This is a genomic window from Ruegeria sp. G2 (genome assembly GCF_056533505.1).
The window spans coordinates 1-56,220 of sequence record NZ_JBQFON010000012.1; the positions used below are offsets into that span (position 1 = coordinate 1).

Annotated in this window: 58 protein-coding genes and 1 tRNA gene (1 of these 59 only partly in view); 15 read left to right on the forward strand and 44 right to left on the reverse strand. The window is 55.7% G+C overall.

Annotated features, from left to right (window positions below; genetic code table 11):
- Nucleotides 1–161: 161 nt before the first annotated feature.
- On the reverse strand, nt 162–968 hold the full coding sequence (locus ACR0DU_RS18530; RefSeq protein ID WP_480876473.1) for a mechanosensitive ion channel family protein: 807 nt from the start codon (nt 966–968) through the stop codon (nt 162–164).
- Nucleotides 969–1,188: 220 nt separating this feature from the next.
- On the opposite strand from ACR0DU_RS18530, the gene ACR0DU_RS18535 reads away from it, so the two are divergent.
- A complete protein-coding gene (locus ACR0DU_RS18535; protein ID WP_480876475.1) occupies nt 1,189–1,887 on the forward strand; it encodes a glutathione S-transferase family protein in 699 nt (232 codons plus the stop codon).
- 49 nt (nt 1,888–1,936) lie between these two features.
- On the opposite strand, the gene ACR0DU_RS18540 is transcribed toward ACR0DU_RS18535, so the two are convergent.
- The 9 genes from ACR0DU_RS18540 to ACR0DU_RS18580 all read right to left on the reverse strand — a co-directional run bounded on the left by ACR0DU_RS18540 (nt 1,937) and on the right by ACR0DU_RS18580 (nt 11,325).
- Nucleotides 1,937–2,383 carry a YtoQ family protein gene (locus tag ACR0DU_RS18540; protein ID WP_010443595.1) on the reverse strand — a complete coding sequence of 149 codons (447 nt, stop codon included), beginning with the start codon at nt 2,381–2,383 and terminating at the stop codon, nt 1,937–1,939.
- A 79-nt stretch (nt 2,384–2,462) separates the two neighbouring features.
- Nucleotides 2,463–4,859, reverse strand: coding sequence for a phenylalanine--tRNA ligase subunit beta (gene pheT, locus ACR0DU_RS18545; protein ID WP_480876477.1), 2,397 nt, complete (start codon nt 4,857–4,859; stop codon nt 2,463–2,465).
- A gap of 77 nt (nt 4,860–4,936) precedes the next feature.
- Entirely contained in the window at nt 4,937–5,344 is a 408-nt protein-coding gene (locus tag ACR0DU_RS18550; RefSeq protein ID WP_480876479.1) for a cupin domain-containing protein, read from the reverse strand.
- Between the two features lie 60 nt (nt 5,345–5,404).
- Nucleotides 5,405–6,208, reverse strand: coding sequence for a CE1 family esterase (locus tag ACR0DU_RS18555; RefSeq protein ID WP_480876481.1), 804 nt, complete (start codon nt 6,206–6,208; stop codon nt 5,405–5,407).
- 440 nt (nt 6,209–6,648) lie between these two features.
- Nucleotides 6,649–7,722: a phenylalanine--tRNA ligase subunit alpha gene (gene pheS, locus ACR0DU_RS18560; protein WP_480876483.1), complete on the reverse strand. Its 1,074-nt coding sequence runs from the start codon at nt 7,720–7,722 to the stop codon at nt 6,649–6,651.
- A 70-nt stretch (nt 7,723–7,792) separates the two neighbouring features.
- Nucleotides 7,793–9,163: a glutamate--cysteine ligase gene (locus ACR0DU_RS18565; protein WP_480652685.1), complete on the reverse strand. Its 1,371-nt coding sequence runs from the start codon at nt 9,161–9,163 to the stop codon at nt 7,793–7,795.
- A 67-nt stretch (nt 9,164–9,230) separates the two neighbouring features.
- Nucleotides 9,231–9,758 carry a hypothetical protein gene (locus ACR0DU_RS18570; protein ID WP_010443589.1) on the reverse strand — a complete coding sequence of 176 codons (528 nt, stop codon included), beginning with the start codon at nt 9,756–9,758 and terminating at the stop codon, nt 9,231–9,233.
- Nucleotides 9,755–10,600 (reverse strand): GNAT family N-acetyltransferase, encoded by an 846-nt coding sequence (locus ACR0DU_RS18575; protein ID WP_480876485.1) that lies wholly within the window; start codon nt 10,598–10,600, stop codon nt 9,755–9,757. Before ACR0DU_RS18575 ends, ACR0DU_RS18570 begins: the two co-directional genes overlap by 4 nt.
- Nucleotides 10,600–11,325 (reverse strand): 16S rRNA (uracil(1498)-N(3))-methyltransferase, encoded by a 726-nt coding sequence (locus ACR0DU_RS18580; RefSeq protein WP_480876487.1) that lies wholly within the window; start codon nt 11,323–11,325, stop codon nt 10,600–10,602. Before ACR0DU_RS18580 ends, ACR0DU_RS18575 begins: the two co-directional genes overlap by 1 nt.
- A 12-nt stretch (nt 11,326–11,337) precedes the next feature.
- Here ACR0DU_RS18580 and ubiA point away from each other — a divergent pair, with 12 nt between their 5' ends.
- From ubiA to ACR0DU_RS18595, 3 genes are all read left to right on the forward strand, one after another.
- Nucleotides 11,338–12,300: a 4-hydroxybenzoate octaprenyltransferase gene (gene ubiA, locus ACR0DU_RS18585; protein WP_170781297.1), complete on the forward strand. Its 963-nt coding sequence runs from the start codon at nt 11,338–11,340 to the stop codon at nt 12,298–12,300.
- Between the two features lie 66 nt (nt 12,301–12,366).
- Nucleotides 12,367–14,265: an OmpA family protein gene (locus ACR0DU_RS18590; protein WP_480876686.1), complete on the forward strand. Its 1,899-nt coding sequence runs from the start codon at nt 12,367–12,369 to the stop codon at nt 14,263–14,265.
- A gap of 1 nt (nt 14,266) precedes the next feature.
- A complete protein-coding gene (locus ACR0DU_RS18595) occupies nt 14,267–14,587 on the forward strand; it encodes a hypothetical protein (protein WP_010443584.1) in 321 nt (106 codons plus the stop codon).
- A 5-nt stretch (nt 14,588–14,592) separates the two neighbouring features.
- Here the strand turns inward: ACR0DU_RS18595 and ACR0DU_RS18600 are convergent, their stop codons facing one another.
- Genes ACR0DU_RS18600 through pgsA form a run of 3 tightly spaced genes read right to left on the reverse strand, consistent with a single transcriptional unit; the run spans nt 14,593 to nt 15,955 of the window.
- Nucleotides 14,593–15,036, reverse strand: a complete 444-nt coding sequence (locus tag ACR0DU_RS18600) for a molybdenum cofactor biosynthesis protein MoaE (protein WP_319546084.1) — start codon at nt 15,034–15,036, stop codon at nt 14,593–14,595.
- 1 nt (nt 15,037) lies between these two features.
- The gene (gene moaD, locus ACR0DU_RS18605) at nt 15,038–15,283 is read right to left on the reverse strand and encodes a molybdopterin converting factor subunit 1 (RefSeq protein WP_170474018.1); all 246 of its coding nucleotides are present in this window, start codon (nt 15,281–15,283) and stop codon (nt 15,038–15,040) included.
- A 3-nt stretch (nt 15,284–15,286) separates the two neighbouring features.
- Complete coding sequence (pgsA, locus tag ACR0DU_RS18610; RefSeq protein WP_480876489.1) at nt 15,287–15,955, reverse strand: CDP-diacylglycerol--glycerol-3-phosphate 3-phosphatidyltransferase; 669 nt, start codon at nt 15,953–15,955, stop codon at nt 15,287–15,289.
- Between the two features lie 190 nt (nt 15,956–16,145).
- On the opposite strand from pgsA, the gene ACR0DU_RS18615 reads away from it, so the two are divergent.
- Nucleotides 16,146–17,030 carry a DMT family transporter gene (locus ACR0DU_RS18615; RefSeq protein ID WP_480876491.1) on the forward strand — a complete coding sequence of 295 codons (885 nt, stop codon included), beginning with the start codon at nt 16,146–16,148 and terminating at the stop codon, nt 17,028–17,030.
- On the opposite strand, the gene uvrC is transcribed toward ACR0DU_RS18615, so the two are convergent.
- From uvrC to ACR0DU_RS18650, 7 genes are all read right to left on the reverse strand, one after another.
- Nucleotides 17,027–18,901 (reverse strand): excinuclease ABC subunit UvrC, encoded by a 1,875-nt coding sequence (gene uvrC / locus ACR0DU_RS18620; protein ID WP_480876493.1) that lies wholly within the window; start codon nt 18,899–18,901, stop codon nt 17,027–17,029. The genes ACR0DU_RS18615 and uvrC overlap by 4 nt on opposite strands.
- A 290-nt stretch (nt 18,902–19,191) precedes the next feature.
- Nucleotides 19,192–19,971, reverse strand: a complete 780-nt coding sequence (locus ACR0DU_RS18625; protein WP_480876496.1) for an SDR family oxidoreductase — start codon at nt 19,969–19,971, stop codon at nt 19,192–19,194.
- Between the two features lie 21 nt (nt 19,972–19,992).
- Nucleotides 19,993–20,955: a calcium/sodium antiporter gene (locus ACR0DU_RS18630; RefSeq protein ID WP_480876499.1), complete on the reverse strand. Its 963-nt coding sequence runs from the start codon at nt 20,953–20,955 to the stop codon at nt 19,993–19,995.
- A gap of 168 nt (nt 20,956–21,123) precedes the next feature.
- Nucleotides 21,124–21,921 (reverse strand): S49 family peptidase, encoded by a 798-nt coding sequence (locus ACR0DU_RS18635; protein WP_029622261.1) that lies wholly within the window; start codon nt 21,919–21,921, stop codon nt 21,124–21,126.
- A 104-nt stretch (nt 21,922–22,025) separates the two neighbouring features.
- Nucleotides 22,026–22,787 carry an ABC transporter permease gene (locus ACR0DU_RS18640; RefSeq protein WP_480716665.1) on the reverse strand — a complete coding sequence of 254 codons (762 nt, stop codon included), beginning with the start codon at nt 22,785–22,787 and terminating at the stop codon, nt 22,026–22,028.
- Nucleotides 22,784–23,713 carry an ABC transporter ATP-binding protein gene (locus ACR0DU_RS18645; protein ID WP_480876502.1) on the reverse strand — a complete coding sequence of 310 codons (930 nt, stop codon included), beginning with the start codon at nt 23,711–23,713 and terminating at the stop codon, nt 22,784–22,786. The genes ACR0DU_RS18640 and ACR0DU_RS18645 overlap by 4 nt, the downstream gene beginning before the upstream one ends.
- Before the next feature lie 93 nt (nt 23,714–23,806).
- Complete coding sequence (locus ACR0DU_RS18650; RefSeq protein WP_480876505.1) at nt 23,807–24,322, reverse strand: SRPBCC family protein; 516 nt, start codon at nt 24,320–24,322, stop codon at nt 23,807–23,809.
- A gap of 144 nt (nt 24,323–24,466) precedes the next feature.
- Here ACR0DU_RS18650 and ACR0DU_RS18655 point away from each other — a divergent pair, with 144 nt between their 5' ends.
- Complete coding sequence (locus ACR0DU_RS18655) at nt 24,467–25,561, forward strand: CaiB/BaiF CoA transferase family protein (RefSeq protein ID WP_480876508.1); 1,095 nt, start codon at nt 24,467–24,469, stop codon at nt 25,559–25,561.
- A gap of 58 nt (nt 25,562–25,619) precedes the next feature.
- Here the strand turns inward: ACR0DU_RS18655 and hemE are convergent, their stop codons facing one another.
- A complete protein-coding gene (gene hemE, locus ACR0DU_RS18660) occupies nt 25,620–26,654 on the reverse strand; it encodes a uroporphyrinogen decarboxylase (RefSeq protein ID WP_480876511.1) in 1,035 nt (344 codons plus the stop codon).
- Between the two features lie 107 nt (nt 26,655–26,761).
- Between hemE and hemC the strand changes: the two genes are divergently transcribed.
- A complete protein-coding gene (gene hemC, locus ACR0DU_RS18665; protein WP_480876514.1) occupies nt 26,762–27,718 on the forward strand; it encodes a hydroxymethylbilane synthase in 957 nt (318 codons plus the stop codon).
- Between the two features lie 236 nt (nt 27,719–27,954).
- Here the strand turns inward: hemC and ACR0DU_RS18670 are convergent, their stop codons facing one another.
- From ACR0DU_RS18670 to ACR0DU_RS18690, 5 genes are all read right to left on the reverse strand, one after another.
- Complete coding sequence (locus ACR0DU_RS18670; RefSeq protein ID WP_480876517.1) at nt 27,955–30,189, reverse strand: CHASE2 domain-containing protein; 2,235 nt, start codon at nt 30,187–30,189, stop codon at nt 27,955–27,957.
- A 48-nt stretch (nt 30,190–30,237) separates the two neighbouring features.
- Nucleotides 30,238–31,212, reverse strand: a complete 975-nt coding sequence (locus tag ACR0DU_RS18675; protein ID WP_480876689.1) for a FecR family protein — start codon at nt 31,210–31,212, stop codon at nt 30,238–30,240.
- Between the two features lie 301 nt (nt 31,213–31,513).
- Nucleotides 31,514–31,696, reverse strand: a complete 183-nt coding sequence (locus tag ACR0DU_RS18680; RefSeq protein ID WP_170781308.1) for a hypothetical protein — start codon at nt 31,694–31,696, stop codon at nt 31,514–31,516.
- Nucleotides 31,697–31,891: 195 nt separating this feature from the next.
- Nucleotides 31,892–32,050 (reverse strand): hypothetical protein, encoded by a 159-nt coding sequence (locus ACR0DU_RS18685; protein ID WP_480876520.1) that lies wholly within the window; start codon nt 32,048–32,050, stop codon nt 31,892–31,894.
- Between the two features lie 372 nt (nt 32,051–32,422).
- Nucleotides 32,423–33,103, reverse strand: a complete 681-nt coding sequence (locus ACR0DU_RS18690; protein ID WP_319546073.1) for a GntR family transcriptional regulator — start codon at nt 33,101–33,103, stop codon at nt 32,423–32,425.
- A gap of 99 nt (nt 33,104–33,202) precedes the next feature.
- Here ACR0DU_RS18690 and ACR0DU_RS18695 point away from each other — a divergent pair, with 99 nt between their 5' ends.
- Nucleotides 33,203–34,246 (forward strand): AbrB family transcriptional regulator, encoded by a 1,044-nt coding sequence (locus ACR0DU_RS18695; RefSeq protein ID WP_480876524.1) that lies wholly within the window; start codon nt 33,203–33,205, stop codon nt 34,244–34,246.
- Here the strand turns inward: ACR0DU_RS18695 and ACR0DU_RS18700 are convergent.
- Complete coding sequence (locus ACR0DU_RS18700; protein ID WP_480876526.1) at nt 34,215–34,523, reverse strand: NAD(P)-dependent oxidoreductase; 309 nt, start codon at nt 34,521–34,523, stop codon at nt 34,215–34,217. The two genes, ACR0DU_RS18695 and ACR0DU_RS18700, sit on opposite strands and share 32 nt — an antisense overlap.
- Nucleotides 34,498–34,779, reverse strand: a complete 282-nt coding sequence (locus ACR0DU_RS18705; RefSeq protein ID WP_480876695.1) for a hypothetical protein — start codon at nt 34,777–34,779, stop codon at nt 34,498–34,500. The genes ACR0DU_RS18700 and ACR0DU_RS18705 overlap by 26 nt, the downstream gene beginning before the upstream one ends.
- 313 nt (nt 34,780–35,092) lie before the next feature.
- Here ACR0DU_RS18705 and ACR0DU_RS18710 point away from each other — a divergent pair.
- Both ACR0DU_RS18710 and ACR0DU_RS18715 read left to right on the forward strand, forming a co-directional pair.
- A tRNA-Ser gene (locus ACR0DU_RS18710) sits at nt 35,093–35,182 on the forward strand.
- Between the two features lie 150 nt (nt 35,183–35,332).
- Nucleotides 35,333–35,866, forward strand: coding sequence for a DUF6538 domain-containing protein (locus tag ACR0DU_RS18715; RefSeq protein ID WP_480876528.1), 534 nt, complete (start codon nt 35,333–35,335; stop codon nt 35,864–35,866).
- Nucleotides 35,867–36,353: 487 nt separating this feature from the next.
- On the opposite strand, the gene thyX is transcribed toward ACR0DU_RS18715, so the two are convergent.
- From thyX to ACR0DU_RS18755, 8 genes are all read right to left on the reverse strand, one after another.
- The gene (gene thyX / locus ACR0DU_RS18720) at nt 36,354–37,106 is read right to left on the reverse strand and encodes an FAD-dependent thymidylate synthase (RefSeq protein WP_480876530.1); all 753 of its coding nucleotides are present in this window, start codon (nt 37,104–37,106) and stop codon (nt 36,354–36,356) included.
- Nucleotides 37,103–38,083, reverse strand: a complete 981-nt coding sequence (locus ACR0DU_RS18725; protein WP_480876532.1) for a dCTP deaminase — start codon at nt 38,081–38,083, stop codon at nt 37,103–37,105. Before ACR0DU_RS18725 ends, thyX begins: the two co-directional genes overlap by 4 nt.
- Before the next feature lie 598 nt (nt 38,084–38,681).
- Nucleotides 38,682–39,431, reverse strand: coding sequence for an ABC transporter ATP-binding protein (locus ACR0DU_RS18730; protein WP_480876534.1), 750 nt, complete (start codon nt 39,429–39,431; stop codon nt 38,682–38,684).
- A 1-nt stretch (nt 39,432) separates the two neighbouring features.
- Nucleotides 39,433–40,281: an ABC transporter ATP-binding protein gene (locus ACR0DU_RS18735; RefSeq protein WP_480876537.1), complete on the reverse strand. Its 849-nt coding sequence runs from the start codon at nt 40,279–40,281 to the stop codon at nt 39,433–39,435.
- Complete coding sequence (locus ACR0DU_RS18740) at nt 40,278–41,189, reverse strand: ABC transporter permease (protein ID WP_010443558.1); 912 nt, start codon at nt 41,187–41,189, stop codon at nt 40,278–40,280. The genes ACR0DU_RS18735 and ACR0DU_RS18740 overlap by 4 nt, the downstream gene beginning before the upstream one ends.
- Entirely contained in the window at nt 41,186–42,244 is a 1,059-nt protein-coding gene (locus tag ACR0DU_RS18745; protein WP_480876540.1) for an ABC transporter permease, read from the reverse strand. The genes ACR0DU_RS18740 and ACR0DU_RS18745 overlap by 4 nt, the downstream gene beginning before the upstream one ends.
- Nucleotides 42,245–43,840, reverse strand: a complete 1,596-nt coding sequence (locus tag ACR0DU_RS18750) for an ABC transporter substrate-binding protein (RefSeq protein ID WP_480876543.1) — start codon at nt 43,838–43,840, stop codon at nt 42,245–42,247.
- A gap of 35 nt (nt 43,841–43,875) precedes the next feature.
- Nucleotides 43,876–44,931 (reverse strand): dipeptidase, encoded by a 1,056-nt coding sequence (locus ACR0DU_RS18755; RefSeq protein ID WP_480876546.1) that lies wholly within the window; start codon nt 44,929–44,931, stop codon nt 43,876–43,878.
- 122 nt (nt 44,932–45,053) lie between these two features.
- On the opposite strand from ACR0DU_RS18755, the gene ACR0DU_RS18760 reads away from it, so the two are divergent.
- Nucleotides 45,054–45,968, forward strand: coding sequence for a LysR family transcriptional regulator (locus ACR0DU_RS18760; RefSeq protein ID WP_480876548.1), 915 nt, complete (start codon nt 45,054–45,056; stop codon nt 45,966–45,968).
- Between the two features lie 89 nt (nt 45,969–46,057).
- Here ACR0DU_RS18760 and rplT read toward each other — a convergent pair whose 3' ends face one another.
- The 5 genes from rplT to pyk all read right to left on the reverse strand — a co-directional run bounded on the left by rplT (nt 46,058) and on the right by pyk (nt 50,514).
- Complete coding sequence (gene rplT, locus ACR0DU_RS18765) at nt 46,058–46,423, reverse strand: 50S ribosomal protein L20 (protein ID WP_010443553.1); 366 nt, start codon at nt 46,421–46,423, stop codon at nt 46,058–46,060.
- Nucleotides 46,424–46,438: 15 nt separating this feature from the next.
- The gene (rpmI, locus tag ACR0DU_RS18770) at nt 46,439–46,639 is read right to left on the reverse strand and encodes a 50S ribosomal protein L35 (RefSeq protein ID WP_010443552.1); all 201 of its coding nucleotides are present in this window, start codon (nt 46,637–46,639) and stop codon (nt 46,439–46,441) included.
- A 183-nt stretch (nt 46,640–46,822) separates the two neighbouring features.
- Nucleotides 46,823–48,373, reverse strand: a complete 1,551-nt coding sequence (locus ACR0DU_RS18775) for an alanine/glycine:cation symporter family protein (RefSeq protein WP_411353638.1) — start codon at nt 48,371–48,373, stop codon at nt 46,823–46,825.
- 14 nt (nt 48,374–48,387) lie between these two features.
- Nucleotides 48,388–48,825 (reverse strand): universal stress protein, encoded by a 438-nt coding sequence (locus tag ACR0DU_RS18780; protein ID WP_010443550.1) that lies wholly within the window; start codon nt 48,823–48,825, stop codon nt 48,388–48,390.
- A 243-nt stretch (nt 48,826–49,068) separates the two neighbouring features.
- Entirely contained in the window at nt 49,069–50,514 is a 1,446-nt protein-coding gene (gene pyk, locus ACR0DU_RS18785) for a pyruvate kinase (protein WP_170547240.1), read from the reverse strand.
- A gap of 118 nt (nt 50,515–50,632) precedes the next feature.
- Between pyk and ACR0DU_RS18790 the strand changes: the two genes are divergently transcribed.
- The 3 genes from ACR0DU_RS18790 (at nt 50,633) to ACR0DU_RS18800 (ending at nt 52,116) form a co-directional block, all read left to right on the forward strand.
- Nucleotides 50,633–51,370, forward strand: coding sequence for an N-formylglutamate amidohydrolase (locus ACR0DU_RS18790; RefSeq protein WP_480456076.1), 738 nt, complete (start codon nt 50,633–50,635; stop codon nt 51,368–51,370).
- Nucleotides 51,371–51,458: 88 nt separating this feature from the next.
- Nucleotides 51,459–51,698, forward strand: a complete 240-nt coding sequence (locus ACR0DU_RS18795; RefSeq protein WP_010443547.1) for a DUF6868 family protein — start codon at nt 51,459–51,461, stop codon at nt 51,696–51,698.
- A 103-nt stretch (nt 51,699–51,801) separates the two neighbouring features.
- Nucleotides 51,802–52,116, forward strand: a complete 315-nt coding sequence (locus ACR0DU_RS18800) for a DUF1244 domain-containing protein (RefSeq protein ID WP_010443546.1) — start codon at nt 51,802–51,804, stop codon at nt 52,114–52,116.
- A 266-nt stretch (nt 52,117–52,382) separates the two neighbouring features.
- On the opposite strand, the gene ACR0DU_RS18805 is transcribed toward ACR0DU_RS18800, so the two are convergent.
- The 3 genes from ACR0DU_RS18805 to dgcN form a co-directional block, all read right to left on the reverse strand.
- Nucleotides 52,383–53,243: a D-amino-acid transaminase gene (locus ACR0DU_RS18805; RefSeq protein ID WP_170772160.1), complete on the reverse strand. Its 861-nt coding sequence runs from the start codon at nt 53,241–53,243 to the stop codon at nt 52,383–52,385.
- A gap of 35 nt (nt 53,244–53,278) precedes the next feature.
- Nucleotides 53,279–54,244 (reverse strand): N-acetyl-D-Glu racemase DgcA, encoded by a 966-nt coding sequence (gene dgcA, locus ACR0DU_RS18810; protein ID WP_480876556.1) that lies wholly within the window; start codon nt 54,242–54,244, stop codon nt 53,279–53,281.
- Nucleotides 54,245–54,319: 75 nt separating this feature from the next.
- Nucleotides 54,320–55,321, reverse strand: coding sequence for an N-acetyltransferase DgcN (gene dgcN / locus ACR0DU_RS18815; RefSeq protein ID WP_480876559.1), 1,002 nt, complete (start codon nt 55,319–55,321; stop codon nt 54,320–54,322).
- A 296-nt stretch (nt 55,322–55,617) separates the two neighbouring features.
- On the opposite strand from dgcN, the gene ACR0DU_RS18820 reads away from it, so the two are divergent.
- A protein-coding gene (locus tag ACR0DU_RS18820; protein WP_480876562.1) for an L-malyl-CoA/beta-methylmalyl-CoA lyase crosses the window boundary here: on the forward strand, nt 55,618–56,220 show its 5' portion. It continues 360 nt past the right edge of the window; only the first 603 of its 963 coding nucleotides appear in the window; its start codon is at nt 55,618–55,620; the stop codon falls past the right edge of the window.

Sequence of the window (56,220 nt, forward strand, 5' to 3'; positions counted from 1 at the left end):
TGCCGACCCAACACCTCGACAAACTTAAAACCCCTCCCCCCTCTAAAAGCTCCTTTTTCAAAAGGGCCTTTCACAGTTTTGGGCCGGGCGCCCCCCAAAGGGCGTAGCGCCAGGCCCAACCGGAGGAGGGCAATTCAATGCCCGAGCGACGGGCGGGAGGCTTACGCCTCTTTGTGAATCTCCACTGAATGCGGATACGGGATGGATACGCCCTTGGCGTCAAACGTTTCCTTGATAGTTTTGGTAAGTTCGAACTTCACATCCCAATAGTCAGCCGCTGCACACCACAGGCGCGCTGTCAGATCAACCGAGCTGTCTCCAAGGTTTGTCACCCGCACCCAAGGCTCAGGATCAGCCATGACACGACTGTCGGCCTTGGCCACATCCAGAATGATGTTCATCGCCTCATCCGCGCTGTCGCCATAGTCGATGCCGAACACCAGATCGACCCGGCGCGTGTCATGGGCGGAGTAGTTTGTGATCACCGAACCCCAAGCCTGACCGTTTGGCACGATGATCTGTACGTTATCCGGCGTCACAAGCTCGGTCGTGAACAGGTTCAGGTCTTTCACCGTACCTGCAGTGCCACCAATATCGACATACTGGCCCAACTTATAAGGCCGGAACACGACCAGCATCACGCCTGCGGCTAAATCACTGAGTGTTCCCTGCAGCGCCAAACCGATGGCCAAAGATGCGGCACCCAGAATGGCCACAATGCTGGTCGCCTCGATACCGAAAATGCCCAGTACGGCGACAAAGACTATCGCCAGCAGCACCCATTTCACCAGGCTCGCAACAAAATTCCCCAAAGTCGGGTCGATATGCGGCGTCGCGTTGATCCGCCGCCGCACCAGACCACTTATGGCTCCGGCGACGATCCAACCCAATACCAGAACGATCAACGCTTTGATCGCGCTCATGATCAGCGGACCAAATGCGCCCACCTGTGTTACGACATCTTCCACACGTTTCTCCTTTGCGCCAACAGCAAACCCGCGCCTTTGGCGCGGGATTGCTAAAAAGTCTGGGCTAATTTTGCGCTCAGGTCTAGGTGCGGGATTTCCGAGTTTTCCCCCTGCTGTTCCCCAGCAAACAGTCACTGTCCGGTCCTGCACACTCAAACACCTGACAATCTGCGCTCATGCCACCACATTGAGACCTATAACCCTGTTGCAGGAGCATATCATGCTGGATACCACCTCATTCCCGATCATGGCCAAATGGCCACCGCAATTTCATGATCGCATCCAACTTTATTCCTATGCAACGCCCAACGGGGTCAAAGCGTCGATCATGCTGGAGGAAACCGGACTGCCCTACGAGGCACATCTAGTTACGCTGGCAGATGCGGATGTCAAAAGTCCCGAATTTCTGTCGCTAAATCCCAATAACAAGATCCCGGCTCTCATTGATCCGAACGGGCCCGATGGGGTCCCGATGGGGCTTTTCGAAAGCGGAGCGATCCTGCTGTATCTGGCCGAGAAAAGCGGCATGCTGCTGGGGCAGAGCAAGGCGGACAAACATTTAGTCACCCAATGGCTGATGTTCCAGATGGGCGGCGTTGGGCCGATGTTCGGTCAGCTGGGGTATTTCCACAAATTCGCTGGCAGCGAGATCGAAGACCCCCGCCCCCGCGAACGCTATGTGACCGAGGGCAAACGCTTGTTGAACGTCCTGGAAACACAGCTGAACGGCCAGGATTGGATCGCCGGAGACTATTCGATCGCGGACATAGCCATCGCACCCTGGCTACGTGGTCTCGACTATTATGGCGTCAAAGAAGTTCTCGGTTGGGACACCTACAGCAATGTAGCGGCCTATCTCGACCGTTTTCTGGAAAGGCCTGCAGTTCAGAAGGGCCTGACCATCCCGCCTCGGGATTAACTTGAACCATAGGGCGGCGGCGCCAAAGTGCCGCACGCCCTTGGGCCATTCAGCCTGGCAATCGGCCTGTCTCGACGTAACGCAGAATCTCGACAACCTGCGCGGGCTCTTCCGCCACCGCAAGCGCGGCCGCGTCCACCTCTTTCAAAGCGTGTTGATGATCGGCTCCATGTAACACGATGATCGATTTGCCCAAGGCCGCCGCGTAGCCGGCATCAAAGGCTGCATTCCACTGCTTGTATTTGTCCCCGAAGCGTACAACGACTACATCAGCGTCTGAAATCCCCTTGCGGGTTCGGATCGCGTTCACCATCGCGCCCTTGTGGTCATGCCAATACTTGTTTGGCTCTGCCCCCAAAATCGCGACGCCACAATCATCCGACGCATCATGATCTGTCACTGGGCTGCTAAACTCTATGTCCAGCCCCTCGGCACCTCCGATAATCTGTTCCCGCCAATCCGTGTGAATCTCACCTGAAAGATAAACTTTTAACATGACTTGTTCCTCCCGCAAAAAAGGGGCGCGCCCGCCCCTTCGTGATATCATATATGTCCCACCCTGGGCGGAAACATCCTCAGCTGCGCAGCACGCCACCAGTCGCTTTCGCCACTTTCTCGACGATCTTTGCACTGACCGCTTCGATGTCCTTTTCCTTGAGGGTCGAGTCAGATGGCTGCAGCCGTACGGTAATGGCCAGAGATTTCTTCCCTTCACCAAGGCTACCCCCGATGAATTCGTCAAATACCCGAACGTCTTCAATCAGTGCCTTGTCAGCCCCTGCAGCTGCATTAACCAGCGTTAACGCCTCGATATTGGCATCAACGACAAACGCAAAATCACGCTCAACCGCCTGCAGATCACGCAGTTCCAAGGCGGAACGGGTTGCTCCGGATTTACGCGGCATCGGAACCTGATCCGGCCAAATGGTGAACGCCATTGCCGGGCCCTTGATGTCCATGGCCTGCAAGACGCGAGGGTGCAACTCACCAAAGACACCCAGAACCTTTTTCGGGCCAAGGCAAATCTTGCCGTGACGACCCGGGTGCCACCAGGCATCGCCACCACGCAGAATTTGTACCTTAGCTGGCGCGCCAATTGCGGCCAGCACCGCCTCGGCGTCAGCCTTCGCATCAAACAGGTCAACCGGGCGGGACGCACCGTGCACATCCTTGGGGCCGCTGCGCCCAACCAACAGGCCGGTGATTTGCGTCTGCTGATCCCCCGGCTCGCCATCGTGGAACACCGGACCGACCTCGAACAGAGCCAGATCTGCGTAACCCCGCGCCTGATTACGCGCCGCCGCCTGCAGCAGACCAGGCAGCAAATCAGGGCGCATATGGCTCATCTCGGACGAGATTGGGTTTTCCAGCATGGTTGCCGCGTCGCCACCGCCAAACAGCGCAGCCGAGGCCTGATCTATGAAGGTGTAGGATACACATTCATTATACCCCAGTGCGGCACAGGTCCGTCGCGCCATCGACTGGCGGCGCTGCGTCGGCGTCATGACCGGTTTGGGGATACCCGCCGTGGTGCGTGGCAGAGGAATACCCTGCAGCTTGGTCAGTGAAGCAATCCGCGCAACCTCTTCCACCAGATCAGCTTCCCCCATGATGTCTGGTCGCCAGCTGGGCACGTGCGCCATCTCTCCATCCAGACGGAAGCCCAAACGGGTCAGGGTTTGCCGCTGCTCGCTTTCCGGGATTTCCATCCCGACCAGAGACCGCACTCGCGCCGCATCCAGCTTGTAGGCCCGCGCGTGGTTCGGCGCATTGCCCGCCTCAACCACGTTCGAGGCTTCACCGCCGCAGATATCCAGGATCATCTGCGTCGCGTGCTCCAACCCTTCGCGGGTGTATTCCGGGTCGACCCCACGTTCGAAGCGATAGCGCGCATCCGAATTGATTTTCAGCGCACGGCCCGTCAGGGCGATCTGCACATGATCCCAGAACGCGCTTTCAAGGAAGACGTTCACCGTCTCCTCGGTGCAGCCGGTTTCCTCACCGCCCATGATACCGGCGATTGATTCCGGGCCTTTGTCGTCCGAAATCACCATCATGCCGGGCTGTAGTGTGTATTCCTTCTCATCCAGAGCAACCAACTTCTCGCCACCGTTGGCACGGTGAACGCGTAGGTTACCCTGCACCTTGTCGGCATCGAATACGTGCAGCGGGCGGTTGTGATCGAAGGTCATATAGTTGGTGATATCCACCAGAGCCGAGATCGGACGCAGACCAATCGCCTTCAACTGATCCTGCAGCCATTGCGGGCTGGGGCCGTTCTTAACACCCTTGATAAGCCGACCGGTGAAATGCGGTGCGCCGTCCAGCGTATCCTCGTCGATCGACACCTTGATTGGGCTTTCGAAATCACCCGGCACCGGCACATAGTCGCGCACCTTCAGCGTGCCCAAACCACGAGCAGCCAGATCGCGCGCTATCCCCTCAACACCCAGTGCATCCGGGCGGTTTGGCGTGATCGCAATCTCGATCATCGGGTCAACCTTCGACGGCTCGTTCTCGGCCAGCCAGTCGATAAACTTGTCACCGACCTCGCCCGAAGGCAGCTCGATAATTCCGTCATGCTCGTCCGACAGCTCCAGCTCGCGTTCGGACGCCATCATGCCAAAGCTTTCGACACCTCGAATCTTGCCAACGCTGATGGTGATATCCAGACCAGGGATATACATGCCCGGCTTACACACGACGACGGTGATGCCTTCGCGCGCGTTGGGTGCGCCACAGATGATCTGCAGGTCGCCCTCGTCGGTCTCAACCGTACAAACTCGAAGCTTGTCGGCGTCGGGGTGTTTCTCGGCATGTTTCACATGGCCCAGCGTAAATCCCGCCAAACGGTCCACCGGGTTGACGATCTCTTCGACCTCAAGTCCGAGGTCGGTCAGCGCCTCGGCAATCTCGTCCACCGAAGCGTCAGTATCGAGGTGGTCTTTCAGCCAGGAAAGAGTGAATTTCATCGGTCGTCATCCGCCAGTAAATCTCGGGTCAGACCGCATGTAGCGGATATTGCACACAGGGGAAAGAGGCCGTTGGCCTAGTCTTCGGCAACCGTGTTCGAAACAGCGTCCGACCCGGCAAATACAGCCAGAATACGCGCGATCCCGCTACCCGTATTCACCCCGGTATGGGTCGAGCGGAAGGCTTCGACAAAGGCATCCCCGGTTCTGTAGACACGCGTACCGGCGTCGCCATAGTCAACGGTGATCTCGCCCTCAAGGACATAGGCCGCCAACGGTGCATCATGACGGTGATCGCCTGTCTGCTGTCCCGGTTGCATGGTGACGATCGCCATAGTGATTTCAGCCTGCCCTGCCGGATATTCCAGTGGCTCGCCGATGATCGAGGTATCGGTCTGCAACAGCAATTCAATCGGCGGATATGTATCCTTTGCCTGAGCGGAAGTGGCGGCAAGGATCAATGCGCCCAGCAGAAGCGGTTTCACGGGTCATCTCCTATGATTGTGCTCTGGCAAGTGATCGCGCAGTGGCAGCGAAGTCAACGGTTATGGATAAGTTGGCGTTCGGCCCAAAAGCTCGTCCAACTGCCAGCCGATCCAGCCGTGAGGAATGAAATGCCCGCCCGGATGCATATCCAGCGTGACCTGCCCCTGCGCGCAATCGGTCCACTCTATCCGGCTGAGCGTCAGAAACGGCTTCACGCTCCAATCCCCGCGCGGAGTGGCACCGTTGCAGTCAAACTTGGCCTTCCACAGCGCCACCGGATAAGTCGTGTCCCCGTCCGGCCCGAACGGGAAATCCATCACCGTATCGTCCAGCCCATGCACGTGGCGCACCTCACGCGGAGCCTCAGGGCAGTCCTCGGTCTGGCGGATCGAGCCCGCAACAGCCAGCAGGGCGGCGATATCATTGCCCGACTGGCACACATAACGCCACGCCATCGCGCCGCCAAAGGAATAGCCCGAGACATATATGCGCGCGGGATCAATGGGATAGCGTTTGGCCACATCCTCAAGCACCTGATCGGCGAATGGCACATCCTGGGTGTCGGAGGTCCAAAAGTTCCAGCTTTTGCCCAGCCCGTTCGGGGCCACGAGCAACACATTCCGTAGCTTCGTCGCGCCGGCGATGCGTTCATGGTTCACCACCACATCGCCCTGCCGCGCCCAGCCATGGAAATGCATCAGCACCGGCAGAGGCGTTTTGCCATCCCAACCATCAGGTTCCAGCACATGGTACGAGCGGTCTCCGATCTCGCAGGCGGTGTCGCCGTGGCAGTCGGATTTCCATGGCCCCATGGCAAAAACCGGGGTCGCGGTCATCAGAAGAAAAAGCAGTCGATAGATCATAGGCCGGAGCCTAGCGACGTCTGGCGCGCTGTCACATAACATATTGGTGTAGGGTGGGGTTTCACCCCACCCTACACCGGATCAAGCCACAAAGCCGCGCTGGTCAGAAAACCAAACGGATCACCACCAATTCCAAAATCCGCCCTTCCTTTTCTCTATCAAATCCCGCGTCTTTTCTCTCTGAATTCTGTCGCGAAGCTGAAACGCACCTAGTCGTGCAAACTCCATGCCAGCAACTATCATTCCAGGCAAAAACAGCAGTAAAGATCCAATAAACACAATAAGGATTGCCGCTGAGTCGTTACCCCATACCCAAGAAGTGAGCATGAGAGGCAATACACTGACGATAAAAAGACCCAAGAACCAAACCAATGGTCTTTTGGAAACTCGCTGCTTCCACCAGTCTTGGTATGCTATCAGCCAGCTATCCAACACGCACTCTATCGGCTCAAACCACCATGCAGGTTCGGCATATCCAGCGCCGCGAACCCGTAGTGGCGCAGCCAGCGCAGGTCAGAATCAAAGAACGCCCGCAAGTCGGGAATCCCATATTTCAGCATCGCCAGACGGTCGATCCCGATCCCGAAGGCAAAGCCTTGGTAGACCTCAGGATCAATCCCACCGGCGGCGATCACCTTGGGGTGGACCATGCCGGAACCCAGAATCTCCATCCAGTCGTCGCCCTCGCCGATCTTCAGCTGACCGTTATCCCAGGAACAGCGGATGTCGACCTCGGCCGACGGCTCGGTAAAGGGGAAGTGCGAGGCGCGGAAGCGCAGCTCGACATCATCGACCTCAAAGAACGCCTTCACGAACTCTTCCAGAACCCATTTCAGGTTCGCCATCGAGATGTCTTTGTCGATGGCCAGTCCCTCGACCTGATGGAACATCGGCGTGTGGGTCTGGTCATAGTCGGCGCGGTAGACGCCGCCCGGACAGATCACGCGGATCGGCGCGCCCTGCAGCTCCATCGAGCGGATCTGCACTGGCGAAGTATGGGTGCGCAGCACGTGCGGCGGGCGGTTATCACCCTCGGCGCGGTGCATGTAGAACGTGTCCATCTCGGCCCGTGCGGGGTGGTGGCCGGGGATGTTCAGGGCGTCGAAATTGTGCCAGTCGGTCTCGATCCGCGGCCCTTCGGCCACCGAGAAACCCAGTTCGGCAAAGATTGCGGTCAATTCTTCGGTCGCCTGACTGACCGGGTGGATCGAACCCTGACGGCGCGCGCGGGTCGGCAGGGTGACATCCAGCCATTCAGTGCGCAGACGTTCATCCAGCGCCGCATCAGCAAGCGCTGCTTTCTTGGCCGACAGGGCCGAGTTGATCTCATCCTTCAGGGCGTTCAGTGCTGGGCCTGCGACCTGACGCTCTTCGGGGCTCATCTTGCCCAACTCGCGCATCTTCAGCGCGACTTCGCCTTTTTTGCCCACGGCAGCGACTCGGATCGCCTCAAGTGCGTTTTCATCGCCCGCATCGGCGATTTGGCCCAGATATTTTGCCTTAAGATCGTCCATGACGCCCTCTGAATTTGGTCGCCAACCTGCTATCGGCCCCGCCCCGCGAATGCAAGCGGGACGGTGGGGATCAATAGCTGTATTCGGGATAAATCCGGGTCAGATCGCCATTCCAGTCGCCATTGTAGTGATCCAGCAACTCATCTGCGGGCACCTTGCCCGTATCGATGCTGTCCTTGAGCGCGTTGAGGAAATGCGTCTCGTCCTGTACCAGACCACCCGCACCAGGGCGCGCGCGGGACGCAAGTCCGGCTTCGGCAATCGAGACCACTTCGCGCGCCAAATCATGCATATTGATGTTGCTAACCTGCGCTTGCAGACCATCCTTGGCAGCCTCGACCCGGAGCGCTTCGCGCGTCTCGGCGTCCCAACCTTTGACCAGATCCCATGCCGCATCTAAGGCGGTTTGATCATAGGTCAGACCGACCCAGAAGGCCGGCAGCGCACACAGGCGGCGCCATGGGCCACCATCGGCGCCACGCATCTCCATGAATTTCTTAATCCGCGCCTCGGGGAAGGCCGTGGTCAGGTGATCTGCCCAATCGGACAGAGTCGGCGTCTCACCGGGTAATGCAGGCAGTTTGCCCTGCAGGAAGTCGCGGAAGGACATGCCCAGAGCGTTGATATACTGGCCGTCGCGATAGACGAAATACATCGGTACATCGAGCGCATATTGTACATAGCGTTCGAACCCGAAGCCCTCTTCGAATACAAAGGGCAGCATGCCCGTCCGTGCATCGTCGAGATGCCGCCAGATATAGCTGCGCCAACTTTTCTGGCCGTTCACCTTGCCCTCAAAAAACGGAGAGTTCGCGAACAGCGCAGTGGCTACCGGCTGCAATGCCAGCGCGACACGCAGTTTCTGCACCATGTCTGCCTCGGACCCAAAGTCGATATTGACCTGAACCGTGCAAGTGCGCCGCATCATCGCGCGGCCCATGGTGCCGACTTTCTCCATATAGTCGTTCATCAGCCGGTAACGGCCCTTGGGCATCAACGGCATTTCGTCATGGGTCCAGATCGGAGCCGCACCCAGACCGATAAATCCTACGCCGATCTCATCAGCTATATCCTTCACCTCACGCAGGTGGATATTCACCTCATCGCAGGTCTCATGGATCGTCTCAAGCGGGGCACCCGACAGCTCCAACGCGCCACCCGGTTCCAAGCTGACGTTCGCACCATCCTTCTCAAGCCCTATCAGATGCCCGGCTTCGCGCACCTCGGCCCAACCATGACGGTCGCGCAGGCCTTCCAGCACAGCCACGATGGACCGTTTGCCTTCAAACGGCAGCGGTTTCAGCGTGTCTTTACAATAGCCGAACTTCTCATGCTCGGTGCCAATGCGCCAATCATCCTTGGGCTTGCAGCCCGATTCCAGATATTCGGCCAGTTGCTCATGGCGTTCGATCGGTCCGCCGCCGGACTGGGGGATGGACATGATACCCGTGCTCCGATCCTGATATGTCTGTCTTGAAGGTCAGTCCTGAGCGCAAACCGCGCCAGTGTCAATGCAGCCTGAGATGAGCCGGGCGCGAGGGCGTCCGTTCCCAAATCACGACGGGATGCGCAGATCCACCGTTGAGTTCCGACAGCATTTGTTCAGTTTTCAACCCTGGCAGGTTCGAAAATACATCAAACAGTGCCTCAGCCCCTTCGGCGTTCACCGGAATGTGAAGAGTCGGTTGCCCCGGCTGATCCAGAACCCAAAGAGCTGGGCGCGCCGTTGGATCCAGCGCAAGTCGTTCGATTTCGCGCGCAGCAACGATCCCGCCATCTAAAGGGCCAAGATAAGTGATCTGACCTTCATCGATGGTCACAACGCCCGGACCACCTGCACCGGTGCGAAAGCGCGCGCGCTGTAATCCGATTACGGCCAGAGCAATCGAAACGACCACCAGAATCCAACCTAACCAGCCCAGCAATCCACCGGGTCCGTTGATCCAGCTCAGGCCCAACAGAAGGACAAATCCAGCAACCAGCACTTCGCGCCAGCGCCACATGGCCAGTTTGGCTTCTGGTCGGATGAAACTCATGCTGTGTCCTCCGGGTTTGTGAACAAGATCAGCGAGAAATAGCCCGCTGGTTGGAACCCAATAGCCATATAAGCACGCGCGGCGGAATCGGAAGCGGCAAACAGAACTGAACGGGAAACCCCTGCGCTCCGTGCCTCGGTCAGATGCAAGGCAACTGCGAGACGCGCATAACCTCGGCCACGCAAATCAGGGGGTGTGTAGACCCCTCCAATCTGTACGATCTCGGGCAGGCGCGCATTGAAGCCTGTCATGGCGACGGGCCGATCGTTGATCAGGAGAACCCGGTGGGAATCGCGCGTGCAATAAGCTTCGAAATCTTCGCCTGCCTGTGTTTTCGCCCTGTCGGGAGCAAAATCCATAGCCTCGATCAGATAGTCGCGCCGCCAATTCTCGGTGATTGCCCTGTCGAGTTGACCCAGCGGAACAAGACGGGCGCCTGAAACCTCTGGCATGCGAATCTGATCCAGCTCCAGCGAAAACCCCGGCTCATCACTGTTAAGCGTCGCGGGCCGGTCTTCCCAGCCACCAAGCTGCATGAGCCGCCGCGCCTGCGTGGCTTCCGAGGCAATGCCAAACAGAGCGTGCCCTCGGATCAGGCTTATGGCCTCAGCAAGCTCATCATCCGAACAGTTCGGACATTGTGACAGGATCATACCTTCGTTGGTGATGGCAAAGACAGCGCGAAACGGATCGCCAAGCACCCAGGCTTTCAACGACCGGGGATGCAATTTACGCAGACCGAAATCTCGCAGATTAGCCAACGGAAACATGGATGTCTGGATGTGCTGGGATAGAAATGCGTCAATATCCGGCAGGTCCGTTTCCTGTGCCGGCCGCCACATCAAGACCAATCCCCCAGTGCCTGCTGCCACATGGTCATCGCAGCAACAGCGGCCGTATCGGCACGCAGGATACGGGGGCCGAGGCTGACCACATGAGCATGGGGCAACGCCTTCAGTCGCTTGCGTTCTTGGTCGGAAAAACCACCCTCTGGGCCAATGAGGATGGCCCATGGCTGACCTGGTTCGTTCTCGGCCAATCGCAGGGCCGAGCCAACCTCGGCCTCGTCACAGAACATCAACTGACGACCTTCAGGCCATGCATCAAGCACGCGATCCAGTCGCTGCAATTCAGTGACCTCTGGCACGAAGGTCCCGCCACATTGTTCCGCTGCTTCCACCGCATGCGCTTGCAGCCGATCCTGCCGAATACGCTCGGAATTGGTGAACCCTGTCTGTACCGGCATAATCCGCGCAGCGCCCATTTCAGCTGCTTTTTCAACGATGAAATCGGTCCGCGCCTTTTTAATCGGCGCAAAAAGCAGCCACAGATCGGGCGGCAGTTGCAGCGGCTTCGTTTGCTCTGCACAGGACAGTAGGCCGCCACGTTTGCTTGCCTCGGCGACATCGGACAGCCACTCTCCATCCTGCCCGTTGAACAGGGCAACCTGCCTGCCAACCGACAAGCGCATGACACCGAACAGGTAATGGGCCTGTTCGCGCGTCAAAGGAACCGATTGCCCCGGACCTAAAGGGTGCTCTACATACAATCTGATCTTCGCAGTCATGAGACCCTACATATGCAAGGCAATGCCCCAACACCAGACGGTCAGGTCGCCGATGCCGCGACCGGCAACTGGGTCGACACGTACGCACCCACCTTTGCGCGCCCTTACCTGCGGCTCAGCCGGGCTGATCGGCCTATTGGCACATGGTTGTTGCTGATTCCCTGCTGGTGGGGTCTGGCACTGGCCATCCTCAGCGACGGGCAACCCCGATGGGAGGATCTTTGGATCGCCATCGGTTGCGCCATCGGAGCCTTCCTGATGCGCGGCGCGGGCTGTACGTGGAATGACATCACCGATCGGGAGTTCGACGGGAAGGTCGAGCGCACCCGCTCGCGCCCAATACCATCGGGTCAGGTCAGTGTGCGTCAGGCAGTGTTCTGGATGGTGTTGCAATGCTTGTTGGCACTGGCGATTCTTCTGACTTTCAACCAGGCCGCCATTGCAATGGGTGTTTTATCGTTGCTTCCCGTCACGATCTATCCATTTGCGAAACGGTTTACTTGGTGGCCACAGATTTTTCTGGGGCTGGCCTTTAACTGGGGCGCATTGCTGGCATGGGCAGCACATACCGGAACGGTCGGCTGGCCCGCCATCATGCTCTATCTGTCAGGCATTGCCTGGACCCTGTTTTATGACACGATCTATGCTCATCAGGATGCAGAGGACGACGAACTGATCGGAATCAAATCCACTGCCCGACTGTTCGGAACCGATACCGCGCGTTGGCTCAAATATTTTCTGATAGGAACGGTCAGTCTGATGGGACTTGCGATTATCGATGCGGCATTGCCGGAGGCGTCGGTCCTTGCATTGGTCGTAGCGCTAAGCGGGCCTTGGGCGATGGGATGGCACCTTGCCTGGCAATTGAGGGGGTTAGACACGGAAGACAACGCCAAATTGCTGCAACTGTTTCGGGCCAATCGCGACACCGGCTTGATTCCGCTGATCTTCCTCTGCGTCGCCCTTTTGCTCTGATTGCACCTCCGTGATGGGCTCTGTATGAGTCCGGAACCAACCGCCCGAGGAGTTTCGATCCCACCTATGCGCATGCCTTACGCTCTTGCCGTTGCGTTGATCTTTGCGGTGACCGCCGTGCTGTCTCTGGTGGCGGCGAGCTATGCAGTGACAAAGATAGAAGATGCATCGGAGTTTGCAGTACGTCGGGCTTTGAATCTCAATGGCCATGACTGGGCCGAGGTCCAGTCCGATGGGTTGCGTGTCGTATTGACTGGTACTGCCCCGGATGAAGCTATCCGGTTCAACGCATTGACCGCCGCCGGAACCGAAGTTGATACCTCGCGTGTAATCGATGAGATGGAGGTCGCGCCCACCGCCGACCTGACCCCGCCCCGTTTTTCAGCCGAGATTTTGCGCAATGACAGCGGCATAACAATCATCGGTCTGGTGCCCGCGAGCTTGGATCGCGACGACTTGATCAACAGGCTGCAGCGACTCGATCGGAACTCATCCGTTTCTGATCTGATGGAAAGCGCCGACTACGCCGAACCCAAGGGATGGGATCAAGCCATAGATTATGCGATCGAGGCACTTTCTGGCCTGCCCCGTGCCAAGATTTCCGCCAGCCCTGGATTGGTACGTATCACCGCCATCGCCGATAGCCAGCAGGAGAAAGACAGGCTGGAACAAGACCTGAGCCGTGCCGCACCGCCCGGACTGCGAATCGGCCTTTCCATCTCGGCGCCTCGCCCCGTTATCACGCCCTTTACGCTGCGCTATCTGATAGATGAAAACGGTGGACAGTTTGATGCCTGCTCTGCTCAGAGTGAAGACGCGCGGGACCTGATCGTCGCCACCGCGCGCGAGGCTGGTTTGACCGGGCCATATTCCTGTACAATCGGGCTGGGGGTTCCTTCGCCTCGCTGGTCTAATGCTGCACAGCTAAGCATCTTGGCGCTGGCCGAGATCGGACAAGGGTCGGTCACCATGTCGGATGCCGATATCACGTTGGTAGCGGCTCAAGATACCAGCCCCATCTTGTTTGATCGTGTTGTGGGGGAATTGGAGAACGCGCTTCCCGACGTATTCGCCCTCCATGCAGTACTTCCCGAACCCGAGCCCGACGATCCCGCTGGGCCGATTGAATTCAGCGCCACCCTAAGCCCTGAAGGTCTGGTGCAGTTGCGTGGCCGTGTCAGTGACGAGACCCTACGCGACATGACCGACAGTTTCGCCCGCGCCGCCTTTGGATCAACGCAGGTTTACACCGCCACCCGTGTGGTTCAGGACCTGCCAACCGATTGGCCCGTTCGGGTTCTGGCCGGGCTCGATGCCTTGTCGCATCTACACAACGGAGCATTGACTGTAACGCCAGACGACGTTTCGCTGACAGGGGTCAGCCACGATCCCGATGCGAAGGCGCGGATCGCTGGATTGCTATCGGACAAGCTGGGCGATGCGCAGGATTTCAACCTGTCGATCACCTATGTTGAACCGCCGGCACCTCAAGATGCGCTGCCAGATCCGGAGGTTTGCGAAGAACAGATCGCCGAAGTTCAAAACAATAGTAAAATCGCCTTCGAACCAGGGTCGGCCACAGTCGCCTCCGACTCGCGCGATGCGTTGAATCAGATCGCCGACATCCTGCGCGAATGCGGCCAAATACGATTGGAAATACAGGGCCATACCGACAGTCAGGGTCGCGAGGAAATGAACCAGCAACTCAGCCAGGCGCGTGCGCAATCAATCCTGAACGAACTTCGTGGTCGACGCGTTCCGACCTCAAGCTTTTCGGCGGTCGGATATGGCGAGACGCAGCCAATTGCCGACAATGACACCGAAGAAGGCCGTGAAATAAACCGTCGCATCAAGTTTCATCTGATCCGGCCTGAACCTGTGCCAGATACCGAGACCGGGCTTGAAGCCGTAGAAGCAGAAACACCGGACGCCGAAGCCCAGGATGCAGGCTCAGAGGACCAATAAAGTGAACAGAATCGAATTCGTTATCGCCACCGCTATCATCCTGTTTGCTGCCTTCTGCATGGGCTGGTTTGCGAACTGGCTGGCACATCGATTGTCGCGCGTCCGTCAAAGCGACGTGGCTGATCTGGATCGCATGAGCCAGGAGTTGCACGAGGCCGAGGAAACGCGCGATCAAGCAATCACCTATCTGCAGCAACGCGAAGCGGAGCTGACCAACCAGCTAACGCAGACCGAAGCCGAACTGAGTGCAGCGATGGAGGGATTGCGTGCCGCGCGGCAGGAAGCCGAAGAATTGCGCGGGCGGATCAACAACGCCGACTGATCGAATTACCAGCGGGTCAAAGCGTCTTCGTCTTCGTCCTTCGCAGCAACCCATTCTGCGCCGGATTTGGTGATTTCTTTCTTCCAGAACGGCGCGCGGGATTTAAGGTAGTCCATCAGAAACTCTGCCGCTTCAAACGCATCCTTGCGATGTGGCGCAGCAGTGGCAACCATCATGATCCGATCGCCCGGGGCAAGACGCCCGTGGCGGTGAATTACCAGAACATCCCCAAGCGACCAGCGATCCATTGCATCTTGTGCAATCTTGGTCAGCGCACGTTCGGTCATTCCGGGATAGTGCTCAATCTCCATGACATCCAGATCGCCAGAGCTCAGATCTCGTACTACGCCGGTGAAAGTCACGATGGCCCCATTGGCATCGTCTCCGGCTGCAAAAGCATTGGCTTCGACCCCCAGATCAAACGGAGCCTCTTGCACAGCGATCCGCATCTTAGCCACCCGTCATGGGCGGGAAGAAGGCTACCTCGCGCACCCCGGTCAATGAGGCGTCAAAATCCGAAAGCTCTTGATCCAACGCTACACGCAGCGCGGAGAGGTCCGCGAACGCAGCGGCATAGCGATCTTCGCGTGCGCTGAGTTCAGCGACCAGATCGTTCACAGTGGCAGCTTCGGTCTGAACTTTCTCTTTAGGCAGACCGATGCGTTCACGCACCCAGGCGAAATACAGCACGTCCATTGCTTAGCTCTCCTTCAGGTGGGGCATGGCTTTACGTAGGTAGTCATAGCCGGTGATCAATGTCAGCGTCGCAGCGATCCACAGCAGCCACAGACCAATACGGCCAGACCAGAACATGCCTTCAAGATGCCAGCGCATGTGGCCCAGATCCTCTACCTGCCCGGTCAGCACTTGATCTATGGTCGTGGCGTCCATGCCGAACGTGGCCATCACGAAGTGGTGTTCGAATATGCCCTGCGAAAACAGGGTCGCGATTGCCACCATCTGAGCCGTCGTTTTCCACTTGGCCAGTTTCGTGACCTTCAACGTCCCAGCCACATCACCCAGATATTCCCGCAGACCTGAAACAAAGACTTCGCGAAAGAGGATCACCGTTGCGGGCAGCACCAACCATGGCGTCCAGTGCTCGGTCGAGTAGCCCACCAGGATCATCAACGCGATCACAACCATCGCCTTATCAGCGATTGGATCCAGCATGGCCCCGATTTTGGTTTCCTGTTTCCATGCCCGCGCAAGATAGCCGTCGAACCAATCAGTGATGGCCGCAGTCAGGAACAGGATCAGCGCAAACCAATCCGCATAGGGGCGCGTGAAATACAGAAACATCACGGCAAGACCCGGCGCAGCCACGAGGCGCAGGACGGTCAGAATATTCGGCAGGTTCCATTTCATGGCTTGGACCCTACATCGCCGACCCGGGACATAAAAGATGAGGTCGCGAAAAATTCACAGTACACAAGCGTTTGGCACGTGGCACGTCAAAGAGTCGCAACAGTAGAGAAGTCTTCAGATTCATCTTGGCATCGCAAGACATTGAAGTCAGATTGGCGGATGGTCCGACCTGAAAGTACCTGAACCCCACATGACACCGCATATCCAAACCGACCCCCGGTCGAACCTAGTCGGTAGCGCCTGGATGATCGCCGCCATGGCTTTGTTCGCGATCGAAGACGCGCTGCTAAAAGGCGCATCGGCTGATTTGCCGATCTGGCAGGTTTTGCTTCTGTTTGGCACGGGCGGATCAATGATTTTTGCATGCGTCACAACCGTACGCGGCGGGAGGTTATTCCATCCCGATGTCTTGTCTCGGCCCATGAGAATTCGCGTCTTTTTCGAGATCCTAGGACGGATGTTCTATTTGCTGGCAATCGCTCTGACGCCACTCTCATCTGCGACAGTGATTTTGCAGGCCACGCCGCTGGTCGTGGTTGCTGGTGCGGCGCTGTTCTTTGGGGAAACCGTCGGCTGGCGACGCTGGAGCGCGATTGCAATTGGTCTGGTCGGTGTCGTCATCATCATCCGACCAACAGGCGATAGTTTTACGATGCTGTCACTTCTGGCGGTGTTCGGGATGTTGGGATTTGCGGGTCGCGATCTGGCGAGCCGCGCCGCGCCCGCGACACTGGGGGCAGACGTGCTGGGGTTCTACGGGTTCCTCTCTGTCGTGGTTGCTGGGATCGCCTATCGATTCTATGAGGGCGCGCCGATGGTAGCTATGACGGGCACCACAGGTGCCTACATTGCGACCGCAGCGGTGATCGGGACGATGGCCTATGCGTCACTCATGAAAGCGATGCGGACAGGCGAAGTTTCAGCTGTGACGCCCTTTAGGTATTCTCGGCTTCTGTTCGGGATCGGGCTGGGTGTATTCTTGTTCAAAGAGCAATTGGATCAAACAATGTGGATTGGCAGCGCCCTGATCGTGGCCTCCGGTCTTTATATTCTCTGGCGCGGGCGAAAAGCCTAACCCTTGTCGTGGAAGAAATCATAGACTTTCTGCGCCAGCCCGGCTGAGATACCTTCGACAGCTCTTAGGTCTGCCAAATTGGCTCGGCTTACAGCTTTGGCGCTGCCAAAATGAGCCAACAGAGCACGTTTGCGTGCAGCTCCGACGCCGGGAATTTCATCCAAGGGCGTAGCACCAACCGCTTTGGCCCGTTTCGCACGGTGCGTCCCGATGGCGAAGCGGTGGGCCTCGTCCCTTAGGCGCTGAATGAAGTACAATACGGGGTCATTGCGTTTCAAGGCAAAGGGGCGTTGGCCGATGCGATGAAACTCTTCTTTGCCATGGTCGCGATCCACGCCTTTGGCGACACCGATCATTGGAATATCTTCGACCCCATGCGCCTGCATGATCTCGTGCACAGCACTCACCTGTCCGGCTCCGCCATCTATCAACAGTAGGTCAGGCCATAGCCCCTTATCGCGATCCGGGTCTTCTTTTTGCAGACGAGTGAAACGGCGGGTCAGGACCTCTTTCATCATGCCGAAATCATCACCCGGGGTCAGATCGTCGCCACGAATGTTGAACTTGCGATAAGCGTTCTTCATGAACCCTTCAGGACCTGCGACGATCATGCCCCCTACTGCGTTAGTTCCTTGTATGTGAGAGTTATCGTAAACCTCGATCCGGTTCGGCGGTGCGTCCAGATCAAATGCCTCGGCCACACCCCGCAGCAATTTGGCCTGCGTGGCACTTTCTGACATCCGTCGGGCCAGTGATTCACGCGCATTGCGTAAGGCACCAGCCACCAATTCCTGTTTCTCGCCACGCTGGGGCACATTGATTTCAACCTTACGGCCGGCTTTTTCGGATAGCGCCTGTTGCATCAGATCGGCGTTTTCGATTGCATCAGACAGGATCAACTGACGCGGCGGTTCCTTATTGTCGTAGAATTGCCCCAAGAACGCCTCCATCACCTCTGCCGGAGACACGTCCGCACCAACGCGCGGATAGAAGTCCTTATTCCCCCAGTTTTGATTGGCGCGGATAAAGAACACCTGTACGCAGGCCTGCCCGCCGTCCATATACAGGCCGATCACATCCGCCTCAGCCACACCGCGCGGGTTGATGCCCTGGCTGGTCTGCACCTGCGTCAGCGCCCGGATTCGGTCGCGCAGGCCGGCGGCGCGCTCGAATTCCATCGCTTCGGACGCGGCCATCATCTGATCGGCCAAATCTTCCTGTACCTTGGTCGATCTGCCAGATAGAAACCGTTCGGCGTCCTTTACGCTTTCACGATAGTCCGCATCGGAAATCAGCCCAACACATGGCCCAGAACAGCGCTTGATCTGATAGAGCAAGCAAGGCCGCGTACGGCTATCAAACATTGAGTCAGAGCAATTCCGCAGCAGGAATGCTTTCTGCAACTGGTTCAGCGTCCGGTTTACGGCTCCAGCACTGGCGAATGGTCCGAAATAGGCGCCTTTTTCCTTCTTGGCCCCGCGATGCTTCTTGATCTGCGGAAATGCGTGATCCTTGGCGACCAAAATATTCGGAAAGCTTTTGTCGTCCCGCAGCAGCACATTGTATTTTGGCTTGAGCTGCTTGATCAGGTTTTGTTCCAGCAGCAGTGCCTCGGTCTCTGTCCGCGTGGTCAGGAACATCATCGAGGCAGTCGCTGCAATCATCTTCTCGATCCGGCCCGAATTCCCCGGGCGCGTATAGTTCGACACCCGCGCCTTCAGATTCCGCGCTTTGCCGACATACAGGACACGACTGTCCGCATCCAGCATCCGGTAAACACCCGGCGAGCTGTCCAGCGTTTTCACATAGCGCTGAATGCAGGCATAGCCGGTGGCTTGTGTTGATGAATCGGGGTCGGTGCTGGCTGTCATGGCTCTGAGATATGATTCTCTGACCATGGCTGCAATCTTAAGCCCCTTAGATCAAGAGAAAACAAATCCACGACTTCTGTGGATAAGTATGCAGATAACTTTTGGGGCATCGTGATTTTCCCTTGAATCATTGCCTATTCGTTAATCTGCACAAAAAATAGGCAGTATTTTAACTATTTGTTTTCAAACGATACTTTTTCAGATGTGAGACAAGTGTATGAAAATTAAGACATTTTTGTAACGTGCATGTAACGTAAATGAGAGCGGTGCAAAACTTACCGCAGTTTTACCTATTCTACGCCCAGTACATCCGGCGTCTGCCAGCCCAGATGCTGCCCGCCATCCACGCACAAAAGCTGACCGGTGACCGAATGCGCATCCAGAAAATAGCCAAGCGCGGCAGTGATATCTGAAGGATTCGCGCCGCGTTTAAGAATCGTGTTCCGGCGTTGAGCGTTAAAGTGCTTTTCGCTTTGTCGATGACCCTGCATCGTCGGTCCCGGGCCGATTGCGTTTACGCGGATCGCAGGTGTCAATGCCTGAGCTGCGGTTTGGGTTAGGGTCCATAGACCCATCTTGGCGATCGTATACGACATGAACTCGGGCGTCAGTTTACGAACGCGCATGTCCACCATGTTCACAATCAGACCCACTGCCTGGGGCTCACCCTGTTCATCCAATGTCGGCTGCAATCCCTGTGCGGCCATGGCCTGCGTCAGAACAAATGGCGCGCGCAGGTTGCTGTCGAGGTGGCGATCCCAGCTGTTGCGCGTAGCGGTATTAATATTGTCATATTCAAAGATCGAGGCATTGTTGACGAGGCAAGTTATCGGTCCGCCAAGCGCCTCGACCGAGCGGGGTAGCAACGAACTGACCTGAGCTTCGTCAAGCAGATCCGCCTGAAGAGCCACTGACTTTCGCCCAAGCGCTTGCACTTCATTCACTGTGTCCAGCGCTTCCCGTTCCGAACTTGCGTAATGCACAGCCACATCCATCCCGCGCCGCGCCAGGTATAGTGCCATCGAGCGGCCAAGACGTTTTCCCGCTCCGGTCACCAGTGTTTGGGTCATGGGCTCTCTCCCCAGGTCTGATCAGGCCAGAAGGCTAACCACATAGATCACATAAAGTAGCGTCAGGACCAAACCCCAGACCCGGGTGATGTCCTTTTTGAAGAAAACAAACGGGACCAGCAAAAGCGACGCACCCAGCATCACCCAGAGATCAAAGCGCAGAAACTCAGGATCAACCGGAATACGCCCAAACAGGGTTGCGATACCGACAATGGCCAGCAGATTGAACATGTTCGATCCGATAACATTGCCAAGTGCCACATCTGCCTGCCGTCGCAATGCCGCCATGACCGTAGTCGCCAGTTCCGGCAAGGATGTGCCAACCGCGATCAAGGTCAGGCCGATCACAGTTTCGCTCACGCCATAGCTCTGGGCGATGATGGTCGCATTGTCGACCAGCAAATGAGCACCCATAGGCAGACCGATCAGGCCCAGGATCAAATAAACTGCTACCTTCCAATAAGGCATGTCGGGGTCTGCTTCCTCCAGACCGTCCAGCTCGTCGTCGTCAGTACAGGCTTCACCACAGGCTTTGCGGTGGGCATGCGCCTCGCGAAAGGCATTGGCGAGAACCAGAGCCAAAGCTGCCAGCAAGATCGCCCCACTGAGCAGATTAAAGACCCCGCAAAATGCCAACCCGATAAACAGAACCGAAGCGAGCAGCATGAAGATATAGTTTTTTCTGCTGTCACATTCGCTTGTATGCAACGTCGCCAAAAGCGCCGGAAGCCCCAGAACCAACAGAATATTCGCCGTGTTCGACCCCACAACGTTGCCCAGCGCTATCCCCGGCGCATTTTCTTTGATCGCACTGATCGCGATCAACAATTCAGGTGCCGAGGTACCAAAGGCAACGATCGTAAGGCTGACAATCAGCGCAGGCACACCCAATCGCAGGCTGAGGTTCACGGCCCCGCGGACCAGCGCATCACCTGCCAACAGCAAGATCAGCAATCCAAGGCCAGAGAACAGCCACGCGCTCATCCACGGCCTCCTGTTTCACAAGGACAGGGGCCTTTACCGATCCGAAACCGCCCACAACGAGGACATTTTGCAGAACTCAACCGTTTGTGACCCGGAAAGCGGAGCTTTCCGAACATCGCCAGAACACCCATGGCAACCAGAAACAGTGAGACTATTTTGATGATCACGTCACAACCCGAAACGCGCGTAGGCAGCACGCTCCTCAAGCCCGGCAAAGGCATCCTGCGCAATCGTCGCCCCAAAACGGGACCAGATCGGTTTGCGCAGTCCGTAACGGCGGAATTTGACCTTATCGCCAAACTTCTCCTGCATTTTAGGCTTCAGATGCGCAATCCCGTCGATCAATCCCAACTCTTGCGCACGCCGCGCCAGCCAAACCTCGCCATTGAACAGATCAGCACTGGTATCCAGCTTGCCGTCTCGGCGAGACTTTACGTGATCAATGAAATTCTCGTGGATATCGCCCAGCAGCACTTTGAGCCGTGCAACGTCGTCTTTCTTTTCGGGGGCAAACGGATCGAGCATCGATTTCGACTGACCCGCTGTGTGCACACGTCTTTCAAAGCCCTGGCGTGCCAGAAATACATGCGCACCGAAGCCAGAAGAAATCACGCCTATTGATCCCAGAACCGAACTGTCATCGGCCCAAATCTCATCTGCCGAAGCCGCCAGCCAGTATCCGCCCGAGGCGGCCACATCTTCGACGAAGGCATAGACCGGAATATCAAGCTCTTCCGCCAGCCGCCGGATACGCGCACCAATCAATGAGCTTTGAACAGGCGATCCACCCGGCGAATTGACCTCAAGTGCTACGGCAGCAGGCTTACCTTTGCGAAAAGCTTTTTCCAGTACCGGCGCCAAGGCGGTGGCATTCATCGACCCGCGCCCTGCCATTCCGATGGCACCGGACAGACGAACAACGGCCACCATGGGCTGCTTTTTCAGGAAGGGCAGGCTGAGTTTCATGGAAGCCGATGTAGAGGGCGCCGAGGCTGTAAACAAGAGACCCGAAGCGCCATAAACGCGACGTGAACCAATTTCACACACCTGATGGGCAAAAATGCAACGCCCTAGCTACGGATGCGCCAGCCGGTTTTGAATATCCAGCCAATGATTGCAAGGCAGATTCCGGTGAACGCAAGTATAGCCAGAAGGCTCCAGAAAATGGGTACATCGGCGATTCCGTAGAACGACCAGCGAAAGCCTGAAATCAGATAGACCACAGGGTTGAACAGTGTGATCGTTTGCCAGAGGGGCGGCAGCATCGAGATCGAGTAGAACGTGCCGCCCAGAAAGATCAGGGGCGTCACGACAAGTTGAGGAACCAGCGACATCTGCTCAAAATTCCCGGCCCAGATACCCACGATAAAGCCCAGCAACGAAAAGCTGAGACAGGACAGGACTAGGAATGCCGCCATGGCAAAGGGGTGTTCTATGCGTATATCGACGAAGAAGGTCGCGGTGGCCAGAATGACAAGGCCGACGAACAACGCCTTGGTTGCGGCTGCCCCCACATATCCGATCACAATCTCAATGAAATTGATCGGCGCCGACAATAGCTCATAAATCGTGCCCAGAAACTTCGGGAAATATATGCCGAAAGATGCGTTCGAGATCGACAGCATCACCACAGACAACATGATGAGACCCGGCACAATGAAAGCGCCGTAAGAAACGCCCTCAATCTCTTGAATGCGACTGCCGATCGCGGTGCCAAACACCACGAAGTAAAGCGAGGTCGACAGCACTGGCGACAAAAAGCTCTGTGCGAGCGTACGGAAAAACCGGGCCATTTCGAACCGGTAGATTGCGGCAATTGCAGACCAGTTCATGCGGGCTCTCCGGATACGAGGTTAACGAATATCTCTTCAAGGCTCGACTGACGGGTCTGAACGTCGCGCAATACCAGACCTGCCTGCGCCACATCATTGAGAAGAGTGGTGATCCCGGTACGATCGGCATGGGTGTCGTAAGTGTAGATCAGCGAGTCTCCGGCCCCATTCAAAGTCAGGTTATGCTCGGACAAGCTTTCGGGAATGGTCGATACAGGCTCGGTCAGCATGACCTCGATCTGTTTTTTACCCATCTGCGCCATCAATGTGTCCTTATCCTGGACCAGCAAAAGCTCACCCTTATCGATGACGCCGACACGGTCGGCGATTGCCTCGGCTTCTTCGATATAGTGGGTGGTCAGGATGATGGTGACACCGGCCAGTTTCAACTCGGCCACGATCTCCCACATGTCCTTACGCAGTTCGACATCGACGCCAGCGGTGGGTTCATCCAGAAACAGCACCCGTGGCTCATGCGCCAGAGCCTTGGCAATCAATACGCGGCGCTTCATGCCGCCAGATAACTCCTTGATTGAATTGCGGCGCTTGTCCCAAAGGGACAGCTTGCGCAAAATCTCTTCGATCCGGGCATTGTCAGACCCGTGGCCGAACAGCCCTCGTGAGAAGCGAACAGTATTCCAAACCTTCTCGAACGGCTCCAGCGCGATCTCCTGCGGCACCAGTCCTATCATCTTTCGCGCCGCGCGAAACTCGGTCTGGATGTTATGCCCCCCCACGGTAACCGATCCTGATGTCGGAGTAGTAATGCCGCAAACGGTGGAAATCAGCGTTGTTTTACCAGCACCATTCGGACCCAACAGCGCAAGAATCTCACCTTCTTCAATGTCCAGAGACACGCCTTTCAGCGCCTCAAAACCATCGGCATAGGATTTCCGCAAATCGCGGATGGACAAAATGGTGGTCATGCGTTCCCTCGTTCTGGCCCTGCAACCTATCGCGGAGGACCATCTTGGAACAGTCCAATTCCGCACAGGCTCATGCGCATGTATGCAGGGGGCTTAATCTCGCCCTGTCAAACGGCCTAGCCAACCCTTTTTGTTTTCTTCCTCGGCGTCATCGTCTTCCGGCGGTGGCCCTTCAAAGTGCTCTTGCAGATTGGCAAAAAACTGATCCGCCATCTTCTTGGCAAATCCATCAATCAGGCGGCTTCCCAACTGCGCTAGCTTGCCCCCCACTTTGGCATCAACGTCGTAGATCAGAAGCGTGCCGCCAGACTCACTTGGCTCGAAACTTACATTCGCACTGCCCTTGGCAAAGCCTGCGGCCCCACCCTTGCCCTCACCCGCGATGGTCAGACGTTCCGGTTCAACCATGTCAGACATGGTAACGGTGCCTTTGAAGGTCGCCTTCACGGGGCCGACCTTTTGCACCACGGTCGCATGGTATCCTTCAGTCGGATCGCCAGTGATCTCTTGTGCACCACTGATGCAAGCTTTCAGCACTTCAGGATCCAGCAGGGCAGAATAAACTTCGGCGGGTGACGCCTGAATTTCGCGTGTATCGCTTAGCTGCATCTGAGAACCTCTTTCATACCTACGGCAGACCGACATAGACCTAGCCCTGAATTGTCGATGCAAGCAACCCAATTGCAGGGGCAAAACAAACTCTTCGCTTGCATTCGCTGCGCCACGCAGAAACCCTGCGTCGCAGGAGGGACCATGCTGAACGGAATTCGTATCATCGAAGTCGAAGGGCTTGGCCCGGGCCCTTTCGCTGCCATGCTGCTGGCGGATATGGGTGCGGACGTCATCACTATTCACCGCAAAGGATCTGCGATCACACCGGGAATGCCTGAGCGTTCCCTTCTGGACCGAGGCAAGCGATCCATTGCGCTGGATCTCAAGGACCCACAGGAATTAGAGATAGCTAAACGTCTGATCGCAACCGCTGATGCGCTGATCGAAGGCTTTCGCCCTGGCGTGATGGAAAAGCTTGGGCTGGGCCCTGAGGATTGTCATCAGATCAACCCGAAACTGGTCTATGGCCGAATGACTGGTTGGGGCCAGCAAAGCCCTTTGTCCAACACTGCAGGCCATGATCTTAACTATATCGCGCTTTCGGGGGCGTTGTCTTACGCGTCCCCACCCGGCCAACCACCTCTAACACCTGCAACACTCGTCGGAGATATCGGCGGTGGCGCACTGTATCTGGTCGCAGGTCTGCTAGCCGGGCTTCTGAATGCCCAAAGCACAGGAAAAGGCACGGTGGTGGACGCTGCCATCTACGATGGTTCAGCCCATATGATGAATCTGCTGATGAGCCTGCGCCAGACTGGCAGCCTGTCCGACACTCGGGGTGAAAGCCTGCTGGACGGCCCGCACTGGAGCCGCACTTACACGTGCGCAGACGGTGGCTTCATCTCAGTTCAATGTCTGGAGCCAAAGTTTTACGGCTGCTTTCTAGATATCCTCGGGCTTGGCGATGATGCAGAATTCGCTCGGCAATATGACCAAGCTGCGTGGCCGGGCCTGACGGAACGCCTGAGCAAAATATTTGCCGAGAAACCTCGCGATGAATGGGCGGCGCTGTTCCAAGATACAGACGCCTGCGTTGCCCCGGTCCTAAGCCCGCAGGAAGCGCTAGATCACCCCATGAACACGGCTCGCCAAACATGGATCGACCACGAAGAAACACGTCAAGCCGCAGCCGCACCAAGATTCTCAACCTACGATTGGCACCCTCGATCCAGCCCAAAACGCGGAGAGCACACAGATGAAATTCTGAACGATCTCCCGCCCGCTTCATCTGGCTGAAAATATCTCGGGGGTGAATTGGCCGAAGGCCAAGAGGGGACTGGCCCCTTAGCCCGGCTTACCGCCCGCGCACCGTATCGATCATCAGTTGAACATTCTCCGGGTCCGCATCCGGTGTGATCCCATGTCCCAGATTAAAAATATGCGGCCCCTTCGAGAAGGCCTTAACAATTCGACGTGTCTCATCAACCAGCGCCTGACCACCCGTGACCATATGCAATGAGGCCAGATTGCCCTGCACACACCCATCGACTTGTACATTCGCAGCAGCCCATTCGGGCGACACAGAATTGTCCAGTGCGACGCAATCCACTCCGGTGGCTTTGGCGAACCCGATGTAGCCCTGATCCGCTTCGCGAGGAAATCCGATGACGGGAATGCCCGGATGCCGGGCCTTTATGGCTGCGGTAATCAAGCGGCAGGGTTCAACAGCGTATTTCTGAAACGCTTCGCCCTTCAATGATCCTGCCCAGCTATCAAAGATTTTGACAACCTCGGCCCCGGCCTCGATCTGAGCTGACAGGTATTCAATTGTCGCTGCAGTGATCCGATCCTGTAGCGCCTCGAACAGCGCAGTATTTTCTTCGCGCAGCGCATGGGCTGGCCCCTGATCCGGGGTGCCCCGTCCGGCGATCATATAGGTCGCCACTGTCCAGGGCGCGCCTGCAAATCCGATCAATGTAGTTTCAGAAGGAAGCTCACGCGAAAGAATACGCACGGTCTCATAAACCGGAGACAGAGTTTCATGGATCGCATCAATCGGCTTCAGCGCATCGAATTCCGATTGCTGCGTGATCGTGGACAGACGCGGCCCCTCACCAGTGACAAACCATAAATCCGCGCCCAACGCCTGTGGCACCAGCAAGATATCGGCAAACAGGATCGCAGCATCAAATCCGTAACGGCGGATGGGTTGAAGGGTAACCTCGGCGGCCAGCTCGGGGTTATAGCACAAGGACAGGAAATCCCCCGCCTGCGCCCGTGTGGCGCGATATTCGGGCAGATACCGCCCTGCCTGCCGCATCATCCAGATCGGTGGAACGTCCTGAACTTCACCCGCCAGCGCCCGCAGTATTTTCTTTGTCTCGGCCATTCGTGCCCCCAGTATTCCGGTTTGGTGCAACGGGTCGGCCCTCAGTGGCAATTTGTCAAGCTCTGCCCCCATTGTCAGGGCAATGTGACGCGACTAAAGCTGTGCACATGAGTCTGATATTGCCTACCCCCGCATCGCCTCTGAAAATCGGTACCCGTGGATCCCCGCTGGCACTGGCGCAGGCCTATGAAACCCGTCAGAGGCTTGGTGCCGCTTTCGACCTGCCTGAGGACGCGTTCGAGATCGTGGTGATTAAGACGACCGGTGACAACCGCGCCATGATCGACGCGGACCGACCGCTGAAAGAGATTGGCAACAAGGGTCTGTTCACCAAGGAAATCGAAGAGGCGATGCTGAAAGGCGAGATCGACATCGCCGTGCATTCGACCAAAGACATGCCGGTGGAACAGCCTGACGGGCTGGTGTTGGATACATTCCTGCCACGCGAGGATGTGCGCGATGCGTTTATCTCGCCGTCATTGAGCTCGATTCACGATCTGCCCGAAGGCGCTGTTGTCGGGACGTCTTCGCTGCGCCGCCGGGCGCAATTGCTGAACCGGCGGCCCGATCTGAACGTGGTCGAGTTTCGCGGGAATGTTCAGACAAGATTGAAGAAGCTGGCCGATGGCGTGGCCGATTGCACCTTCCTGGCCATGGCCGGTTTGCGCCGGTTGGATATGAAAGACGTCCCAGCAACCGCCATTTCCACGGTCGACATGCTACCCGCTATTGCTCAGGGCACGATCGGCATTGAAAGACGCAGCGATGACACGCGCGCTGCAGAAATGCTGGCCGCAATTCATCACGTTGAAACCAGCCAGCGGCTCGCCGCCGAGCGCAGCTTGCTGGCCGGGCTGGACGGTTCATGTGAAACTCCGATCGCTGGATTGGCTGAAATCCGAGATGGCCGGTTGCATCTGCGCGGCGAAGTTCTGCGCCCGGACGGGTCCGAGGCCATCATCGATGAAGTAGCCGCATCGGTCGATGACGGGATCGAACTGGGCCAGTCCATGGCAGCATCTCTTCTGAAACAAGCTGGTCCAGGTTTCTTCGATTGGCGATAAGAAAAAAATTTATACAACTTCAAGGTAATGTGAACTTCTTCACTGTATCTTCTGTTGGATTGTCTAAATATGAGTTTATTCCAATGAGGATGGAAGGTCGGTCTCGAATATATCGAAAGTTTTAGCCCGTTTTTGTTTTAGATAGTATTCGAGGGGGCGAGATTGATCTTTCTGGCGGGGCGCAGTTGAAAATCAGCTGCGCCTCGTTCTTTCTCCAAAGTAATCGGGTGATGATACTATGTCGCGTTTTCGCGCAGGCCATTATGATGACTGAATACCGGTTGGGCATGCACCATCTCTGACCGAAAATCCGCAGCACGGCCGGGTAATGTGCCATAGAATGATGCCAGACCCGGCTCGACTGTCGCAGCGAGCGCTGCGCATTCTTTGCTTAGGTTCGCAACGTCAAACTGTGACGCCCGCGATCGAACGGCTTCCAATAGCCTAAAATGCGCAGCCTCCAACGCTTTAAACTCAGCGCTGCCCGCTAGATTCCTGTCACCGACAAGAAGGTAAACTGGTTCTGGTTCACTCTTGCCCTTCAGATCAACAAATCCCGCCTCGAGCAGTGCCAGATCAGATTTTGTGGCCTGCTGTATCGAGTGTGAGACAAGTATGTCGTAATCCACATGTCGGCAATTCTGCTCGATCCGCGCCGCCACATTCACCACATCCCCGATAACCGTATAGTTGAAACGACGCCGCGAACCGATATTGCCGACACAGGCGGCTCCGGTCGCGCACCCGGTGGCGAGGGCAATCGGAGGACGATCGCGCATAATGGAGGAAGAGTTAAAATTCTCTAATGCCACCCGCATTTTCAATGCGGCCAATGCAGCGCGACACGGATGATCATCGACCGGCAGTGGCGCATTCCAGAAGGCCATGACCGCATCGCCGATAAACTTATCGATGGTTCCGCGTTCGACAAGAATCTGGTCCCCGATTTCAGAAAAAAGCGCGTTTAGCAAAGCCACCAAATCTGTGGCGGATACCGACTCGGACAAGGGGGTAAATCCTCGAATATCCGAGAACATCACTGTGATCTCCTGAGATTCTCCACCCAATTGCAGTTGATGCCCATTGGCCTCCATCTCATCGAGGATCTCGGGCGCTACGTAATGCGAAAAGGTTTGACGGATCACTCGCTTTTCCCGTTCGGTTGAGATAAACAGGTAGCCTGCCAACAACCCGAAATTTGCCATTCCTCCGGCCAAAGGGAAGGTCGCATCAAACAAAATCGATTGATTCTGAAATGAAAGCCAGCTGATAAGGATCACCACCATTGCCGCTACGCCGCCTGTGACAAATGATGCAACCGCTCCAAAGTTGGACATCACCACGGTGACAACAATGCCAAGAATCACAAATGCCACCAGTTCTAGCGCGGCGGTCACATCAGATCTGCTGAGCAAATCACCAACTAAAATCTGTTCGATAATCTGCGCGTGAATCGAAACACCTGGTACGGACTCACCCAACGCTGTCTGGTGCATATCGAACAAACCGGCCGCAGACGTGCCCACCAGTATGATATGGCCCTCGATTTCTGATCGAAGCGCCGGATCATCAGGGTTTTGCATGATTGCATCTGCCGACAGATATAAATCTGGCTGATCTTTTCGATACCTGACCCAAACCTCGCCATCTTCGGTTGTTGGCAGTCGAAAATCCCCGATTTCGACCGCAAGTACGATCCCTTCTTCCTCAGAAGAGCCCTCGACCAGAATGTAAGGGGCATCCAAAGCAACTCTCAAAGCTTCGATGCCCAACCCCGGCAGCGCGCCGTCTGGTCCACCCCACAAGGCTGGAACACGTCGTACGACGCCCATCCCCCCAATCGGTGAGACATTAACGCCGCCAATTCCCGCGGCGCTGCGGTCAAGAGGTGGAGCAATTGGCGTCCAGTAGGGCACCGAGACCAACCCCGCGGTCGGGTTTTCTCCGATCTCAACGATACCGGCCTTGGAACTGATCTGACTTCCTTCCTGGGATGTTCGGGCGGCGGTGCCTAGTACGACTGGCCAATGAGCAACCTCTAGCCCAAACACGACGTCGTAGTCGGCTTTTTGCGCATGACGCTCAACGGTCAGAACCCCTGCAAGCGCCGGGTCACTGAGCAATCGCGCGGGGGAATATCTGTCAGGCTCGGCAAACAGCATATCAAATGCTATGGCCGCCGCGCCGTTTTCACCTAGATTTTGAACCATCTGCGCCAATAGTGTGCGCGGCCAGGGCCATTGACCCCAGTTAGCCAATGACTGCTCGTCTATATCCAGAACCTTAACCGGTAATTCGGGGTTGTATTCCCTTGGCGAGATGCGCTGAAGCACGTCGAAGTAGATCAGGCGAGACATACGTACGGGGTAGGGGTCTAGAATTCTTATGAAGCAACCCAACAAGATCAGCGCCAAACCAGCCAGGCGAAAACCCAGTCGTCGACCAATTCTGGCTTTGATCTTACCCGCCACATTCGCCTCCTTGGCGCTGGGGGAAAAATAGGCTTGCGATGTCTTCACCTACCTGTTTGCGGCTGCGGACGCGTTGCCTCGATCACCCGGGCTACCACTATTCCCCTTGCCATGCCCGGGACCTTTGCCTTTGCCAGGGTTCCCTGTTCCGCCTGAAGGTCCGGTTCGACCAGCAGGATTTGAACCGTCCCCTTGGCCAGAACGATTTGAGTTGACGTCTGGTTCAGGCTCTGGCGCTGGGGGTTCCGGTGTCGGAGGTTCAGGTTCAGGTTCCGGTTCAGAAGGTTCAGCTCTGGACACCCTCACAACTTGGGTCTGAATGACCCTTTGAGGTGCCGCGCTTCGTTGAACCGGAATGTCTGATTGCCGAATCGCAAGAGGAACAGATTCCCTAGCGCAACCGCCAAAATCGACCTGAAGCGGACTCAGCAGATCCCTTTGTGACTGAACGAATGGGAAGCCATTCTTAAGGGCCAACTCATATTGTTCCTGGTCGACGGGGCGACCAACATTCCCACCCAGTGAAGTCGCGAACAGGCTGCACTGGCGCCCGGTCGAGCGGCACCTACCCGATCGACTGCACATTCGGACCTTACCTTCCAATACCAGCATGGCACTTTGCTTACCCGGGACAACCCACATGTCGAAGGTTGTGCCACGTACAGCCATGGTCGCTGTTGGGGTTTGTATGGAATAGGCTCTTTTCTTACTTTTACCCGAAATGAATCGAAAACTGCCACCCAAGGCCTGAACCGCGAAAGATTTTGCTTTCTTTTTTCCGCGCAACATTGAGACATCCAGCACCATTTGCGCATTCGGGCCGATTGCGATCTTGGTATCATCTACGAACAACAACTGTACGACGCCGGATCGGTCGGTAGAAATGGTATCTCCGGAAACAACTTCCATCCCTTCACGCAGACGTATCTTTTTGCCAGCGCGAACTACATCGGCACCCTGCTTGGCACTCAATACCTTCCCGATAGAGGCAGTAACCGATGCCGGTAATGCAGCCAGAACCATGAAAACAAAAAACAATCTTAACCAGGCCAAACCCAAGTCCCCTTCCCCCAAAAGGTACCCACTGGGATGTTAAATCACCCCTCGCCCGATATCTGTCGCCTCAGAGAGCTAAATCTGATTAGTTATTCAACCCATTAAATCTAGACAAATATGCGCTCAAACCGGTGCATTTGGCAAGCATCGGGGTATTTGCCTGCGTTTCCCGCGTTTTGAAATCTCTTATCCAAGGCTCGGTACAGCCACATCGTTGGATTTGATCAACAGTTCCCCGAAAAACTTTTCAGGCGCAAAATGTACGGGGTCACGTCTGCGCAGCGGCAAGACATCCCCAAATCGCACAATGCTTGGGCCAGACATCCTCGCCCTCATCATAGAACCGCTGGGCGTGCTTGTTTACGACGATGAAAATCGGCATGCAGTCCAGGCGGTGACGATGCCTCCGGCGAACTTTGGCGCGCGCCTGTCGATGGCAACGGCGCGTCATTGGGCCGTGTCTCCTACATTTCCACGCCCTGACCCGTAAGGTCGTCAATACCACGCCGCAGTTATAAGGCGTTCCCTTGATCAGTAAGCTCTTTGCAGGCTCACCCCATACGCGGATCAACCATTTGGTATCCGCCTGAGAACCGCCCAAAACAGCGATCACTGCGTTTGGCGAATTCCGGTGGGATTCCGCTACTTAGGTGTAATCCACCGATTGGACTTTATCGTCAGTCAGCTCCAAATGCGTGACAGTGGCTTTACACAAAATATCTACCGCCAGACCAACTGCGGTCTGGTAATCTGCATTCTCCAGAAACTTACCGCCCCCCATGAAGAACATATTGCTCCGGGACAATGATAAGGCTCCAGAGAGCGAAGGTTGGAACCGGACAGCCCGCTCCTCCACCCACGACAGGCATTCCTCGGACGCGCGGATCGCCGGGCCGGCCAGATGCTCGTTATTTTTCCCGTCAGCGAACTTGAAAAGATCAAACAGAAATTCGTGCTGTTGTATCCCTCGGTCAGAGGCCTCAGCGGACCGGAGTGCATGCCGAGAAATTAGAATGTGTAGCGCGTATTGCCACCACGATAGCGTTTCGGTGCTGTCTCGAGGATCAAATACCCGCCCTTGCCTCGGCGACTGTCATCGCATCGCAGAGAACTGCATTCCCGCTCTCGACCAAAGCGAAACCGCAAGCTTCGTTTTGAGCGGCCATATCGAGATTACCTACTGGGTTTCGTCTCTCCTGCGGTCGCGTTCCTGCAATGCACGGATGCGCATCCGTTGTGCGGCCTGAATATGCGCACGCATCTCCGTCTCAGCAGCTGCACCGTCGCGAGCATTCAAAGCCGCCATAATGCGCCGATGCTCGGCCACCGCAGCCTCGGCCCTGTCACCCTCCAACAGTTGAGATGGCCCAAGGACCAGCAGAGCCTTTTGCAAGGATAACATCGATTTTGCCAGAAACCGGTTCTTGGCTGCATCCAGCAGTGTCGCATGAAAAATCCGGTTGATCCGCACAGCGTCCGGGCCCGTGCCTGCCTCCGCTAGTCGATCATTCAGAACCTCAAGCTCATCCAGTTCGACACCTGACGCAGCGCGGGCGGCCAAACGGGCAGCTGTCCCCTCAAGCACCGCGCGCATTTCATAGAGCTCCATCACCTCTGCATAATCCAGACTGCGCACGGTTGCGCCCTGCCGTGGAACATGGGTCACCAATCCATCAGCCTCCAATTGACGGATCGCCTCGCGCACCGGGGTGCGGCTAACTCCCAATCGTTCAGACAACTCTATTTCTCGCAGGCGTTCACCGGGCAGAAGATTGCCTTCGCGAATATCGTCCAAAAGACGTTGGTACGCGGAATAGCCTTGCGGGCCGGGCTGTAAGGGGTCGTCCTGTATGGTCACATTATGCTCACTTGTCTTATTGCATCCTATTGTATACAATTGAATACACAACGAGTCAATGACGCTGGAAAACGTTCCTTGCCCACGCTGATCAACACAATGCCTCTTCTGACAAAGCGGGCCGTAACACTCGGCCTTGCACTTCTTGGCACCGGAGTTTTCTGGACGTTGAATCTGCCGCTGCCCTTTCTGTTTGGCCCGATGAGCGCCTGTCTGATTGCGGCCCTCGCGCATGCGCCGATGGAAGGGTTCGGGCAGGTGTCAGTGGCAGCGCGCACCATACTGGGTGTGGCGGTGGGCGCATCAATTACACCTGCCCTATTTGCGGAATTGCCTAAAATGGCCGCGTCGATTGCACTGGTCCCATTTTTCATCCTGTTGATCGCGCTGATCGGCGTACCATTCTTCCGCCGGGTCTGGGGTTTCGATACGACAACCGCATTCTATGCCGCCATGCCCGGCGGCTTGCAGGACATGATCATTTTTGGGACCGAAGCTGGAGCCAACCCGCGCACTTTGTCGCTGATCCATGGCACGCGCGTGCTGATCATTGTGACGCTGGCCCCGCTGTTTCTGACCATGTTTTACAGCGCCGAGCTGACAAACCCGATCGGAGAACCCGCACGCGACCTGCCGCTGCACGAGCTGGCCCTAATGGTGCTTGCTGCCTTTATCGGCTGGAAGGGTGGCGAGCGTATTGGCCTGTTCGGCGCATCGATCCTGGGGCCGATGATCCTGACGGCTGCTTTGTCTCTCGGGGACTTCATCCATACACGACCACCTCGCGAGGCCATCCTGGCCGCACAGTTCTTCATTGGGTGCGGAATTGGCGTGAAGTTTGTCGGTGTTACCTGGGTGGAGTTGCGCAAGGTCGTGGCCGCGGGCTGCGCTTACGTGGTTGTGCTGGCCGTGCTGGCAGCGGCCTTCACAGCTGTTGTAACCACGTTGGGGTTTGGCAAACCGGTCGAAGCGTTTCTGGCCTTCGCACCCGGCGGGCAGGCCGAAATGACGGTTCTGGCCATCGTCTCAGGCGCGGATCTGGGCTTTGTGATCACTCACCATCTGACAAGGATCGTGTTGGTGATCATCGGTGCGCCCATCGCCGCAAATCTCATTCTGCGCTGGTCCAAACCTCGGGGTTGATCATGTGGATCGGAGCACCTTCGGCAAAAGCGTTTACCTGATCGAAGATGTCGACAAATTGCAGGTCGAACTCGTCATCGGTCACAAAACCGATATGCGGCGTCGCGATCAGCTTGGGATGTGCCAGCAACGGATCGTTCGGGTCGGTTGGTGGTTCGGTATCGAACACATCAATTGCGGCTCTGCCAGGGCGACCGGCGTTGAGCGCTCCAAGCAAGGCACCTGGAGTGATCAACCCGGACCGTGACGTGTTATCGAACAGCGCGCCCGGTTGCATCTGTGCTAAATCCGCTGCGGTAATGATCCCTTACGTGTCCGGTTTCAGGCGCACATGGACCGAGAAGATATCGCTGTCGGTAAAAAAACGCATTGCGGCTGGGCGCAACCTGCACGCCATCCGCCCGGGCGCGCGCCCGGCCGTCCAGAACGATCCTGATCTTCTCTTCCGCAGAATACTGTTTGCGCATCGCGCGGCGGATGTCTTTTACGACCTCCTCACCATGGCTCTGCTTGGTTCCGGGTTTCTTTCTCATCTCCACTCCTTGGCGGCTACGATGAGCCAAAAACCCTCTCTTATCAAATCAACCTAATCTGTCCCATGGGCGCTGACGTCAGACACGGCGATGCCGAACGGGGATTCGATGTGTTGTGGAGTTTCGAACCTGGTGGATGAGTGGTGTGTCGCTGGGAATTGGTTCAGAAAACAATTCCAATTCTTGCCCATAATCCACGTAAGTCGGTGTGTTTTACCGTGATTTCAACGGGTTCACCAATTTTGTCGGAGTAACGCACAAACAGGAAATTTCGCCTTGTATTCCCGGCGCTTGCAAGGATATACCCGTCGGCGGAGACGTGGCCGAGTGGTCGAAGGCGCTCCCCTGCTAAGGGAGTAGGCGGGAAACCGTCTCGAGGGTTCGAATCCCTTCGTCTCCGCCACTAAACTGCTCATATCATGGGCGTTCTTCTGGAAAAAATTCATTATTTTTAAGCGCGTAAGGTTTATTTAACCAACGCCTGCCAGTGTTTCCCGCATGAAATCCCGCATAGAATCCCGCATGGATGCGGAATTTGAAGGAGTGCACTGCTATGGGCGTCACATTGGATCGAGGCCGCTATTATTTCGTAATGAATGTCCCAAAACATCTGTTTGGCAAAGTACTGGGCAAGAGTGGGCAGCCCGTAAAGCAGATCAGGCAAGCACTACGAACAGCGGATTTGAGTGTGGCTAAGCGCAAAGCTTTTGAGCTCGAAGAACTAAAAAGAGCTGAATGGCAATTCTTGGCATTGGGCGAAGAAGCTCTGGCATACGAGAAATACCAAGCAGCCAAAAAGATCTCAGAAGCGCATGGTTTTGACTATGTTCCAAGTGATGTGTTGTTGAAGAGAACCTTTGACGAGAACCTGCCGCGCCTGATGGCAGCAGCAGGAACAATGTGCTCGCCCCAGCCGCCAGGGGTCGTTGGGGCGCTTCTGGGTAGCGTGGATGTCGCTCTGCCCCCACTGCGTAAAGTTCTCCAAGAATATGCCGAACTCACAAAGACACGACATATGCGCAAGTCGGATCAACAGCGACATCTTTGGTGGCTATTCACCAAGCGCAAACCACCGCCTCTCTGTTAGACCAACATGCACTATTTCGCTCGGCCCCGACCGACGGCCCCTTACGTCACTCCATTGAACTAGCCGCTATTCGCGGCCATTGCGAAGTTCCCTGCAGTACGAACTGACGGCTACCACTTATTTAGATACGGAGCGCATAGTTTCGGCAAGACGAGCGTGAAGCCTGCCAGATTGTTATCAGCCCTTCTCGAGCCGCTCCGAACGTTCTTGACGCGCGGAGCGCTTAGTATGGCACCGACGAGTGAGTTCACGGGCAAAGGTGCGCCCCATGCCCAAGGCGGGGCGTCGAGTCCCTATTAGGAACGTTAGAGCAAGGCCCTCTGGTGTGGAACCACAACAACAAAGTTGTTCTAATCAGAGAACCTCGTCACTAGGGCACACTAGAGGCCCGTCGCCGGTTAACCCGATGATCAATATCAACCAGATTGAATTGCGGACAAAGGAGCAATAACGGCTCAATTTGGTGCTTTAAACTAACCGAGCAAGTCTAACTCATTGATATTGTTAAGGGTAAGCCATCGTCGTGAACAATTGTTTCGAAGTCTTCAAACAAGCTTGGCGCATCCTTTGCTACTTCTTTCAACAATATCGCACTGACTTTTCGCATTTCCGGATCACCGACGATTGACCCTCTTAGAGACAGAAAATGTCTAATGGAGCGAGCGTTTGCGGTGATGGCGACCGCAGTCTCAATGGCGTTCGGCAGTAGGCTTCTTGCGGCCGACCGCAGCATTCTTTTTTGTTCCGGATCGGCTTGGCTGTTAGTTTCCGTTAGTTCAACCACCTGCCGGTAAGCTTCTATAGTTTCTTTTGTTGCCTTCAGCCAAATTTGCCGCGCTTCACCTTCTAAGCCTTCAGGTTCTACTACATCAGCATCACTCTCGTCGTGGTATTGCTGGGAAAGTTGACTAAATGAGAAACCAATTCTGTGACGAACGAGCTGGTGAGAAAAGGCTCGGCTAACGCCGTCCAAAACAAATGTCCAATTCGCGTGTTCTAATACGCTGTCATGACCTTTTTCAATAAGGTTACGGATGTAAGTTTTATTGGGGTAACGCACCTTAGTTGAATCTGAAGAGAACGACATGTAGCAGATACGACCGCAAATCTCGACCAAGTGTTCAGCATCTGTTGCAGCTTCACTTGATCGCCAAGAGAGTCCACGATCAGCTAAAAATCGAGCCAATTCTGAGCCGATGATGCTCGGCCGAGCAAGTATATAGATTCTTGGGTCACTCATTCGTCACCTTTGAGTCGATGAAAGAAAAAGTTGATAGGAAATAGCCATTCATTGGATCGGCGCTCCTCGAGGGCCTCAACTTCCGCTCTCAGGACGTCCAACTCACCTGTCAACTCGCTAATACCTTTCGTAGTTTCTAACGCAATGAGTCGCTGTTCCAGATTGCCTAAGCTCTCCGATACCGTCGTCATGTTTCCCGTTAACTCGTCCTCTTTTACATAGTCTGACAAATTTGCGTACTGAGACACCAAGTAAGTCAGCACTATCGCAATCACACCTGAAAACGCAGGAACCCACAATTTTGCGAACTCTAATTTGACATACTCTCGGTCAATAACATTTTGCGCAGCGACACTCATTCTTTCTGAGAAGTTTCCAAAGTCTGGCGATAGCTTGTTGAGAAGTTTTGCCATTTTCGAGTTAGCACCGTGGGCACCATGTGCTTTGTCGACTGCTGCCTGATCGTCACTTTTTCGCTGACTGTAGTCAAAGCTCACGTCGTCTTTATCAAACTCAAAAATCATTAACGTGACAATCGGTATACCTTCTCTAATGTAGATCTCTTCCCGTCCAAGATTTATGACGGTAAACGTGAGCTTGCCGTGGTAGCCAGGATCGACGTGGCCAGGGTTCGTCATCAACAAAGATTCTCTAGCTAAGTGAGCCGGAGGGAAACCAAAGGCTGAGATTTGCCTACTAAGCGTGAGTGTTTCTTTAGTTTCGACCACCAGGCTATGACCCGGAGGTAGTTTAGTTCCGGGCAAGCTCGGAGGTTCGCTCTCGTCCAGTTCTGACACAATGAAACTATGTTCCGGAGGCTCATAAACATTGCCAACAGTAAGATCGAGAGACCCGGGTTGGATTGGGCTTTTCTTAGCTTCCAAATCGATTTGACAAGGGTCCAGCCCTGACACCCCCAGAAGGCCATTTTTTATGGCCTCTTTAATTTCCATATCGCTTAATAACTTGCCGCTCATCTAAAGTGCCTTATGTATAACGGTTTTTTCGCGCGAGGCTAAACTCGGACAATCAATTTGCGAAGACAAGAGTAGATGAGGAAATTTACGACGGGAAATGACCCGTACCTGTTTGTCGGATAAGTATGTTTCAGCCATTTTGATTGTCTCTTTTGGTTGCATGTGATGGCAACATGACGAAAGACGATTGGGACAGTGGCCTGCAGTGTCCCAACTTTTTGAATGGGCTGTCGGAAATCTTCCCTTGTAGCGGTTGCGAAATCGGAATGGGATGGGCTGGAAAAGGTTGCGTGCCATCCATGCTCCCCAATTCAATAGTGGTCGATACGCTCGGTACTGCGTAGATGTCGCAGTGCTGGGCGATATGTCCAATTTCATGCCGAAAAACGACACATGAGGATATCTTCAGTTAACTCGCCTTACCGGAGAGACGAGGGTCGTCATCTGATGCATCGACAAAATGGCTGCCTTCGTCTCCGCCATAATCTACACGACAATCAAGACCCTTTAGGTTTCCGAGAAGTCGTGTGAAATTAGCCGCAAATACACTCAAAGCACTTCGCCAGATAGATGTACGCCAACCAGCGTTCGTATCTCGTCAAACGGCGACCGAGGCTTGCAGCAGTTCTTGCGAGTACGGGTGTTCGGGTGTGCCTACACGCAGCGTTTCAGAGGACATGACCTCAACGATCTCACCATTTCGCATAACTGCCAGTTGATCGCACATATGCGCGATAACTGGAAGATCATGGGATACCATTAAATATGTCAGCCCGCGTTGTCTTCGCAAATCCGTCAACAAGTTCAATACTTCTGCCTGAACGCTGACATCCAGAGCTGATGTGGGTTCATCCAGCAGCAGGATGTCCGGCTCGCCTGCCAACGCTCTGGCGATAGCGACCCTCTGACGCTGCCCTCCGGATAACTGATGTGGATACCGAAACCGGAAGCGCTGCCCGAGCCCAACATCGTTCAGCAGACCTTTGACCCTTTGATCGATATTATCTAGTCCGTGCAGATGCAGAGTTTCACTGAGCACCTGATCGACGGTGTGCCGCGGGTGAAGCGAGGCGTATGGATCCTGAAAAACCATCTGAACGGCTCTAAAGAACCTGCGATCTCGCTTGGCCCCGGACAACGCTTCACCTTCGACTCGGATAGCACCAGACCATTGAGGTGCCAGACCGGTTATCGCGCGGAGGATGGTAGATTTACCCGAGCCGCTTTCACCCACAAGACCAAAGCTCTCACCCTGGTTAACACTAAGACAAGCACCCTTGACCGCATCTACGCGGTCATGCGCGTGACCAAACCAGACGTTCAGATCGTTGATTTCCAATGCGGTCATTTTAACCCCTCACGCTGGGCGCGTCTGACCAGGCGGGATCGCGGGTCAGAACACTCAGATGCGTACATTTCTCATCAAGACGCGGAAGCGAATTCAGCAGCCCCTGAGTGTATGGGTGTTGCGCCTGGTGCAGCTTATCCGCGTCACAGACTTCGACAATCCGTCCCGCGTACATGATGAGGACACGGTCGCAAAACTCGGACACCAGGTTGAGATCATGACTGATGAAGATCAGGCCCATGCCCCGTTCTTTGACCAATCCATCCATGATGTTCAGCACCTGCCGCTGAACGCTGACATCCAACGCCGAGGTCGGCTCATCCGCAATCAGGATCTTAGGGTTCGGGATCAGCATCATCGCAATCATGATGCGTTGCCCCATACCTCCTGACACTTCATGCGGGTATGCCCGCATTACCCGTTCGGGATTGCGGATCGAAACATTCTCCAACATTTCGATCGCCATTTTTTTGGCGCGCGATTTAGAGCCGGAATTGTGCTGAAGATACGCCTCCATCAATTGTTCGCCTACCGTGACCACCGGGTTCAGAGAGAACTTGGGGTCCTGCATTACCATGGAAATCTGCTTTCCGCGTACCTCGCGCATCTCGCGCTCTGTAAGCTTCAGCAAGTCACGACCTTCAAGATTGATGTGGTTGGCCTCGACTATACCGGGCTTTCGGATCAGGCGCAGGATGGCGCGCCCGGTCATCGACTTGCCGGATCCACTTTCACCCACAATCCCCAATCGTTCGCGCCCCAACGAGAACGAGGCACCGCGTACCGCATCAAATACGCCCTGACGGGTTGGGAAGCGAACCCACAGGTCTTCGATGTCGAGTAAGTTCATTGCCCACCGTCCTTTGGATCAAGCGCGTCCCTTAGCCCGTCACCCAACAGGTTGAAGGCCAGCGAAACCGTGAAAATTGCAAGCCCTGGCACCGTGGCAACCCACCAGTGATCAAGGATGAACCTGCGCCCTTCGGAAATCATGGCGCCCCATTCCGGGCTTGGAGGTTGCGCCCCTAGTCCCAGAAATCCAAGGCCGGCTGCGGCAAGAATGATCCCGGCCATGTCGAGCGTGACCCTTACGATCAACGATGAAATGCAAAGTGGCCAGATATGCCGGGTGATAATTCGCAGCGGCCCGGCACCCTGAAGGCGGATCGCGTTGATATAATCTGTCGACCGGATCGTAAGTGTTTCCGCCCGCGCCATGCGCGCGTATGGCGGCCAGGCTGTCAGCGAGATCGCAAGAACCGCATTTTCGATCCCTGCCCCAAGCGCTGCAACGAAGGCCAACGCCAAAACAAGTCGTGGAAAGGCGAGGAAGATATCGGTGATGCGCATGAGGATCACATCTGCCCATCCCCCGGCATATCCCGCGACGGTTCCTACCAAAAGGCCCGCGACCGGAGCGATAAGCGCCACCAACGCCACAATGTACAGCGTTATCCGCGCGCCATAAATCAAACGTGACAGAATATCCCGCCCCAGACTATCGGTCCCCAGCAAGTGTCCTTCGGCTCCGATAGGGAGCAGTCGGCTGGACAGATCCTGAACAAAAGGATCTTGCGGTGCGATGATAGGAGCAAAAACCGCAGTCAGCACGAGAATAACTAGGATCGCCAACCCAACCATTGCCATCGAGTTTGATCGCAGTGTCAGCCAGCCTTTGTACAGGCTGGCCAGTCTGGCGTGGCGTCGGGATGTGGGTTCGTCGGTCAGCAGCCACTGACGCAAAGTCATGTCGCTCATTTCGACCTCGGATCAAAGAAACGGTAGAGAAGGTCGGAGAATATGTTTAGGCAGATAAAGATCAGCCCGACCACAACGGTTCCACCGAGAACTGCATTCATGTCGGCACTCAGCAAAGCGGTCGTGATGTAGCTGCCGATCCCCGGCCAGCTAAAGATGATCTCGGTCAGAACCGAGCCTTCCAACAGATTGGCGTAGCTCAGTGCGATGACTGTAATGAGTTGTACGCGAATATTCTTGAAGGCGTGACGCCAGATCACCTGCCGTTCTGACAGGCCTTTTACGCGCGCGGTAATGACATATTCCGCCGACAACTGTTCCAGCATGAAGGATCGCGTCATCCGGCTGATGTAAGCCAGTGAGTAATACCCCAGCAAAGCAGCGGGCAGGATGATGTGAGACAGCGCGTTGCGGAAGACGTCCCAATCCTGGGCGATGGCACTATCCACCAGGATCATCCCGGTACGCGTGGGCACAATATCTTCGTAGAAGATATCTAACCGACCCGGTCCCCCAACCCAGCCAAGAATTCCGTAGAAGACCAGAAGACCCATAAGCCCCAGCCAGAAGATTGGCATTGAGTAGCCAACAAGCGCGACCACACGGGCGATCTGATCGATCCAGGACCCCCGCTTTACGGCGGCAATCACACCCAGTGGAACACCTAGAAAGATGCCAATCATCACACCCAAAGTCGCCAATTCCAGCGTGGCAGGGAAGACACGTGCGATGTCTTCGGAAACCGGACGCGCATTCAGCAGCGAGTTGCCAAAGTCTCCGTGCAGGACGTCCCAAAGGTAATACCCAAACTGCACCAACAGTGGCTTATCGAGGCCAAGCTGTTGATAAACTGCATCATAAGTCGATTGCGAGGCGCGCTCACCTACGATCGCCAGCACCGGATCAATCGGCATGACGCGGCCGATAATGAAGGTTACGAACAGCAGACCCAACATCGTGATCGCAATGGTACCAAGAGTTTTCAGGATGCTCTTGATCCAATGGATAAGAGGCGCCGAGCGGCGCCCCTCAGATGGTCTTTCGGCCAGGGCCATTTACTTGGTCACCTGCCAATACGACGCCGATGTGATCGCCTGACCCGTCGAGAAATCCGTTACGTTTTCACGCAATGCCGATTGCTCAATTTGCTGGAACATCACGACAAATGGTGATGTCTCACGGAATTCAGCCTGAATTTCCTTGTACATATCGGCACGTTTCACGGTGTCATTCTCAACCACAGCCGCGTCTGTTTTCTCGGTCAAACCACCAGTATCCCATGAATTCCGCCATGCCAGCAGCCCAGTTGCATTGGCCGCATCCGAGTTGTCCGGGTTATAGGCAAACGTACCCGCGTTGGTTTGCGGATCAGGATAGTCCGGACCCCATGCACCGAGATAGACGTCCAATTCCCGTGCACGATATCGCGCTAGAATTTGTTTCGCGGTACCAACGGTGATGTTCATCGTGATACCAACCTGACCTAGTGCATTTTGAAGTGACTGAGCGATCTCAATCCGCTCCTGCGCCTCTCGCACGCCAACTTCGATCTCAAGCCCACTTACATCGGCTTCATCCAGCAATGTTTTGGCTTTTTCGACGTTGAAACTAAAGGGGTTTTCATCAGACGCGCCAAGATAGGTTTGAGGCAGGAAATTCTGATGAATTGTGTACTGACCTTTCAGGAAGCTGTCGCGCATCCCTTCATAGTCGATCAGGTATTTGAATGCCTGACGAACCTGAGGTTTGCTGAGCTCGGGGTGCTTCTGATTCAGCGAAACATACATCAGACGGCCTTTGAGCTCATCCGCAATCTTGACGCCAGCAACCGATGACACACCTGCAACGTCTTCGGGGTTCAGGTTGCGGGCAACGTCGATATCCCCACGCTCGAGCAGTAGGCGCTGACTGGCGCTTTCCTGAACGTGACGGACAACGACACGCTCCATCGCCGGGGCACCCAGATAGAAATCAGGGTTGGACTTCAGGGTTACGCTTTCATTGGGCTTCCAGCTCACCAAGCTATAGGCACCGGAGCCCGCCGTGTTGGTCTTGAGCCACTCGTTGCCCAGATCACCATCTTTGTCGTGTTCCATCACCGTCTTCTTGTCGACGATGCCACCGATGGTCGCGGTCAGACAGTTCAGAACAAAGGATGTCGCGTAGGGCTTGTCGGTCGTGATCGTCAGAGTGTTGCCATCTGCAACAATCGTTTGTTCGACATTTTCCGGCGTGAACCCGAACTGCGTCAAGATGAAAGCCGGAGTCTTATTCAGAATGATTGCACGGCGCAGCGAAAACTGAACGTCTTCGGCGGTCACCGGATTACCGGAATGAAAGGTCAACCCTTCCCTGATGTTGAAGGTAATCGACTTGCCGTCCTCTGAAACATCCCAGCTTTCCGCGACGTCTGGCTGATATCCTGCATCCAGATCCAGCGGGTCAAAATTGACAAGCTTTTGGTAAACATTGCGGCTGACATCAGACCCGGCGAATTCAAAGCTTTCCGCGGGGTCCAGTGTTGTGATGTCGTCAATACGGTTCGCGATCACCAACATGTTTGGCGGCGTTTCCGCGATTGCCGAAGTCGAGGTCACAGCCAGCGCTAATCCCAGCGCCGCACCGGTAAGCAATCTATTAAATGCGTTCATTTTGTCCTCTCTGTCATCAAGTTATTCACTAACGGTTACGATCCCCAAGTCTTCTCAAGTACACGCAACCAGTTTTCATGGCAGAGCTTCTTAATGAGCTCTTCGCCGTATCCATGGGTTTCCATGGCATCTCTCAATCGGGGCAGCATCGATACGTCGGTCACATCGTCTGGAACCACGGCCCCGTCATAGTCCGACCCAAGCCCGACCCGGTCCTCACCCAAGATCCCGATCAGGTGATCTAGGTGCTTCAGAACCTGTGCCAGCGGCATGTCAGAAAGCATTCGCCCATCCTCGCGCAGAAACGCGGCGGCAAAATTCAGTCCGACCATCCCGTCGCTTTCTGCGATTGTGCGAAGCTGATCGTCGGTCAGATTCCGAGCGTGCGGGCAAATGGCGTGCGCATTCGAATGCGTCGCAACCAAAGGCGCATCTGAATATCGCGCAACGTCCCAAAAACCTTTCTCATTGAGATGAGACAAGTCCAGCATGATCCCAAGCGCGTTGCAGCGTTGGACAAGTCGCAGACCATAATCGGTCAGCCCCGGGCCGGTGTCTGGCCCTGATGGATATCTGAACGGCACACCGTGCCCGAAAATGTTTGGCCTGCTCCAGACCGGACCAAGCGAGCGCAGCCCCGCAGCATGAAAAACGTCGAGCGAATGCAGATCGGCATCAATCGCTTCGGCACCTTCGATATGAAATATCGCTGCCATCCGACCCTGCGCCAGACAATCCCGGATATCTGCGACTGAGCGTGCAACACTCAACGCGCCCAGCCTTTCCAGTTCCAACAATATGGCAATCTGGCTCAGTGCTGCCGGGAAGGCGTCTTCAGCATCTATCTGATCGGGAAGCGGCAGGTCATATCTGGGCTGGACCATCTCTTCCATCTTGGCGTCGACATCCATTGGCGACGGCACCCACACGGCAAAGAACCCGCCGCCAAACCCACCCTCTTTGGATTTGACCAGATCGATTGCGCCTTCCAGGCCGCTCAGGAATTGGCCCGCTTCTGAAACACCACCGGTCGAAGCCAACTTGGACAACACATCATTGTGCCCATCGAAAATGAGTGGGAAGGTATTCAAAGCCGTATCACCCGAATTAAGTATCAATCCGATACACGCTAACAGACGTTATCGTCATGATTGTAAAAAAATTCAATGAGTTTTACTCATAGAGCTAGTCGGATTCATGAGGGTGCAAGTCGATGAAGAAAACACGCAACTGGCACTCACTACCGGAGTATCAAGCCTTGCGGGCCCTCATGCAGGCAGGAACCACTGCCGCCGCTGCACGACAACTGGGCCTGTCTCAATCAGCCGTCAGCCGATCTGTTGGCAGTCTTGAATCCCGGCTTGGGAAAATACTGTTTGAAAGGGACGCGGGCAGACTACGTCCGACGCAAGAGGCCGTGCGATTGAACATGCGTCTCGATCCCTTGTTCGAAGCTCTCGACCGGATCGATGGACCGGGTGAAACCGTCCAGGAAACGTTACGCCTTGTCGCTCCTCCAAGTTATGCCCACCGCTATATCGTCACGCTCATCGCCAGTTTCATACGCGGAAATCCGGGTTTTTTTGTTAACCTGGAGGTGACGACCTCAGACATGGTGACATTGGGCGTATTGGAAAACCGCTTTGATTTGGCGGTAACCGGGATTGAGCAAAGCCGCGCAGGTATCAAACTGATACCGTTCAGGGAATCGCCAGCAGTTTGCGTAATGCGACCCGAACATCCACTTGCCCAACGCAGTACGCTCGCCCCCGCAGATCTGCATGAACAAGATCTGATTGCATTGACATATCGCCACGGCAGACGCGGGCAGCTTGATCGAATACTGCATCAGGTACGAGCGGAACCCAGAATTGTCGCCGAGGTTTCGACCTCGTTCGCAGCAGCCGATATGGCTCGGGAGGGCCTTGGGTTGGCTGTGATCAATCCCTTTCCGGTGTACATGTATCGATCACCGGACCTGACTTTTGTCCCGTTTGAAGCGCCCATGCGATATCGTGGCCACTTCGTCATTTCGGATCAAAGGCCGGTTCCTAGAATCGCCCGCGCATTCATGCGACATCTTCGGCTAAACACGCCATCGGACCCATTCTCCGATAAAAATTTGTGAGGCGGTTTGGCTTACGACCCGGTTTGTTAAACTAAAAAAAGCCGCTCCCTGTAGGAGCGGCTTTGATTTCACTGTCTCTGAGACGAGGATCAGGCGGCCAGGGCTGCCTGAGCTTTGGCGACGATCGCGCCGAACGCTTCCGGTTCGTGCACGGCCAGGTCAGCCAGAACTTTGCGGTCCACTTCGATACCGGCCAGGTTCAGGCCATTGATGAAGCGGGAATATGTCAGTGCTTCGTCATGCGAACGCACAGCAGCATTGATACGCTGGATCCACAGCGCGCGGAAGTTGCGCTTGCGATTCTTGCGGTCGCGGGTTGCATACTGGTTGGCCTTGTCAACGGCCTGAGACGCAACTTTGAATGTGCTCTTGCGACGACCATAGTAGCCTTTTGCGGCTTTGATGATCTTCTTGTGACGGGCGTGGGTTACGGTTCCACCTTTAACGCGGGACATCTCTCAAATCTCCTCTTAGCGGTCGTAGGGCATGTAGCCCTTGACGATCTTGGCGTCGGGGGCGGACAGGGTGGTGTTGCCACGGGCATCGCGGATGAATTTCTTGGTCCGCTTGATCATGCCGTGACGTTTGCCGGCCTGGCCAGCCAGGACCTTACCGGTCGCAGTCACCTTAAAGCGCTTCTTGGCGCTCGACTTGGTCTTCATCTTAGGCATTTCCGTCTCCTTTTCCGGGTTCGGTTTCAGACGCGACTCGGCATGCCATCTCGGCCGGTCACGCGATCAGAAGCGCCGTTTACGCAAGTTCGGTCATACTGGCAAGGGGGTTTGGGTCAGAATCTGCGATTTTCACGGGCAGACTGAGTACCGGGGCGACGCGCGCCGCCCCGGTGGTTTGGTTTAATGTTCGAATTTGCGGATTTCGCCGCTCTTCAACCGTTCTGCGTAGGACGCCAGCTCCTGGCGCACCACTTTCATCAGGAAGTAGAGCGCGAAGACGTTCACAACAGCCATCGCAAAGATCGCCGCATCTGAGAAGTCGATGACCGGCCCAAGGTTGGCCGCAGCGCCAATGACAACGAAGATGCAGAAGATGACCTTGAACACCAGTTCCTTCGTGTGGCCCTCACCGAACAGGTAAGTCCAGGCCTTGAGGCCGTAGTAGGACCAGCTGATCATGGTGGAGAAAGCAAACAGCACCACGGCAATGGCCAGAATGAACGGGAACCAGCTGAACGCGCTGCCGAAGGCTGCCGAGGTCAGGCTGACACCGGTGTTACCATCAACAGTTGCAATCGCGTTACCCGCTTCGTTCAGCATGTAATTGCCGGTTTCCGGATCAACGATCAGCTGCTGGGTGATGATGATCACCAGCGCGGTCATGGTACAGATCACGACCGTATCGATGAACGGCTCAAGCAGAGATACAAAGCCCTCGGTAATCGGCTCTTTGGTCCGAACAGCAGAGTGTGCAATCGCTGCAGACCCGACGCCTGCCTCGTTCGAAAACGCCGCGCGACGGAAGCCCTGGATCAGCGCACCGACCATACCGCCTGCCACGCCGAGGCCAGTGAAGGCACCCGCGAAGATCTGGCCAAAGGCCCAACCGATCTGATCCGCGTTCATCAGGATGATTACTAGCGCAGCAGCCACATACATCACGCCCATAAAGGGCACGACTTTCTCGGTCACGCGTGCGATAGATTTCAGGCCACCCACGATCACTGCAAACACGATGCCCGCGAACACCAGACCGGTGATCCAACCGGGATAGTCTCCAACGATGCCTGCGATCTGCTGGTGCGCCTGGTTGGCCTGGAACATGTTGCCCCCGCCCAAGGCACCGAGGATACAGAAGATCGAGAAAAGAACCGCAAGGATCTTACCACCCGGCAGGCCCAGTTCGTTGAACCCTTTGGACATGTAATACATCGGACCACCGGAAACGGTGCCATCCTCGTATTCGTTGCGATACTTCACGCCCAGCGTACATTCGGTGAATTTCGACGCCATGCCCAACAGACCCGCGACGATCATCCAGAAAGTCGCACCCGGCCCGCCGATGCCAACGGCAACCGCAACACCGGCGATGTTGCCAAGCCCAACCGTACCGGACAAGGCTGTAGCGAGCGCTTGAAAGTGGCTGACCTCACCCGCATCGTTCGGGTCAGAGTAGTCGCCTTTCACTAGGCTGATCGCATGGCTGAAAAAGCGCAACTGCACGAAGGCAAAATACAGTGTGAACACAGTCGCCGCTACAACCAGCCATCCCACGATCCAGGGGAAACCTGTCCCAGGGAAAGGTGCAAAAATAAAACTTACAAATGGCCCGGTGAAGTCTGCAAATGCCTGATTGATCTTGTCGTCCAGCCCAACCGCTTCCTGAGCGGCGGCAGGACTCGCAGCCAGAGCGGTAAGCGCAGCCAAACCAAGTTTGTTTTGAATACTCATCATCTACTCTCCCCTCAATTCACGACCGTGACGGGAACGTCGGCATGCATGACAAGGTTCTGCGTGGAGCTGCCAAACAGGCGCTTCTTGAACCCGTCAGCCGAAGCCCGACCAACAACGATCTGTGATCCACCGTTTTCGACCGTGATCGTGTTCAGTGTTTCGGCGACATCTCCGTGACGCACGATACCTTGGGCTTCGAAACCTGCTGCCTTTAGCGCTTCGACCGCTGGCGCGATGATCCGCGATGTAGCCAGCTCTACCTCTTCCTCGCGCCTCTTGTGGCGCATAGCATTTTCTTCCGGTGTCTGGAATGTGAAAGGCGACCATTCGATGACATAAACAACCAGCAGCTCGCATTCTCCGATACGTCCGGCCAAGTCTTTGGCGAAGGCGATCGCGCGTTCTCCGGTTTCTGTCCCGTCCAGTCCAATGACAATTTTCGTTGTCATGTCGTTCCTCCATTGTGGTTTGTTTGACCGGGGCCCGTGCCCCCGGCAGAGCAGCCGGAACCTGGAACTTGTTTGAGTAGACTGCCCTAGAGGCAAGTATCCCCAAAAACACGGAAAAACAGAGAAGTAATTTTGAAATGCAACCAACTATCGATCATCTAATTGAAATTGCTAATTTATTTCCGCCTAAATTTTAGGCAGATCGTAAGGTATCAAAATAAATTGTTGATATTGGGTCGCAACTTAACCCGGATCGGTGTTGTAAATCAGCCGTTCATCACACGGAGCGATACGCAAAATATTGGTCGTTCCAGGGACATTAAACGGCACGCCAGCGGTGACCACGATCTGATCAGTCTCGGCCGCAAAGCCACCCGAACGAGCCGCGCGTGCCGCACTGACCACCGCGCCCTTGAACCGTTCCTGCTCGGGGGTCAGAACACAATGGCAGCCCCAGCTCAAGCAAAGCCTGCGTGCGGTGCCAGTGGCCGGAGTCATCGCAATTATCGGCACACCGGGACGCTCGCGTGCAGTAAGCAACGCGGTTGTACCACTTTGAGTGAAACAGCAGATGGCCTTGATGTCCGTCTTCTCCGCGATTTCGCGCGCGGCTGCCACGATTCCGTCCGCGATGGTCGTGCCCTTGGCAGTTCGTGAGGCCGCAATGATCTGGTGGTAGGTTGGATCCGCTTCAACCTCGATGGCGACCTTATTCATGGTCTGGACCGCTTCGATCGGATAGGATCCAGCCGCGGATTCAGCGCTAAGCATGATCGCATCGGTGCCTTCATAGATGGCGGTTGCCACGTCCGAAACCTCGGCCCGCGTTGGCATCGGGCTTTCGATCATGCTTTCCAACATCTGTGTTGCAACAATCACGGGCTTCGCTGCAGTACGACACTTGCGCACCAGACGCTTCTGAATCGGCGGCACAGCAGAAACGGGCAATTCTACGCCCAGATCACCACGTGCAACCATGATCCCGTCCGAGGCATCAAGGATGTCATCAAAGGCTTCCACTGCGGCAGGCTTTTCGATCTTGGACAGGATCGATGCGCGACCATCTGCCAGCGCACGTGCTTCGAAAACGTCCTTGGCACGTTGCACGAAACTGAGCGCCAGCCAGTCCACGCCCAACTGGCAGACAAATTCCAGATCGTCGCGATCCTTGTCAGACAGTGCCGCCAGCGGCAGAACCACGTCCGGAACATTCACACCTTTTCGGTTTGAGATCGTGCCACCTACTTCAACTGTGCAGTGGGCAAAATCCTGACCGCAATCCTGCACGATCAGACGAATCTTGCCATCATTGACCAACAGGCGCGCGCCCGGCTCCAAAGCAGCAAAAATCTCGGGGTGCGGTAGACAGACCCGGGTGACATCCCCCGCTGCCGGATCAAGGTCCAGACGAAACGCTGCGCCCTCTTCCAGCTCTTCTGCGTCATTGGCAAACACACCAACGCGCAGCTTCGGTCCTTGAAGATCGGCCAAAATGGCAATCGGGCTGTCCAGATCCTTTTCGATCTGCCGGATGATCCGATGCCGTTCGCGGATTTCATCATGGCTGCCATGGCTCATGTTCAGGCGAAACACATCGGCCCCTGCCTCGTGCAGAGCGCGGATGGTGTCATAGTCGTTAGACGCCGGTCCCAGCGTCGCCACGATTTTCACATTTCTCAGGCGTCGCATTGATCAGGCTCTCCTTAAACGCACGAATGTTACCGCAAACATTGCTTTGGCCGCTTATTGCGCAATTCCCTTTCCAACGCAACTGTCCTACACCTGCGACAAACAAGATGACAGGCTCATGACTTATTCTCCGTTTTTTGTTCACGGCGCGGATCGGCCGTCGCGTTGGCTAATAACTTGCGACCATGCAACCAACATGGTCCCACCCGATATCAATGACGGGGACCTGGGACTGCCGCGCGAAGACATGGAACGGCACATCGCTTACGATGTGGGCGCCTACGAGGTGTCGAAGCATCTGGGCGAGATTCTGAACGCCCCGGTTATCGCGGCCAATTTTTCGCGCTTGGTGATCGACCCCAATCGCGGTGAGGATGATCCGACGCTTCTGATGAAGCTCTATGATGGTTCGATCATCCCCGGCAATCGCCACGCCGATCCAGTTGAGAAGGAGCGGCGCCTGAATATGTGCTATCGTCCTTATCACGATGCGCTGGCACAGCTTGCAGGCCTGCCTCATGCGGTTATCGTCTCAATGCACTCCTTTACGCGCCAGCTACGCGGTCGCGATCCCCGACCCTGGCATATCGGCGTCCTGCACACTCCGGATGAGCGGTTCTCACGCCCGTTAATCAACCGACTGAATGCCGAGAGTGATCTGTGCGTCGGTGTAAATGAACCCTATACCGGCGTTCTACCCGGTGATGCGATCGACAAACATTGCACAGCATTCGGTCGACCCAATGCATTGATTGAGCTGCGCAACGATCTGATTGCGGATCACGAAGGGCAGCGCCATTGGGCCAACCGTCTGGCCGTTGCACTACAAGACGCGCTCGTCGAAAGCAGACTGTGACACAGTGACGTCGCAGATTGTTTTTTGTTCCTCCTAATGTTGGGAGCGCATTGGCCAATACCCATATATCAGGCGAAAGGAGACGACTATGACGCAGGAATTCCTGACGACTGTCTTCGGTTGGATGACGGTTCTGAACATCGGTGTTTTGCTCTTCAGCACCATGATGGTCTTGGCTTTGCAAAACTGGATTGCAGATGTGCATGGCAGAATGTTCCAGATGGAACGTGCCGACATAAAACGCGCTTACTTCCGGTATCTTGCGAATTACAAGATCCTGACTCTGGTGTTTTGCCTGGTGCCATGGTTGGCACTGAAACTCTCCTAAATACCGGATCGGCCAATTCAAAGACCTTTGTATTCATTGTATCAAAGCCTGCGGATTGCTAGTTCAGCCTCAGAATGTAAAAACATCTACTCGGAGCCAGAATATGGACAAGCAAACCGAAATCGAACTGCAAGCCGCTGCGTTCCGTCGTTTGCAGCAGCACCTGATGAAAGACCGCACAGACGTCCAGAACATCGACATGATGAATCTGACCGGGTTTTGCCGCAATTGCCTGTCGCGCTGGTATCAGGAAGCCGCCAATGCAAAAGGCATTGAAATGGGCAAGGACGAAGCTCGCGAGATTTTCTATGGCATGTCCATGGATGAATGGAAGGCCAACTATCAGACCGATGCCAGCGCCGAAAAACAGGCCGCATTCAAGGTTGCGTTTGAAGAGAATGTGACGAAGAAGAGCTGACGCTCGACACCGGAAAAAACCGCCTTCTCTGTGTAAACCTTCCACCGGGGATGTTGCTGATCATTCGAACACGGGTTCATAATCAGTAACACCTCAGTGATCCGTAAAAACCCAACATGACGGTTTGTTCACGGCACAAACATCCCGTGAAACCACAACACCCTCGCAATATTTTGCGAGGGTGCAGGAATAACGGCAAATTGCGCCGCGCGTCGCATTTGAGTTCATACCATTGCTGGCAACGAGACTAGATATAACTACCTCTTCTAGATCGCTGCCTTGCGGCTTTCGTCCAGATAGATCTCGCGCAGACGTTTGGCGATCGGACCCGGTGTGCCATCGCCCAGCGCAACGCCATCGATCTCAACCACCGGCATAACGAAAGCACTGGCCGAAGTGGTGAAGGCCTCATCGGCTTCTTTTGCTTCGTCGATGGTGAACAGGCGCTCTTCGACCTCCATCTGCGCCTCGGCCGCCATGCGCAATACCGCCTTGCGCGTGATGCCGTGCAGAATGTCGTTAGACAGCGGACGGGTGACGATCTTACCGCTCTTGACGAAATAGGCGTTGTTGCTGGTGCCTTCAGTCACATAGCCATCTTCAACCAGCCACGCATCATCGCAGCCTGCCTTTTTGGCCATCATCTTGCCCATGGAAGGGTAAAGCAGCTGCACGGTCTTGATGTCACGACGGCCCCAGCGGATATCATCAATCGAGATAATCTTGGCACCCTTCTTCGCTGCCGGACTATCGGCAAGGCCCGGTTTGTTCTGAGTAAAGAGAACAAGGCTTGGCTTTGTATCGGCGGCTGGGAAAACAAAATCCCGATCCCCGTCCGAGCCACGAGTGACCTGCAGATAAACCAACCCCTCATCGATTCCATTCAATTCAACCAGTTTGCGGTGGATTTCCAACAATTCGTCCATGCTGCAAGGCTGAACGATATCGAGTTCATCCAATGAGCGCTTCAGACGTACGGCGTGGCCTTCAAAGTCGATCAGCTTGCCGTCCAGCACGCTAGTCACCTCGTACACGGCATCCGCAAACAGGAAACCCCGGTCAAAGATCGAAATACTTGCTTCGGATTCAGGCAGGTATTCGCCATTCACATAGACGGTACGGGTCATGTCATTTCCTTTTGTTTCCGGGCTTCGCCCGTTCCTTACCCCCAGAGCGCCGCTTCGGGCGGGTGTACTCCGGCATCGTCAAAAATCAGCGGTGTATCGCGGTCTTCGGCCAACAGAAGCGGCCCGTCAAGGTCTGTCACCATCGCCCCCTGCGCCACTAGTGTTGCCGGGGCCATCGCAAGCGAGCTTCCGACCATGCAGCCAACCATAACATCATAGCCCTCAGCCAATGCAGCCTTGCGCAATTCTAGCGCCTCGGTAAGACCGCCGGTCTTGTCCAGTTTGATGTTCACCACATCATATTTGCCCTTGAGTGCAGGTAGGCTTGCCTGATCGTGACAGGATTCGTCAGCACAAACTGGCACTGGGCGATCCATCCCGATCAGGGCATCATCCTCACCAGCTGGTAAGGGCTGTTCGACCAGAGCCACGCCCAGGCGCATGAGATGTGGGGCAAGATCTGCATAGACTTCAGCAGACCAGCCTTCATTAGCGTCGATGATGATTTTCGACTTTGGCGCCCCAGCCCGGACAGCCTCGAGCCTCGGCATATCATCGGGCGTTCCCAGCTTAATCTTAAGTAAGGGGCGGAAAGCGTTCTCGGCCGCTTGAGCCCGCATCGCTTCGGGCGTGTCCAATGACAGCGTATAGGCTGTTATTTCAGGCCCTGGCGCAGCGATTTCCGCGAGCTCCCATGCCCGTTTACCCGCGCGTTTCGCTTCCAGATCCCACAGGGCACAATCCACCGCATTCCGCGCCGCGCCAGCTGGCAACAGGTCCATCAGGGAATAGCGCGAAAACACTTCGGGTAGCCCGGCTAATTCGGCCTCGACCGACTCCAGTGTTTCGTCATAGCGGGCATAAGGTACACATTCGCCCCAACCATGGTGCACACCGTCCGAGACACGGACCGTCAAAACTTTTGCCTCGGTACGTGAGCCGCGCGAGATGGTGAATACCTGCGCCAATCGAAACACATCGCGAGAAACTTCAATTTGCACGCGCCTGCTCCTCTATTTTTTGACAAATACGCCCGCCGGCGACGGACTGCTCCGCCTCCAGCGAGAGTGCTTAGATCACAGTGTGGCCAGCGCATCCACTAGTTTACCGGCTCCAAAGCGGTAGGGATCGGTCGCCGGGATGCCCATCTCGGTCTCAACCTTAGTGATATAGGCAAGCGCATCTTCTTCGCTCAGGTGCTGGGTGTTGATCGACACACCTGCAACCTGACACTCTGGGTTTGCCACGCGCGCCAGCGGCAGTGCTGTGTCACGTAACTGCTCCAGCGTCGGCAGTGAATAATCAGGCAGTCCGCGCATATGGGTCCGGGTTGGTTCGTGGCACAGGATCAGCGCATCGGGCTGCCCACCATGGATCAGCGCCATGGTCACACCTGAATAAGACACGTGGAACAGGGAACCCTGCCCTTCGATGTGATCCCAGTGATCCGGATCATTGTCCGGTGTCAGGTACTCGACCGATCCTGCCATGAAATCCGCGATAACGGCATCCAGCGGTACACCCTGTCCCGTGACCAGAATGCCCGTCTGACCTGTAGCGCGGAACGTGGATTTCATACCGCGCTTGCGCATTTCGGCATCCATCGACATCGCCGTATACATCTTACCGGCAGAGCAATCGGTTCCAACGGCCAGGCACCGTTTGCCGGTACGCTTGCGGCCGTTTGCAATCGGGTAACCAACAGTCGGCACACGGACGTCGTGCAAGGTGCATCCATGGGTCTGCGCAGCCGCAACCAAGTCACCTTCGTCACGCAGCAGGTTGTGCAGGCCAGATGCCAGATCATAGCCCATTTCCAACGCTTCAATCAGAACTTCTTTCCAAGCTTCGCTGATGATCCCACCTCGGTTTGCAACACCAATGACAAGTGTCTTGGCGCCAGCGGCTTTACCTTCGGCAAGAGTCATTTCCGTCAGGCCCAGGTCGGCCTTGCAACCTTCCAGCTTGATTTGACCCACAGCATTCTCTGGACGCCAGTCCCGGATGCCAATAGCCACTTTGGCCGCCAACAGGTCGGGCGCATCGCCCAAAAACAATAGGTACGGTGTCTCGATCATCGCGCTGCACTCCTTTGATTCTGGCCTAAGCTAGAGAACCGAATTGACGAGGGTTTCTCGATTTCTCCTTCCAAGCCACCTATCGGCAGGATAATTTCGTGCCCTGAAGCAAATATGCGCAAAAATCTTCGAAGTTTTCAAACTGATCAAAGTTTAAGCATCCTTTTGTGTTTCAAATTTTGTTCATTCTGCACGCGCATTGCCGCAGCTGCACAATCACGCTTGCGCTGCGTTGCGCAATTTAATATCCCATCACCAGCAAAGAACGCAACTTCCTTACTCACAATGAGGTCCAGATGAGTTTCCGCATCCAACCCGCCGCTCCGGCGCGCCCCAATCGCTGTCAACTGTTTGGCCCAGGCTCGAACACCAAGCTGTTTCCCAAGATGGCCGCGTCGGCAGCGGATGTCATCAACCTGGATCTGGAAGACTCGGTGGCCCCGTCCGACAAGGATACCGCCCGCGCCAATGTCATCGAGGCGCTCAATACGGTCGATTGGGGCAACAAATACATGTCGGTTCGGATCAATGGGCTGGATACACCCTATTGGTACCGCGACGTGGTCGATGTGCTGGAACAGGCAGGCGATCGGCTGGATCAGATCATGATCCCCAAGGTCGGGTGTGCGGCGGATGTTTATGCGGTGGACGCGCTGGTCACCGCCATCGAGCGGGCCAAGGGCCGAACCAAGCCCATCTCTTTCGAAGTGATCATCGAATCCGCCGCTGGCTTGGCGCATGTCAAAGAGATCGCAGCATCATCTCCGCGTATGCAGGCCATGAGCCTTGGCGCTGCGGATTTTGCAGCCTCGATGGGCATGCAAACAACCGGCATCGGCGGCACACAGGAAAACTATTACATGCTGCGCGAAGGCGAAAAGCACTGGTCCGACCCCTGG

Coding starts and splice junctions, on each gene's coding strand:
- ACR0DU_RS18575 (WP_480876485.1), bottom strand. CDS start 10,600: ATGTGGCGGCCGGCACAGGAAACGGACCTGCCGGATATTGACGCATTT.
- ACR0DU_RS18705 (WP_480876695.1), bottom strand. CDS start 34,779: ATGAGAAAGAAACCCGGAACCAAGCAGAGCCATGGTGAGGAGGTCGTA.
- ACR0DU_RS18645 (WP_480876502.1), bottom strand. CDS start 23,713: ATGACCACCATTTTGTCCATCCGCGATTTGCGGAAATCCTATGCCGAT.
- pheT (WP_480876477.1), bottom strand. CDS start 4,859: ATGAAATTCACTCTTTCCTGGCTGAAAGACCACCTCGATACTGACGCT.
- rplT (WP_010443553.1), bottom strand. CDS start 46,423: ATGTCCCGCGTTAAAGGTGGAACCGTAACCCACGCCCGTCACAAGAAG.
- ACR0DU_RS18735 (WP_480876537.1), bottom strand. CDS start 40,281: ATGAACTTACTCGACATCGAAGACCTGTGGGTTCGCTTCCCAACCCGT.
- ACR0DU_RS18715 (WP_480876528.1), top strand. CDS start 35,333: ATGGGCGTCACATTGGATCGAGGCCGCTATTATTTCGTAATGAATGTC.
- ACR0DU_RS18730 (WP_480876534.1), bottom strand. CDS start 39,431: ATGACCGCATTGGAAATCAACGATCTGAACGTCTGGTTTGGTCACGCG.
- ACR0DU_RS18655 (WP_480876508.1), top strand. CDS start 24,467: ATGCTGAACGGAATTCGTATCATCGAAGTCGAAGGGCTTGGCCCGGGC.
- ACR0DU_RS18630 (WP_480876499.1), bottom strand. CDS start 20,955: ATGAGCGCGTGGCTGTTCTCTGGCCTTGGATTGCTGATCTTGCTGTTG.
- ACR0DU_RS18795 (WP_010443547.1), top strand. CDS start 51,459: ATGACGCAGGAATTCCTGACGACTGTCTTCGGTTGGATGACGGTTCTG.
- ACR0DU_RS18725 (WP_480876532.1), bottom strand. CDS start 38,083: ATGAGCGGCAAGTTATTAAGCGATATGGAAATTAAAGAGGCCATAAAA.
- ACR0DU_RS18680 (WP_170781308.1), bottom strand. CDS start 31,696: ATGACGCGCCGTTGCCATCGACAGGCGCGCGCCAAAGTTCGCCGGAGG.
- moaD (WP_170474018.1), bottom strand. CDS start 15,283: ATGGACGTGCTGTATTTCGCCTGGGTGCGTGAACGCATCGGTCTGCCT.
- ACR0DU_RS18580 (WP_480876487.1), bottom strand. CDS start 11,325: ATGACTGCGAAGATCAGATTGTATGTAGAGCACCCTTTAGGTCCGGGG.
- thyX (WP_480876530.1), bottom strand. CDS start 37,106: ATGAGTGACCCAAGAATCTATATACTTGCTCGGCCGAGCATCATCGGC.
- ACR0DU_RS18760 (WP_480876548.1), top strand. CDS start 45,054: ATGAAGAAAACACGCAACTGGCACTCACTACCGGAGTATCAAGCCTTG.
- ACR0DU_RS18675 (WP_480876689.1), bottom strand. CDS start 31,212: ATGGTTCTGGCTGCATTACCGGCATCGGTTACTGCCTCTATCGGGAAG.
- ACR0DU_RS18695 (WP_480876524.1), top strand. CDS start 33,203: ATGCCTCTTCTGACAAAGCGGGCCGTAACACTCGGCCTTGCACTTCTT.
- ACR0DU_RS18570 (WP_010443589.1), bottom strand. CDS start 9,758: ATGAGTTTCATCCGACCAGAAGCCAAACTGGCCATGTGGCGCTGGCGC.
- ACR0DU_RS18800 (WP_010443546.1), top strand. CDS start 51,802: ATGGACAAGCAAACCGAAATCGAACTGCAAGCCGCTGCGTTCCGTCGT.
- pyk (WP_170547240.1), bottom strand. CDS start 50,514: ATGCGACGCCTGAGAAATGTGAAAATCGTGGCGACGCTGGGACCGGCG.
- ACR0DU_RS18565 (WP_480652685.1), bottom strand. CDS start 9,163: ATGTCCATCCCCCAGTCCGGCGGCGGACCGATCGAACGCCATGAGCAA.
- ACR0DU_RS18590 (WP_480876686.1), top strand. CDS start 12,367: ATGCGCATGCCTTACGCTCTTGCCGTTGCGTTGATCTTTGCGGTGACC.
- ACR0DU_RS18745 (WP_480876540.1), bottom strand. CDS start 42,244: ATGGCCCTGGCCGAAAGACCATCTGAGGGGCGCCGCTCGGCGCCTCTT.
- ACR0DU_RS18635 (WP_029622261.1), bottom strand. CDS start 21,921: ATGAAACTCAGCCTGCCCTTCCTGAAAAAGCAGCCCATGGTGGCCGTT.
- ACR0DU_RS18790 (WP_480456076.1), top strand. CDS start 50,633: ATGACTTATTCTCCGTTTTTTGTTCACGGCGCGGATCGGCCGTCGCGT.
- pgsA (WP_480876489.1), bottom strand. CDS start 15,955: ATGAAATGGAACCTGCCGAATATTCTGACCGTCCTGCGCCTCGTGGCT.
- ACR0DU_RS18750 (WP_480876543.1), bottom strand. CDS start 43,840: ATGAACGCATTTAATAGATTGCTTACCGGTGCGGCGCTGGGATTAGCG.
- ACR0DU_RS18540 (WP_010443595.1), bottom strand. CDS start 2,383: ATGTTAAAAGTTTATCTTTCAGGTGAGATTCACACGGATTGGCGGGAA.
- ACR0DU_RS18535 (WP_480876475.1), top strand. CDS start 1,189: ATGCTGGATACCACCTCATTCCCGATCATGGCCAAATGGCCACCGCAA.
- ACR0DU_RS18740 (WP_010443558.1), bottom strand. CDS start 41,189: ATGAGCGACATGACTTTGCGTCAGTGGCTGCTGACCGACGAACCCACA.
- ACR0DU_RS18615 (WP_480876491.1), top strand. CDS start 16,146: ATGACACCGCATATCCAAACCGACCCCCGGTCGAACCTAGTCGGTAGC.
- ACR0DU_RS18775 (WP_411353638.1), bottom strand. CDS start 48,373: ATGAGTATTCAAAACAAACTTGGTTTGGCTGCGCTTACCGCTCTGGCT.
- ubiA (WP_170781297.1), top strand. CDS start 11,338: ATGCAAGGCAATGCCCCAACACCAGACGGTCAGGTCGCCGATGCCGCG.
- ACR0DU_RS18600 (WP_319546084.1), bottom strand. CDS start 15,036: ATGCGGATCGCTGTGCAAGAGGCTCCGTTTGATCTGGGGGTCGAAGCC.
- ACR0DU_RS18555 (WP_480876481.1), bottom strand. CDS start 6,208: ATGATCTATCGACTGCTTTTTCTTCTGATGACCGCGACCCCGGTTTTT.
- ACR0DU_RS18805 (WP_170772160.1), bottom strand. CDS start 53,243: ATGACCCGTACCGTCTATGTGAATGGCGAATACCTGCCTGAATCCGAA.
- ACR0DU_RS18625 (WP_480876496.1), bottom strand. CDS start 19,971: ATGACCCAAACACTGGTGACCGGAGCGGGAAAACGTCTTGGCCGCTCG.
- dgcN (WP_480876559.1), bottom strand. CDS start 55,321: ATGATCGAGACACCGTACCTATTGTTTTTGGGCGATGCGCCCGACCTG.
- pheS (WP_480876483.1), bottom strand. CDS start 7,722: ATGGACGATCTTAAGGCAAAATATCTGGGCCAAATCGCCGATGCGGGC.
- ACR0DU_RS18650 (WP_480876505.1), bottom strand. CDS start 24,322: ATGCAGCTAAGCGATACACGCGAAATTCAGGCGTCACCCGCCGAAGTT.
- hemE (WP_480876511.1), bottom strand. CDS start 26,654: ATGGCCGAGACAAAGAAAATACTGCGGGCGCTGGCGGGTGAAGTTCAG.
- hemC (WP_480876514.1), top strand. CDS start 26,762: ATGAGTCTGATATTGCCTACCCCCGCATCGCCTCTGAAAATCGGTACC.
- ACR0DU_RS18780 (WP_010443550.1), bottom strand. CDS start 48,825: ATGACAACGAAAATTGTCATTGGACTGGACGGGACAGAAACCGGAGAA.
- uvrC (WP_480876493.1), bottom strand. CDS start 18,901: ATGACAGCCAGCACCGACCCCGATTCATCAACACAAGCCACCGGCTAT.
- ACR0DU_RS18640 (WP_480716665.1), bottom strand. CDS start 22,787: ATGAACTGGTCTGCAATTGCCGCAATCTACCGGTTCGAAATGGCCCGG.
- ACR0DU_RS18700 (WP_480876526.1), bottom strand. CDS start 34,523: ATGCAACCGGGCGCGCTGTTCGATAACACGTCACGGTCCGGGTTGATC.
- rpmI (WP_010443552.1), bottom strand. CDS start 46,639: ATGCCTAAGATGAAGACCAAGTCGAGCGCCAAGAAGCGCTTTAAGGTG.